Genomic DNA, 56,099 nt, shown 5'->3' on the forward strand with positions numbered 1-56,099 from the left:
TACCCGGTCAGCAGTGGTCAAAGCGTCATCAAACTTAAAGTCAATTTCTTGTTGACCGTCACCAACTTCATGGTGGGCAGCTTCAACTTCAAAGCCAATGCTTTCAAGTGTTTCCACAATATCGCGCCGGCAGCTCGCACTTTCATCCTGTGAAGTTAAGTCAAAGTATGAAGCATGGTCGGGTACTTCAGTAGTCCAATTACCATTTTGGTCGAGCTTGAGCAAGTGGAATTCAGCTTCAAAACCGATATCAAAAGCGGAAAAGCCCATATCATTCATCTGCTTGAGGACGCGCTTCAAGTTATTGCGCGGGTCTCCTTCAAAGGCTTGGCCATCGGTAGTGTGGACGGAACAAATCAGGCAGCCAATTTTACCACCTTGAACATCGGTCCAAGGTAAAACTGACCAGGTTGAAAAGTCTGGATATAAGACCATGTCGCTTTCTTCTAAGCGAACAAAGCCATCGATTGAAGAACCGTCGAACCGGATGTCATTATTTAGGACCTTTTCTAGCTGGCTGTTGGGTACTTCCACCGCCTTGAGCGTGCCATTAATATCGGTAAAAGTGAGCCGCAAGAAGCGCACGTCCTCATCAATAACACTCTTTCTAATATCATCTGCTGAAATTTTCTTTGTCATGTTTCTCCACCTAAAATATCTATAGTTAGTAATTGGTATGGCTCATTAAGAGCTTGATTCCCATGCAATAAATCTGATTAAAAGGTTAGCAAATTAGTTGGCAATTGTAAAGCGGTATAGCAGTTTGCCAGAAAACTTAACTAAAGCTTTATTTCCATCCTATTTTTTAAAAAATAGCTCATTAACGGCGTTGGTAATTGCAATCTTAACATGGGCATAGGTTAGCCCGCCCTGCATATAAAGGGCATAGGGCGGTCGGATTGGTCCATCCCCAGAAAATTCAATACTTGCACCATCAACAAAAGAGCCATCGGCCATGATGACCTTGTCTTCGTAACCCGTATCATTGCTAGGAATCGGATCAACAAAGGAGTTGACTGGAGAATTTTGCTGCAGGGCCTGGGCAAACTTAACCATTCTTTCCTGATCATGAAATACCACTGCCTGGATAAGGTCAGTCCTGTTATCGTTCCAGCGCGGAGTCACCTCAAGACCCATGCGTTCCAAAAGAGCTGCAGCATAGATTGCACCTTTAATTGCATTGCCCGTTACGCTCGGTGCAATAAACAAGCCTTCAAAATAATCGCGATTGTTATCCAGACTTGCACCTTCTTCGCGACCAATTCCTCCAGCCGTTAAGCGGGCAGCTGTATTCTCAATCAATTCATGTTTGCCAACTACATAGCCACCGACCTTGGCCAGTCCCCCACCCGCATTTTTAATTAGTGATCCTGCCATTAGGTCTGCACCATACTCAGTCGGTTCGTGCTTTTCCGAGAACTCACCGTAGCAGTTATCAATAAAAATAATGCTGTCAGGAGAAACCGAACGAATTAACGCAATCATCGGCTTGATCTGAGCCACAGTAAAACTTTGGCGCGTGTCATAGCCGCGCGAGCGCTGAATGACCACCATCTTAGGCTGGTGGCTTGCAAGTAGCTGGAGAGCAGAATCTAAGTCCACCTCCCCGTCTTTTAGATCAACGTGGGAAAACTTGACACCATACTGCTTCAAGCTGCCGCGACCATCACCAGCAATACCAATAACCTGCTGCAAGGTGTCATAAGGCATCCCAGTCAAGTAGGTCAATTCATCGCCCGGAAGCAGGTTACCTGCCATTGCCGTAGCGAGAGTGTGCGTACCAGAGACAAATTGGGACCGCACTAGTGCATCTTCAGTTGCAAAAATATCTGCATAAATTCGGTCAAGCTTGTCGCGACCGCTGTCATCACTGCCGTAGCCGGTGCTTCCAATCAAGTCAGCCTCGGCCACTGCCTTATCTTGATATGCAGCTAAAACCTTGCCTTGATTATAAAGAATATTATCGTCAATTTTGGCTAATTGCGATGCAATCTGCTGGTCAATCTCGCTAACCACTTCTTGTAATTCTGCGGGCCAATTATTCATTCAACCATTCCTCCGTTTTTTCTGCAATTTTATCTAAACAATTTGGGTCATTCAAGGGGTCAAACCAAGTCACTGGCAACTGGTGGCGCAGGTAGGTCAGCTGGCGCTTGGCATACCTGCGGGAAGCTGTTTTGAGGTTAGCCACGCAAGTTTCTAGGTCGCTTTCATGAGCAAAGTAGGGAAAAAATTCCTTGTAGCCAATTGCTTGGAGAACTTGGTATTCCTGCTCGCGGTGCTGGTAAATGAACTCAGCCTCGGCCAGCAAACCCTGCTGCATCATCTGGTCAACGCGATTATTAATGCGGCGGTAGATTTCTTGACGGTCAGTATTTAAGCCAATAATTAAGTAATCATAGCGCGGCTGGATTTGGCTTTGCTGCTGCGAAAACTTTTGCTTTGTCCGGTTTATCACAGTTAAGGCACGCAAAACCCGACGTGAATTTTGGGGCGGGATCTTAGCAGCCGCTTCAGAATCTTCTTCATTGAGAATCTGCCATAGCCTTTGGGGGCCTTTTTGCTGAAGCAATTCTTGCCACTTGTCATCAACTGGAGTCGCTTGCTTATCTTTTTCACCTAGCTGCATCTGGTTGAGCAGTGCATTAACATAAAAGCCAGTTCCACCGACAAGCATTGGCAAGTTGCCGTTTGCACTAATTTGTTTTATTGCAGCTTGGGCCTGATCAACAAAATCAGTCACCGCAAACGGTTCAAAAATCGACTGGCTATTCACCAAATAGTGCTTGACTGCTTGCTGCTCCGCAGGCGTTGCCTGTGCAGTTCCAATTGCCACTTCACTGTATACCTGCATTGAATCCCCAGAAACAATCTCGGCCTTTAAGCGCTGAGCCAACTTAATAGCCAAACTGGTTTTGCCAATTGCGGTTGGACCCACAATTGCTAGAACTTTTTGCATCTTTTGCTTTCCTTTTTTGCTTTTGCCCTATATTAAAAAACACGTTTGGATAATATGCAAACATGTTTTTAAGGTCAATATTTAGATGATTTAGTGCGACCAGTCCATTCATCAAAGCCCGTCTTCAACCACTTAATTGAGGTGAAGTGCTTTTTCTGGAGAAATCTGGCAGCACGCAAAGTTACAGACAGGGAGTCTGAATAAAGGTAAACGGGCAAGTCTGTCCTTAATTCTGTGTACTGGTACTTGAGCATGGTATAGGGCAAGTTGCGGGCTCCATCAATATGCTTGCGCTTAAAGGGTGCTTTTTCGCGCAGGTCAACGATCTGGGCCTTACGCATGCCTTCATTAAATTCTTCATTAGACAGGTCACCATTGCCCAAGCGCTTGGTTTGAATCTTATTCCAGAGCCAAACCAAAACAAAGGCCAGAATTACAATTACCAATACTGCGTCAATAATAATTAAAAAAGTTGACATAAAATTTTTCACTCCCCCAAAACTTATAAAGATAATATACTACTAAATCACCTTAAGAGCTATGCTTATCTTTGGCAATTCGTTCCTCATACTCGTGTTCGCGCCGCAAAATCAGCTTGGCAACAAGGTAGTCATGTTGATCAATCAAACGTGAGCGATTAATATTGTCAAGTTCAAGTGCCATCAGCTCAATATCCCAGATTCGCTTGCCCACATGCACGATAATCCCGTATTTTTTCAAAAACTGCTGCACATCATATAGCGTTTTCATTATAGTCTAATTATCATACCCATTCTAACTGTAGCAACACAATAGAAAATCAAAACACACAAGGCCGTAACTCGCCATTTTGGAGAATAATGCTGCATCGTCTTATCACCAATGATCAAAGCAATTAGAAAACCTGCAAGAAAGCCTCCAATGTGACCTTGAATGTCAATATTAGGGGCAAACAAGTCAAGACCAATATTAATTAAAGCCAGCCAAAAGGCCTGTCGACCCAGGTAGTTAATAACTGGATTAGCCCGGTTGCGCAGGGCAATGGCAGTCATGGCACCAAACAAGCCAAACAAGGCAGTTGAAGCGCCAGCAGAAATTGCCCGGTCACTGCCCCAAGCAAGGCTCAGCAAGTTGCCTCCCACACCAGATAGCAAATACAGGACCAAAAAGCGCCAATGGCCCAAAATTTGTTCCAAATAGATTCCTAAATAGTAAATCATCACGGCATTAGAAACTAAATGCATGATGCCAATATGCAGAAATTGCGCAGTAAAAAGTCGCCACCACTGCTGACTGGCAACAATGGCAAAATTATTCATGGCGCCCATCTTAATCAGAACAAAGGTGTTCTGCGAGCCTCCAAGTGCTGTTTCCACTAAAAAGACGACTAGCAGAACAAGCAGAATAAATATGGTAATATATGAATTTTTGAGATTCTGTCTTTGATTCATCTTGACTCCTTATTATTGCAAGATCGCATCTGGAGTAATAACCGTTTGAACGGGCACATCTGTTTCTTCCAATGGCCAGGGGGCTGTTTTAAAAGTCATTGGGGAATTTGCTAGAGCAACTGTTTTAGCTTTTGGGTGTCCAGCTAAAAAGCGGTCGTAGTAGCCACCACCAAATCCCAAGCGTTGATGCGTATCGAGGGCAAAAGCAAGGCCCGGAACGATTATCAAGTCCAGCTTGTTATTGACCTTGGCTTTTGGATCGCTAACTTCTTCAACGCCGAACTTGGACTTGCTAATCTTGCTCATGTAACTGTAGTAAATAAAGTCTTGGGAGTGCTCATGGTTATCATTAGCACGGGCCAGGTAGACATCCTTGCCTAAGTCCCAAAGGCGGGCAATCAGTCTGGAAGTGTCAACTTCATAAGGCAAAGAAGAAGTAATACCAATGCTCTGACTACTTTCAAGCAAGTTACAGTTCATTATTTGCTTGAGGAGTTTTTCATCTTCATTATCTTTTTCTGCGCTTGCAGCGAAGTTGCTCAACCTTTTTATCTGTTTTTGTCTTAGTTCTTTTTTATTCATGATTCTCCCATTACAAAAAATAGCAGGGGCATAGGCCCTTGCTATATTGGGTTTTTACTTGGTTTCACGATGAAGTGTTGCCTGTCTTTCGACTGGACAATACTTCTTCAAACTTAAACGTTCCGGATGCTTACGCTTGTTTTTCTTCGATAAGTAACTTCTATCGCCACATTCGGTGCATTCTAAAATGATGTTATCTGCCATTTTTTTCACCACCTAAAACTTTATTCTGACTGTATTATTCTAGCATTTTTATAGTATCTTGACCAGTGTTATCCACTAATTTTTGTTTTTATGCAATTTAAAGTAATTCTGCACCATTGCTTTCGTCATTTGCAAAGTATAGGAACCTTCCAGGTCAGGGTCTAGTCCTGGGAAGACAACGGCCGTTGCAATTTCGGGATTATTTGCTGGTGCATATCCAACAAAGGTGGCATTAACTAGTTCAGGTGGATTCTTGCGGTTAGGATGGTTGGGATCAAAGTAAAAGGTTTGGGCTGTTCCTGACTTGCCCGCAATTGCTGGCTTGACATCTTTCAGCTTATGCGCTGTTCCCCAAGAGTTGGTCCCATGAACAACACGCCAAAAGCCTTGCCGGACAATATTTAATTCGTCTTGCGACCACGGTATCCGTAGTTGCACATTCGGTTTTTTGTTGTAGTCAATAAAAGTTTTTTTGCCGTTGGGCGATGTCCGGCCAATCGACTGGACCACATAAGGCTGCATTCGGTAGCCGCCATTAGCGATTGTCGATACGTACTGGGCCATTTGAATTGGCGTGTAGGCGTCATAGTTGCCATATGCCAGGTCAAGAACTGACCCAGACAAGATCTGACCTTGCTCATTAAAAGACCGCCCCTGGATACCGGAGATTTCGCCGGGCAAGTCAACCCCGGTTTTTTGTCCCAGGCCAAACATGTTAAAGTTGTGCCTAATAGTATCAAACGCGTTGTTAGGCATCCTGATCCTTTCTTTGGGAACATAGTCTGCATTAACCCACTTCATTGCCAGATGCATCATGTATATGTTACTGGAAACTTCCAAAGCAGTTTCAGCATCCAATGCACCAAAGGTTCCTACCGGATAGACCGATTTTTTAATTGGTGTTCCTGGCAAATAAACTGGGGTGTCAGGCAAAACATTGCTGGCCGGCGTAATTATCTTGTTAATTAATCCGCCACTGACCATTGCCCCTTTGACTGCTGAGCCCATGACGAAGGCCTGGTTAATCACACCCAATGCATTATTGGTTGTCTTGTTTTTATTTGGATCGCGGTTGATTCCAGCAATAGCTAGCAGTGCTCCAGTCTTAGGATTCATTGCTACGGCATAAGCGCCATTAGAGTATCGGGCTGACCCCGAGGCAAGGGCACTTGCATAGATGCTTTCAAGCGCTTTTTGAACTTGCTTTTGGTATTTAGCATCAAGCGTTAGCACTAAACTGGCCCCAGCCTGACCGGAATAAACTGATCTTGTCTGTTCGATATCACCAGACGTCTTAGTCCAAACCTTGCTAGTGGACTTGCTCCCTTTTAAGAGTGGTTCATATTCCTCTTCCAGATATGACGTTCCCACACGGTCATTGCGCGAATAACCATTAGTCAAGTAATACTGCAAATTGTCGCTAGGCAAGCCTGCTTTTTCGGTGGATACCGAGCCAATGATGCTCTTAACAGATGAACCATTAGGGTATGAACGTTGCCAATCCGTACCAATGCCAACACCGGGCAAGTCAGAAAGGTGCTCACCCACTTCTGCAATTTCCTTGCTGGTCAGACCATTGTTTTTAATGTAAATGGTCGACAGGGTGTACGCGCCGGAAATCTTGTTATAAATTAGTGCTGCCGTTTTTGCGCGAGTATTTAGCTTAATATGCTTTTTGCGTACCTGGTCTTGGATTCTCTGGTTGATTAGTTCTTCATCTTGCGTTTCTTGAATAGCCTTGGGGACACTAGCCAGTTCACGATCGCTGTTTTTCTTATTAGCCAGATAGTAATCTATCACCTGCTGCTCAGTTGGTTTTTCGTTGCGTATTTTAATATAACCACTCAGTGCATTAGAAATATCATAGATGTCGCTAGCTGTAGTAGATACGCTCTTGGTATAAGTAATAGCATTATTGGCCTTGTTACCGACCAAGATGCGACCTTTACTGTCATACATCACGCCCCGCGGCACTTGACTGGACACTACTGCAGAATTTGATTTTTGCACTTCTGCTTTAAAGCGAGAGCCATAACCAATTTGCAAGTAGGCCAACTGCCCGATTAAAGTAGCAAATAAAACAAAAATAATCCCCAGAATTAATTTCATTCTAATTGGTGTTGAAGCTTGGTTCTTTCTACTCTTAGCTTCTTGATTTTTCTTGAACATTTTCATGTAACTCAACCCTCACTAGACTAGGCCTATTCTAACAAAAAGCAACGGCCAATTCTATCACTTGGACATAGCTTTGGCAAAATTTTAACAGATTGCGGGCAAAGCTGGTCCCAAGCCCCACCTTAAAAGCAATTATTGTCAGCCAACCTGCCTTAACAGAGGCTAGCTGCGGCTCATAAGAAACCGTTTTAAAAAGGGCTTCTGTATTCACTATTTTTGTAATAAAATATGATTAAAGGTAGTATTCTAAAGAAAGAAGATCTAATTATGACACTTAAATACCAAATTGGCGTAGATGCTGGCGGAACCCACACTATTGCGATTGCCTATGATATGGACGGCGCTGAGCTAGAACGCACCGAAACCGGTCCAGGGCAAGTCAATACCGATTATGACAGCGCAATTAGCAATATCGTTGGTGCAGTTAATCACTTAATCGATCAAATCGATGGGGATTGTCAGCGGATCATGTGCGGTATTGCCGGCCTATCAGTCATCGGCCATGCTTCTGAAGTGGCGGCTGAAATTTCAGCTAAAGCTTACAACCTGCCAACCAGGGCAGTAACTGACTCTCTTCTGGCTTTATACAACGGACTTGAAGGCGACGATGGCGGTCTGGTAATTGCTGGTACTGGCTCTGTCTTCAATGGTTTGCAGGGAGGCAAAATCATCACTACCGGCGGTTATGGTTCGATACTGGGGGATGAAGGGTCTGGCTATGCCATCACCTTGGCTGCCCTAAAAGCAGCCTTGCTCAGCTGGGACAAGCGTGAAGACAACCAGTTAATCCCCTTGTTTAACCAGCTCTTCAAGGTTGACAATATTGTCGATGCGACTGCCAAGTTCTACAAGATGGCCAACTCTGAAATAGCTTCAATGGCAGTTGAGGTAGCTCATCTGGCTGATCAGGGGGACCAAGATGCCACGACTGTCATTATGGAACAAGCCGAATTACTTGCACGCGACATTGTGATTGGAATGGATCGCTATGTTGACCCTAAGCCCATGAAAATCGCCCTAACCGGTTCTGTTTTAGCCAACAACAGCATGTTGCGCACACGCCTGGAAGAAATCGTACGCTCCAAGTATCCACAAGCTGAATTTAACCTTTCCAACGGTGAAAACGCCCGTGGAGTAGTCTTTGACAAGAGTAAGGACTACCGCTACTTTACTAGCCACTAGAGCTTACTCGAATTAAAGCAAAAAGACCAAGATTGCTTTGAACTCACCCCTAAGGGTTCTGTTACAAATAATCTTGGTCTTTTTACATACAAGATAATAAATCTTACTTGATTACTTACCTGTACTTTATAGTCAACTAGTCTTCCACCTTGTTGATTACGGCATCAAACTTGCCAGCAGGCGTCGAAATAGTAACTGTGTCACCTTTCTTTTTGCCTAAAATGGCCTGCGCAATCGGCGAATCATTGGAAATCTTCCCGTTCAAGGGGTCTGACTCATCGCTGCCAACAATCGTGTAGGTTTCAGGTTCTTCTTCACCTGTCTCAGTGTAGGTGACCGTCTTGCCCACTGCAACTTCGTCAGGATTAGTTGAATTGGCATCAACAACGTGGGCATATTTCAACATTTCTTCAACGACACTGATTCGGTCTTCAAGGTGACTTTGTTCATCTTTTGCCGCATCGTACTCAGAATTTTCAGACAGGTCGCCGTATGAACGGGCAACCTTGATCCGCTCAATTACTTCAGGGCGTTTAACAACTTTTAAATTTTTAAGTTCTGCTTCCAGTTTTTCCTTACCTTCAGCAGTCATTGGATATGATTTTTCAGGCATAAAATTTTCTACTCCTTAAAGTTAAAATCTTCGTTTGCACTGGTCTATAATATTGATTTCCTGGTTCAAAGTCAACCATTATTCCAATTTAGCGAATAACTGCCTGCAATTGCTCTTCTAAGTGTCTAGTAATCGTATCCACGGCCTTGGTTACTACTTTTTCTGTCAAAGTATCTTGGTCATTCAGGAAGGTTAACCGGTAAGCCAGGCTCTTCTTGTCATCATCAACATGCACGCCCTGATATACATCAATTACGCGCAAGGCCCGCAGGTACTTGCCAGCATTTTTCTTAATGATGTCCTCTAGAGTCCGATTATCCACATCCCGGCTGACGATGATTGACAGGTCTCGTTCAATAGCCGGGAACTTTGGTGCTGGCTGGGCAATTGTCTTAAGATTATTAATTAATGAACAGACTGTATCGAGGTCCAACTCATAGCCATAAATTTCGCTGCCGTTCATGGACTTGTTTGCACGCGTAACCATTGGACTAATCATGCCAATCATGCCAATATATTGGTCCTTGACATAAATGCCCGCAGTTCTTGTAGGATGCATGCCCATTACATATTCAGCCTTATAGTCTACCTCACTTGGGCTGATGCCAATTGCCAAAAACAAGTTAGTTAGTTGACCCTTGACATAGTAGAAGTCAATCTTTTCGTTGTCATGCTGCCAATTTTCAAAGTACATATTTCCCGCATACAGGGCAGCTAAGTGCTCATGTTCGTTGTAGATGTCGCCTTCAAGATCATAAACGCGCCCTTGTTCAAAGATGGCCAGCTGGTTTTGCTTGCGCGCCATGTTGTATGAAGCAGCATCAACCAAGCCAGTCATCAAATTCTGTCTAAGGGTAGAGCGACTGGAATTGAGTGGCATCTGAATTTCCACCGCTTTTTTGGGCTTTTTCATATAAGAAAGTGCCTTTTCAGGTGCGGTAAGAGAATATGAAATTGCTTCAACTAGACCTTGCCCCTGGACCACGCTCTTAATTCGCCTAATGGCATCTTCCTTTTGGGAATAGCCCCCGTGGGTTTCAGCCAAAAGCGGCTGCGTGGACTCAATATTGTCGTAGCCATACAAGCGTCCAACTTCTTCAACCAGGTCAGCCGGAACCGCAACATCCCACCGCCTTGCTGGAATATCAACAGTCAATTCGTCGCCTTCTATCTTGACTTCAAAGTTCAACCGATTAAATATGTGCAGCATTTCTGCTGGTGAAATTTTTGTTCCCAGGACCCGGTTAATATGGGTGACTGTTGTCTTAATTATTACTGGGGACCGCTTTTCGGCACTAGCTGCAAGTACGCCTTCTGCAACTTGGCCACCTGCTTCATTACGCAGCAAGAGTGCGGCCATGTCGAGTGCTCGCTCGGTTGCATCCCAGTTAACGCCCTTTTCATAGCGGCTCGATGCCTCTGTGCGGTTAGCATGACGCAAGGCCGACTTCCGTATTAGGGTCGGGTCAAAAACAGCTGCTTCAAGCAAAACATCTGTTGTATCGTCTTTTATTTCAGAGTTGAGCCCGCCCATTACGCCGGCCATCATTACTACTTGATCACCATTAGTAATGACAATGTCATTAGGATCTAGGTCGACTTCCTTGTTATTAAGTAGGGTTAGTTTTTCATTGGCCTTGGCCTGGCGGACTTCCAATTGTCTACTTGCAAAGGCACGGGCATCATAAGCATGCATGGGTTGACCAGTTAATAGCATCACGTAGTTAGTTACGTCCACAACATTGTTAATCGGTCTAATGCCGGCGTTCCATAGCCTTTTTTGCATCCACAAAGGACTGTCAGCTATCTTAACGCCAGCAACCTTGCGCAGGTAAAACTTGGGCGCTAGTCGTGGGTCAACTTGGGCCTTAAAATCTGAAGTCCAGTCTAATCCATCAGCCTTGAGGGTAACTTTTTCTACCTTAACCGGCTCATCTGTGATTGCTCCTACTTCATATGCAGAACCCTCCATGGAGAGCGTGTCTGCCCGATTAGGGGTGATATCAAAGTCAAAGATGTAATCATCCATGCCTAGCGGTTCAAAGACCTCTTGCCCAGGCTTAAGGCCAGCATCTGTTGGAAAAACATAAATGCCTGCACTGTATTTTTCTGGCACCAAGTTATCAGCAAAACCGATTTCTTGCAAACCACAGATCATCCCATTTGACTCAACGCCGCGCAACTTACCCTTCTTAATCTTGACATTGCCAGCAATCCGGGCACCAGGCAAGGCCACAACCACATCTTGACATGCAGCCACGTTCGGAGCACCACAAACGATTTGGTAGTCCTCATCTTCACCAACATTGACATGGGTAATATTCAAGTGAGTACCTTCAATTGGCTGGCAATCATTAATATGACCCACTACAAGCTTTTTCAAGCCTTCTTGCGGGTGTTTTACTTCAGCCACCTCAACACCGGTACGGGTGATTTTTTCGCCCAATTCCTGCGGATCTTGATCTAACTTAAGAAAATCCTGCAGCCACTGATATGAAACTAACATTATCTTTCCTCCCTGCTGAACTGTTCTAAGAAACGGACATCATTAGTATAGAAGTCACGGATGTCGTCAATCCCGTACTTGAGAATTGCAAACCGGTCTAAACCAACACCGAAGGCAAAGCCACCATAAACATCAGAATCAACCCCAGCATTTTCTAAGACGTTAGGGTGGACCATGCCTGCACCCAAGACCTCGATCCAACCAGTATACTTGCAGATTGGACAGCCCTTGCCATCACAGTTAAAGCAAGAAACGTCCATTTCCACAGATGGTTCAGTAAATGGGAAGTAGCTCGGCCGCAAACGGGTCTTGCGATCCTCACCAAAGACATGTCTGGTCATCATTTCTAAGGTGCCTTTTAAGTCGCCCATCGTAATGTTCTTGTCAATAACCAACCCCTCCATCTGCATGAACTGGTGGGAGTGTGTTGCATCATCATCATCGCGGCGGTAGACCTTGCCAGGACCAACCATTTTTAGTGGGCCCTTAGAGAAGTCAAACTTTTCCAATACACGGGCTTGGTCGCCTGAAGTTTGCGAGCGTAGCAAGTGCTCTGGATCAATGTAAAATGTTTCCTGCATGTCACGGGCAGGGTGGTCTTTAGGCAGGTTCATCATTTCGAAGACATAATGATCTGTCTCAATTTCAGGCCCTTGGACAACAGAGTAGCCCATTCCAATAAAGTACTTTTCCAAGTCATCAAGAATAATATTGATCGGATGCTTGGCGCCAAGGTGGGGCTCTCGACCTGGCAAGGTTACGTCAATTTTTTCTTTTTCAAGCTGCTCTTTGATCACGGCCTCAACAATTTCATTCTTAGCCTCGTCTAGTCTGGCATTAAACTTGTCTCGCAACTCATTTGCCCGTTGGCCAATCTCGCGCCGTTTGCTTGGATCCACATCCTTCATCGAATGCAAAATTTCAGTCAGTTTGCCTTTGCGGCCCACTAACTGAACCCGCACATCATTCAGCTTCTCTTCATTTTTCGCCTGTTCAATTTCTTCTAGGCCTTTATCATGCAGCTCTTTTAGCCGATCAAATAAATCCATGCTTTTTTCCTTTCAAACAAAAAAGCTCCGTCCCTAACAGGGACGAAGTTTCGCGGTACCACCCTAGTTTGGACTCTTTCGAGCCCACACTCAAGTTTTCGATAACGGGGAATACCGGAATTGATTAGATCCTACTAGTAAGGTGAAATTCACAGCCCCACTTAGACTTTTCTCCCAGCTCAATAAAAAAGTCTCTCTGTTAAGCGGTCACTGCTACTAGTCTTACTTTATCGTAATTACCTAATAGGATAATTCTTTTTGATTAAACTTGCAAGGGATAATTTGCCCTAAACCCACTTATCCGCCCAGTCATGAATCTGGTCAAAGACTGGCTTTAATTCAGCGCCCTTCTGCGTTAGACCATAAGAAATAATTTTGGTCTTATGATCAACTGAACGCTCAACAATGTCTTCTTGCTCTAGCTCTTTAAGCCGTTCAACAAGTACGCGGTCTGAGCAGGCTAAGACGCACCGTGCCAGGTCCTTGAAGCGCATGTAGTCGCCAGCACACAAGGAGCTGATTATTAGGCCATTCCACTTTTTGCCAATTATTTTGAATGCATTGATAAAATGGGCGCATGATTCATAATCAACTGCGCCACAATCGCTCTTGCCTTCTTCTTTTAAGTTTTGGATCATAATACCTGTCCTCCCACAGCAAAGTAATCTTAGCGTTATTATAAGAAAATTACTTACTAAAAACAAGTACAAGGCCTTAAGCAAAATGGTAAATGATGATGCCAGCTGCCACGGCTGCATTAAGTGACTCAGCCTTACCCTTGATGGGAATATAAAGCTTTTCCGCACAATTTTGCGCTAGTAGTGGCTCTACCCCGTGCGCTTCATTGCCAATTAAGATGCCTAGCTGCGCTACTGGATCGAAGTCTTGGAGCTGCTTGGCAGTCTTGTCCAACATGCTGGCAAAAACAGGAATACCATTGCTCTTCAAAGCTCCAATTACTTCTTCTATGTCTTGGACGATTAGGTTAATGTGAAATTGACTGCCCTGCATTGCCCGCTGCGTCTTAGGATTATATAGATCAACACTTTGGGGTGACAGAACAACACCGTCAAAGCCGGCTGCATCAGCAGTTCTAATAATCGTGCCCACGTTGCCTGGATCTGCTAGGTCGGCGAGCAAGACCCACTTGCCATAATTAAAGGGATAGTTTTTAGGTTGGCCGATCTTTAGTACCGCAAAAATATTTTGAGAATTCTTCGTGCTAGACAGGTGACGAGCAATAGCTACATTGATCATAATTACCTTTTTGCTGGTTAAATCCACCTGGTAATCAGCTTCAGCTTGAGACAGTGCATCTGCGCTTCCCAAGAGGTAAACATAGTTGCAGCCTGCCTTGAGCGCCTCCTCAATCAAGTGGAAACCTTCAATGAGGTACATTCCAGTATCCTCGCGGTATTTTTTTTGCTTTAACTTTGCTAAATCTTTAACCAGTTTATTATTGACTGAGCTAATTTGTTCCATTAATCAAACATCTTCTTTCAAACTTCATTATAGTGTAATATCTATGGCAGAGAATGGTAAAATCAAAATAGTATGGCAGAAAGGACTAAATATGGGGATTTTTAATAAACGTGACCACCAGCCATCAGGCCCAGCGGTCGAAACCTGGCAATTGACTGTTTCTGGCGTAGTCCAAGGCGTGGGCTTTCGCTGGAGCGTCTTAAACTTGGCCCAGCAAATGGACATTTCAGGCAATGTCCGCAACAACATTGATCAAACCGTAACAATCACTTTACAGTCAAGCCTAGACCGTGTCAACCAGTTTTGCCAGCAGCTACCACAAAATATTTCACAATTTGCTCGGATAACAGGTATTAAAAAAGAAAAATTGGTAAATGTAGCCAAAATGCACGGTTTTCATGTATTATATTAAGTATCGCAACAAGTAGCAAAATGGAGAAATCAATGAAAAAGTATCGTCAATATATTGGATTGGCTGTCCTTGCCTTGGCAGTCATGTTAACGCTGACAGGCTGTGCGCAAACCGGTAATTCAGCCACCACGCCACCTAATGGTGGCTTTTACGGGTGGATCTTTACTTGGATTGGCAAACCACTGCAAAACATTATGTTGCAACTATCTAACAAGATTGGTGGAGGCAATGGCGCTGGCTGGGCTATCATCCTCATGACCTTTGTAGTAAGGATGATCCTCTTGCCTTTAATGCTTACCCAGCAACGCAAGTCGACCACCCAACAAGAAAAAATGGCCCGGGTGCAGCCACAAATGAAGTTGATCCAGGATGCGATGAAACGCAAAGACCTGACTCAGGACCAACAGATGACGCTGGCGGGCTGGCAGCGCCAACTATATTCTCAGAACAACTTGTCATTGACAGGTGGAATGGGTTGCCTGCCCCTCATTATTCAGTTCCCAATCATGATTGGGATCTATCAGGCCGTTATGTATTCCAAGTTCTTAGCCAATTCAACCTTCTTCGGGATTTCCTTAAGTGAGCGTTCCATCGCGGTCACGGTTGTGGCCACGGTCTTTGCCTTTATCCAGGGCTACATTTCCTTAATTGGCATCCCGCAAGAGCAAAAGAAACAGATGCAGTCAATGATGTTGATGAATCCGCTGATGACTTTATTCATCTCAATGTCCGTATCTGGCTCTGTTGCCCTCTACTGGGCAGCCGGCAACGTCTTCATGGTCCTTCAGCAAGTGATTGTCACCTTCATCATTATGCCTAAGGTCAAAAAAGAAGTAGACGAGGAACTCAAGCGCGAACCAATTAAGGAAGTCGTCACCAAGGACAAGGTTGATGAACTGCTTCAAAATTCAGGTGTTGCGCCTCAAGCCATTAAGCAGGAAAAAGAGATTCATGAGAATCTGCGCAACCGCAACAAGGGCAAACAACATAAACGCCCATAAAGAATAACAACAAAATAAAAAGCACTAGCATTTTCAGCTAGTGCTTTTTTTATTTTGCTGTTAGGCCATTTTGGCTTCGGCTTTGCAAACGCTCAGCCTGGTTCTTAGTCAATCTAGGAAAGACAATGATAAATTGACTGCCCTGACCTTCGACAGAGTCTACGCTAATCTTTCCGTGATAGCTTGTTACCAGCTTTTGAGCAATTGACAGGCCAAGGCCATTGCCGCCCTTTTCGCGAGTTCTGGCCTTATCTACCCGGTAGAAGCGGTTGAAGATCTTGTCTTGTTCTTTGGCAGAAATACCCTCGCCGAAGTCTTGAACAATTATCTGGACTTCATCACTAGCTAACCCAGCAGAAATATTTATTTGCTTGCGATCAGTTGAATACTTGATACCGTTATCAACTAGTATCACCAATAGTTGCTCTAAGTGTTCCTGGTAGATCTGGATTTGCGTATCTAGTGGCAGGTCATCCAAATCAAGCTGGATTGAAAAGTCTTGGTGCACCATTGCCATATCGCCCGCAACACGTTTAAGAACATCGGCAACCTTGGTGACGGCATTAGGATATTGCACACTGATTTGTTCTGCCCGGGTCAAGTCGAGCATCTCTTGAATAAGGTGCTGCATCCGCTTGGCTTCTTGCAAAGAGGCTGTAATCGATTCTTCCAAAATTTCGGGATCTTCCTTGCCCCAACGTTCTAACAAATTCAGGTGGCCCTCAATTACCGCCACCGGCGTGCGCAATTCATGAGAAACGTCACCCACAAATTCTTTTTGCTGGTCAATGTAGCCCTGCATGCGGTCCAACATTTGGTTGAAAGAAACAGCCAACTCCTGAAGTTCGTCATGACGGTGCAAGTCGCGAATTCTGGCCGTACTGTTAGGGTCATGGTTAACTTCCAAGGCCACTTGGGACATCTCTTTAAGCGGCTTCACAATACCACGCACAATCACATAGGAAATCACAATAAAGATCACGATTGCGAGCAAGGAGATCCAGACCATCCACTTAAGAAGATTTTTCATCAAGCCATTGTAATAAGACATTTTATTGGCAACAACGATGTAGCCGGTCACTTTACCAGTTTTTAGCGACCTAACCTTCTGGTAGGTTAGCAATTCTTGGCGGCGTTTTTGACGAACTCGCTCCATCAAATAGTCGCCCTTGATTGCTTTGAATTTAGGAATCTCCCCGCCATTATCAAAAACGTCTTCATGATCCAAATTATAGACAACTACCGTTAGATCGGGATTGGTCAATGATGAAAGCAGGTCATCGCTAAAGGCGCTGCTGTTACGAGCATCATTGTCAATCGGTGAGTCCCCCTGCATTATTCGCCGCGCTGATGGCGTGAGTGCTGGAACCACGTTGGCAATTTGTAATTCTGTGGGAATCACGTTCAAGTTGTCGTTGAGCTTGTGCACCATCTGAATTGATGTTTCCTTCTGCTGGATCATCGACTGCTGGCCCACAAATGAATAAATAATAACTGAAAAGACAATAAAAGAGACCATAATCGTCAATGCGACGACACTTACCCAACGTACAATTAATGACGTGTGTTTGGTCTCTTTTTGATTTTTATTTTTACTTTTTCTCATCGTCTTCATCTCTTACCATATATCCAGTGCCGCGGACGGTCTTGATATGTGATTGTTGACCTGGAATGTCGATCTTGTTGCGTAGGTAGCGCACGTAAACCTCAACTACATTAGTTTCAATGTTTGAACTGGGACCCCAAATCTTGGATAGCAGCTGGTCACGACTTACGACGTTGTTCTTGTTCTTAATCAAGGTCATCAGCAAGTTGTATTCACGCTTAGTTAGATCCACTGCCTTGCCATCACCCCGGCGAACAATCCGGTTGGCCGTTTCAATGGTCAAGTCCTTGAACTTAACCACTTTCTTTTCGATGGTATCATCAGAAGCATCCTTTTCAATCTTCACGCGCCGCAAAACAGCTCGCAAACGGGCCAGTAGCTCCTCAATTGCAAAGGGCTTGACGATGTAGTCATCAGCACCGTGGTCCAATCCAGAAACTCGGTCAATAACAGAATCTCTAGCTGTCATCATAATGATGGGAGTACTCTTAACTTGACGAACACGCCGGGCAATCTCTAGTCCGTTCAAGTCAGGAAGCATGAGGTCAAGCAGAATTGCATCGAAGTCTTCATTTAAGGCCAAGTCAAGTGCCTTGCGTCCATTGCTTTCAACAGTAGTGTCGTATTTTTCATGTTTTAATTCTAATTCAACAAAGCGCGCCAAGTTCTTTTCGTCTTCAACAATTAAAATTTTTGCCATTTTTTGTCCTTCTCATAATCAAAAATAATAAATTAACTTTAAAATCATATTAACAAGTAAAGCATACTTTACAAATGCCCTTAATACAAGATTAAAAATCGGTTTTGTCATAATACTGGTGGGTCTTACTTATGCGAAGAGCCCTCGTCGCCGCCTTGTGCGTCCAACAGTTCTTTAAGCTTGGCAAAGGCAGGGTTTACCTGATTCTTCTTTTCCTCAGCAAATTCATGTTCAGAAATGACGGACCATCCCTTGCCTTGCGGGTAGATGCCCTGCTCCTGCTCTTCGGCTGTTAAAACTGTCGTTGGAATATGCAACAAGATATTGTCCTCAACTGCTGTTTGCAAGTCGATTATATCACCAGCCACTTTCACCAGGGGAACAGCACTTTCATCAACCTTTTTGGCAGGCAGATCACCTTCAGTATAGTTTTCGCTAAAGTGAAAGTCCTCCTTGAGTGCTACTGGAGCTAGACTACGACTTGAGGGTACAACTAGGTCGGCTTGAACATCAAAGTTACCACTAACAAATGGTTCATTGTAGAAAACAACCCCCTTGAGCCTGATGTCCTTGACTTCATAGATCAATTTCTGACTGCGCTGTAAAAATTCTGGTCGCGTTTCTACTTTGCAATCGAGTTCTATCTGGGGAGCTGCACTGTTTTTTACTTGGGAAAAGTTAATCGTTAACATCTTAAACCTCCAAAGGACGCCGACCAAAGTTTTGATCAACTTGCAATACTTGCTCAACCAAGCGGTCAACGCGCAGCTGCAAGTGCATTGAGCCGGTTCTAGTGTTCTTTTGATCAACTTTGGAAATAATAGTGGCCGCCGTATTCTTCCTAATCTGCTTCAAGTACTTGCGGCCCAACTTGCTATAACCCAACAAGAAAAGTGCCTCATGGTCAAAGCTGCCCAGCATATCGTCTTGCGTTACATTCAATAACGTGTACAGACTGAGCCTGCGCAAGCGTGAATAAGTATAACGCTTTGACTTTACGCGGCGCAAGAATTCCGTGAAGTTTTGGGCCAAGTGGATCTCTTGCTTCATCTTATATTCTAGACCTTCGCTCATTTGGTAAATTTGCTGCAATTCTGCCAAAGACGAAGATTCAATCCGATACTTCAAAAAGGGAAAGAGAACATTCCAATTGGGGTAAGCCTTTTGCTGGTAGAGCATGCGCACCTCTTCTTTTGGCATCCACTGTTCTAATTCATCATTTAATTTAGTATGCAAGATAATATTGCGGATTGCACTTGCACTTTGAACCACTCCATTATTTTGCAAAATATCATCATGACCGGCACCAATTCGATTGATTGGGTGGAGATCCAATGGGTTGCCCAAGTTGTGGTTAGCCACAGCATAGGCAAGGGCCAAGATCGAGTTGGGCTCATTAACTTCATGACCAACCTCGCGGGCCACCATCTGGTTGTACTGGGTGGAGTAGGTTTGGCTGTAATCGTTGAAGTCCATATGACTCTGCGGAATTTCAGCAATCTTGCTGCCCAGATAGGCAAAGTTTTGGGTTGCATCCTCAACGCCAAAGATCAAGTCAGTAACACCCAGCTTGGCCAGTTGGTCAATACTACCCAGAGCAAAAAGGTCGGCCGGTTCAACGGAAGTAGAAAAAGGCAGTTCAAACACCAAGTCTGCCCCGCTAGCAAGTGCGGCATGGGCACGGGACCACTTGTCCATAATTGCCATTTCACCGCGCTGGACATAGTTGCCCGACATCACGACCACAATGGGATCTTTGCTACCCGCAATATAGCGCGCCTTATTCATTAAAAATTCATGTCCGCTATGAAAAGGATTATATTCGGCAATAATTCCGACTACACTCATTATCAGCTAATCTTCCTCTATTGCTAACTTCTTACCGTCAGTCCATAGTTTTTCAACCTTATAAAAATCTCGGGCTTCTTCTGTAAATACATTGACCACAACATCGCCCAAGTCGAGCAGCAGCCAGTTGGATTCGCTTGTGCCTTCAACGCGGTAGTCATAAAAGTCAACCTTATGTGCTTCATCAATGATGGCATTCGCAATTGCATGCAGCTGCCGGTTTGAGCCGGCACTGGTTACAACATAATAATCCGCTAAAATGCTGTATCCCTGCATGTCATAAGCTGCAGTATCCTCGCCATGGCGGTCACTAATTGCCTTTAATGTGAAGGCCAGTACTTCTTTATTAGTCATTTTTCTCCTTATTTGTCTTAACACTCCATACGTTATATGAATCTAAAGTGCGGGGGTAGATCTTGTCACGCTTCTTAATTAAAAAGTCCAAGGTATGCGCTAATTGGTATCCTACGCCCTCGTCTAAGTTGGCGCAAGTTATCTGACGGGCTTCTTCAACTCCAGAAAAAGCGCGCCCAGGTTCAATATAGTCGGCCATGAAAACAATCTTGTCAAGCGTGGTCATTGTTATATCACCAGTGGTGTGACGACTTACAGCTGTTAAAATTTCTTTATCAGTGATTTTTAAATCACGTTGAATAAAGTAGGTGCCAACTGGTCCGTGCCAAATTCTGCGTCCCCAGCTCAAGAGGTCTGGATCAAAGCCTTCATTCTTGATTACCTGGCGGTATTCTGCAACCGGAACTTGTTTGGCATAATCGTGAACAAAGCCGGCCAAGGCAGCCTTGTCTTCATCATAATTGTTCAGCTTGGCCAACTTGCGCGCAGTCTGGCTGACACGCACGCAATGGTTGAAGCGGTCTTCATCCATATTGCTTTTTTCTCGGGCTATTAGCTCACTGCTGCTCAATGGTGAGTAAGTGTTCTTAAAAGATAAATCAGTCATGATACAGCCCCTTTTTATGGATATAATTGCGAACGGTATCTGGCACCAAGTACCTGATTGAACCCCCAATAGCCAGCGTTTGACGGATAGCAGTCGAACTCACATCAATGGCGGGAACATCTACCCAAATCATGGGCAATTGCGCCTTTTGCGGATAGCCAGCACGCTGAACGCCGACTAAGGTAGCCAAACGGGCTAACTTGGTTGGCTCTTTCCACCTGTCTAAAGAATTAACCTGGTCGCTGCCCATAATTAGGTAGTAGTGGTTCTGCGGTTGTGCTTCTCGCAGATACTGAAGCGTGTCAATAGTATAGGAAACGCCCCCGCGGTATAGCTCAAAAAGCTTAACCTGGAAGCGCGGATTGTCTTGGGTTGCTAGTTCTAGCATGTTGGCTCGGTCTTGGGCCGAAACTGTTGGGGCATCCTTTAGCGGCGGAATATTGGTTGGGATAAACCAAATCTCGTCCAGGTGCAACTTGGTCAGCACCTGTTCAGCTACAATTAGGTGGCCGAGATGGATCGGATTGAAAGTTCCACCTAAGATGCCAACTTGTTTACCCTTGCTTTGATCTTTTGCATGTTCTTCTTTAACCTCAACAGAATGAGTTGGGGCAAAATCTTTTGCTAGTGCAATCATCAAATCCCCCCTAAATTAAAGCTCGTCTAATACCTAAACCAATTTTACCAGGAGTATAAGCTTTAACTAAGCAATTTTCCGGTACGGTAATAAAGCCAATGCCGCCAAATAACAGATCACTTTTAGCCGATGTACGCATTTCCTGCCCTTGCAGCTGTGGCAGGCTGTCTGTTTTATCTGGCGGAGACAGTAATTCACCCACGTGCTTGTTATAAAATTCATCCGCCTTTTCCGTTTTGGTCCGGTGAATATATAGTTCACGGGCAGCATAAACCGTAAAGCTGGCTGGGTCACCCTGTAGGTAGTCCAGGCGGCCAAGCCCAGCCAAAAACAGAGTGTTGCCTGGCTTAAGCTGGTAGGTGGCCGGTTTAAGCGGCTTTTGCGGTGAAATCACTGCTAGTTCCTGTGCATTCAACCTGGTGGCCAACTGGTTGTCCGTCAAAATGCCCGGCGTGTCTACCAGCAGGTGGCCATTTTCTAATGGTATTTCAATTTTGTCAAGCGTTGTTCCTGGAAACCGGGAAGTTGTGATTAGATTTTTAACATCACCCATCTGATCGATAATCGCATTGAGCAAGGTTGACTTGCCCACGTTCGTCATCCCCACAAAGTAAACATCTTGATCCTTAGACGAACTATCCAAGTAGGCAATCAAATTATCCAGATTCCGCTTGTTCTTGGCACTCACCAGAAAAATTCTCTTAGGGAAGAGACCCACACGATTGGCCTCTTGACGCATCCAGTCCTTGATCTTGCTTTGGCGTGAATTTTGCGGAAAAAGGTCAAACTTGTTGCCCACCAAAATGAAGTCATTATTGCCAATAAAGCGCTTGAGTGATGACAATAATGAGTTTGTAAAGTCAAACAAGTCAACTACATTGACAATCAATGCCTTCTTGGTTGCCAGCGAGTTAAGCAAGGCTAAAAAGTCATCATTGCTAGCTTCCACTGGCATAATTTCATTGTAGTGACGCAAGCGAAAGCAGCGTTGGCAGTATACGTCAATATCACTGTCTTCACTCTGAGTGGCCTGCTTTAACCGGGAAGCCGGCAAGTAACCAGCTTCGGCTGGATCTTCTGATTGCAAGGCAGCACCGCAACCAATACAAATAATTTCATCGTCCATTTTTCAACGTCTCCTTAAAAGTTACTGGGTGTGAAAGTGCCAGAATAGCAAAAATAATTTTTTCAAAAAAGCGGTTGATGCGGGTATTCCATTTGTCGGTTTCAACCAGCGGCTTGACCAGGACTGATTGTACACCAGCCAGGTTGCCAGCCTGCATGTCTGTAATTAACTGGTCTCCCACCATCATCACTTGCTTCTTAGCCAGGTCAAGTTCGCGCCGCTTGCGCGTAATTGCAAACGGCAAGGGTTTTCTCGCTTTGGCAACAAAGTCAATATGGTAGGGTTTCAAGACCTTGCCGATTCGCTCGGCGTTATTATTCGAAACAACCACAAGCCTGATTCCAGCTTTAGCCAAGCGCTGGTTGAGGTTGTCCATCTCCTTAGCCGTTTCAAACTGGTTCCATGCCAAAAGCGTATTGTCCAAGTCAGCAAATACGGCCCGAATATCCAGCTGGTGAAGCGTATCAGTATCTAAGTGGTAAATTGTATCAATTGTATAACGTGGCCTGAATAACATTCAACTTCCCCTTCATTATTATTGCCCTAGTCTAATATATCAAATTAGGAGCGTCAGTGCTAAATTTAGCCATAAAAAAACGGCGCCTTCAGCGCCATTTTAAAATTAATTTAAAGCTTTTTTAGCAGTTGCGGCTAATTGTGCAAAAGTCTCTGAATCGTTATAAGCGATGTCAGCCAACATCTTCCGGTTCATGTCAACACCGGCAAGCTTTAAACCGTGCATTAACTTCGAGTAAGAGATGTCATTTTGTCTTGCTGCAGCATTGATTCTGGCAATCCATAACTTTCTGAAGTCACTCTTGCGTCTTCTCCGGTCCCGGAAAGCGTACCGGTAAGATACAAATAATTGGGTACTTGCAGCTTTAAATTGCAAGTGCTTTGCGCCACGGTAACCCTTGGCAAGCTTCATAACCTTCTTACGACGTTTACGTGTTACTGTTCCACCTTTAACTCTTGGCATTTAAAATTCCTCCTAAATATCGTCTTTACTTCATGATTAACGCATTTGCGAGAGCATCTGTTTAATGCGCTTCAAGTCGCTGCGTGAAACTAATGCAGCCTTTCTCAAATGACGACGTTGTTTCTTGGTTTTGCCATGGAAACGGTGACCAGTAAAAGCATGGTGACGCTTTAAAGCACCAGAAGCTGTTCTTTTAAAACGCTTAGCAGAAGCGCGGTGAGTTTTCATTTTAGGCATTTTCTAATTCCTCCAAATAACTATTTATTTTTATCACTCTTCGGAGCGAGCATTAAGAACATTGAACGGCCTTCCATCTTAGGACTGCTAATTACAGTAGCAATATCCGCTGTGGCTTCAGCCATCTTTTCCAGAACTTCACGCCCTAATTCCTTGTGAGTAATAGCTCGACCCCTGAATCTAATCGATACACGAACCTTGGCACCCTCTTTAGTCAGAAACTTTTGGGCGTGCTTCAACTTCGTATTGAAATCGTTACCCTCAATGGTGGGACTTAGGCGGATTTCCTTGACGTTAACCATCTTGGATTTCTTCCGGGATTCTTTGACCTTCTTTTGTTGTTCAAAGCGAAATTTGCCGTAGTCCATAATGCGGGCAACTGGCGGCTTAGCATTAGGCGAAATCAGAACTAAATCTAAGTCTGCACTGCTGGCCTGACGTAGAGCTTCAGTCTTGGTTACAACCCCAACTTGTTGGCCTTCTTCATTAATTAAACGAACTTCGCGTGCGCGTATTTGGTCGTTTAATATCATATTCTTTGGTATAATTCTTCACCTCCATAGTGATTCGAGGACAAGAAAAGAGCGGGTATAAGTTACCCGCCCTTAATCAACAGAAAATATTGATCAGCCCAGAGGTCAACTTAACTTAGGCGAGGAGCGGGAAGCTCCTTCTTGTTCTCAACTAAAATAATTATACGCACTTTATGTCCAAGAGTCAATACACCATGCGTAAAAATGTGCTTTTTATGCTCGATTAGTCCTTATGGTGCTTCAACCAGGCAGCGCCAACTGTACCCAGTACTAATAATTCGCCTAAAGCCAGTAGCGCAAAACTATCATGTTTGCTGGTGCCGGTTTGCGGCAACCTGTCCTTTTGTCTTGCTGACTCGATCGGAGCTGGATCATTACTCTTCTTGCCCAACTGCCGCGTCCTTTTTTTACCCGAATTATTAGTTGTTTTAGGCGGCTTGGGCCTAGATGGCTTCTGCACTGTTGGTCTAACTGGATTAGCAGGTATTGGATTAATTGGTGCCGGACTAACAGGTGGGATGACCGGATTGACCGGTTGTGTTGGGTTATCTGGTACCGGTGGCACTGGCGGTGTTGGATTATCTGGCGCTGGCTGTACTGGTGGCGTGACCGGTGGCACCGGCGGCTTTGGATCATCTGGCGCTGGTGGTGTAAATGGGTTTAGCGTGTAAACATACGTAACCTCTTGTAGGGCAGCAGTGAATTAACCATCTGGATTACCCCTTACTTCTTTGAGGGTATAATCATCAAACTGTATTGGTTCCGTATGATAGGGATCGCCAACTTTACCTGATAAGTTATAGTAGGAATCCAAACCGGCGTTCTCATATCATCCTCATAATTCACTCTAACAGTACTTAAGCTGTCCGGCGAATCCTTACGATAAACATAATTAATTGTCTTGGGAGCTAGTTAATCAAAATCACTATAAGCATCACCCCAAAATGTAACCAGAGTATAACCCGGGATCACCTCTTGATAGTTTAATGGGTTGATCTTTTCACCAATTAAGCCGCGAATGTCGCGGTCAGCAACTAGTTCATTGCCATCTTCATCTTGGTAGTGGGCCGTTACATTCCCGCTACGAATATAAGTATCGGCATCTATTTCAGCCTTATACTTAGTCATAAACTCTTCTGGAGGCCAAAGGTTCTTTCCTTTAGCATCAACCATCGTGCCACCAGCCAAGTTGATCCATTGACTGTATGGGGGTTGCCCACTGCTAATTCCTTCTAACTCATCCCAATATTCAAGAGCTGCATTTTTGACATCGCTGTCTTTACCCAATACTAGAATTTCCAGTTTGGGCAGACCAGAGAGCATCGCAAACATAGCTTGATCAGCATCACCCATAGCCGGCTGATCAAAAAAAGGTGTGTTCTTCATGCTAAAGATGCTTAGGTCCAGCTTTTCTAAGTTCTTGCAACCATCAAACATGCCTCCCATATTGGTAACTTTAGACGTATCGAAGCCAGATAGGTCTACGCTCGTTAGACCTGCACAATATGAAAACATGCCATGCATATTTGTGACTTGGCTAGTATCAAAGTGACTAACGTCCAAAGTAGTGAGCTCTGTGCAGCCAGAAAACATTTCGGTCATATCTGTAACTTTAGACGTATTCCACTGGGAAACATCCAAGCTTGTTAACTTTGTCCGATGAACCGTACCATTGCTAATAGATAAAATATTAAACATATTACTCATATTAGTCACTTGGGACGTATCCCAATGGCTGACATCCAAACCGTTAATATTATTGCAAAAACTGAACATTCCGTTCATATCTGTAACTTTAGACGTATTAAAGTTACTTACATTTACGGTTGGCAGATTGTAGCAGTCATTGAACATATTTGACATATCTGTAACATTGGACGTATCCCAAGTATCTAATTTAATGCTAGTTAAATCGCCGCAAACCCAAAACATGCCTGACATATTTTTTACTTTACTAGTATTCCAATGATTCAAATCCAGGTTAGTAAGACTGTAACAAGAGTCAAACATATTTGACATATCAGTTACTTCTGAAGTATCAATGTTATCCAAACCTTCAATATTAGTTAGGTTTTCTAATCCTCTAAATAATGCATGAACCGAACCAATAAATTTGAATTTCCCATTGAATTTTATTTGTTCAATATCATCTTTTCCAATCCAGTCTATATTACCCCAAAATTGCTTTGGATCAGTCAACTCTTGGGGATGTGTATCTGTACCACCTGGAATTTCTATGGTCTTTGAAATGTTGTCATAGCTTGCAGTTAATCCATTCCAACTTATGTTAGACACTGTACGTTTCAGACCACTAGTATTTGGATTAGTCTTTATCCCTTGGCCGGCCTCACTATTAAAAGCGACTTGCTTAGTTGACCGATCCTCATTATTTGTATCTGTACTTGTTGGAGCTTCTTGGTCATTGCCAGTCTTAATGTCCTCTGCAAGTGCATCATCTGGCTGAACAGGGGTTGTGGTACCCCCCCCCCCTCATTTTTTGAAATATTATCCACTCTATTGGAGTTGGAGCCTTCTTGAATTTCTTGACTAGTTAGGTTATCGGCTTTAATTTCCTTGGTATTAAAAAGACACAAACTTAAAGCAGCGGCTGTTGCGTTACTAAAAAGTATTTTTTTGCCTGTACTATGTACAGCATTCTTGCTCATAAAAAGATTCCCTTCGCGATGAAATTATTAAATCATCAAAGTTATTTATTTTAACAGAACAAATATACAGTATTCTACATAAATAAGCAAGATTAGTGTCTCAATTTATAAACATGTGATTAACTGTGCAATCAAATCGTTACTGTTATTTTGGTATCAAAAAAGCGGGTCTAAAGCCCGCTTTCATTAAGATTTTTTAATATTCATCGTGCTTACCGCCATAAAGTATGCTTAAAATAACATTAATTTTTAGCAAATTGTTCTACCAAGCTTTAAAACGTTGAAACCATCTGCCACCGATTGCAACCACCAGCAACATACAACCTAAGATTTGCTGCCCAAAATTAGCAGACTCACCGGTGCCTGTCCGCGGCAACGTTTTGCTTTGGCCAGCAGGTTTATTTATTTTGGGAGCGGCTTTCTCACTTTTCTGGATTAGCTTTTGTCTTACTTGAGCTTTTTTATTTGTGCCTGTGATAGTTGTGCTTGTAATAGTTGTAACTTGCTCTTTTCCAGGTTGATTGGGATTCGCTACCGGTACAGAAACTGAATGAACTGGTTTAAGGACATAAGCAAGCCTTTTTTTGCTTTATCAACTTATGATTTCTTACCCATTCAAGACTAGTGGCTGCCCCCATTAGACATCAAAAAAGCGGGTTTTTAGCCCGCTAATATTAAACAAATTATGTGACACTTTTTGAGTTTTGTACGTTATCAATGTTTGCCTGCACTTGCAATTATCAATTTCGATAGTACATCTTCTTATAATTAAATCCTGGTACCTTACTGAACCACTTTGTGATTAGACGGTTGTATTCGCCGCTTTTTTTGATTTTGCCAATTGCTTGATTGACAGCCTGCAAAAATTCGGGCTGGTCCTTGTTAACAGCAATTCCATATGGCTCATGCGTAAAAGTGCCACCGCGAACAAACAAGCCCGGATTTTGAACTGCTATTCCATAAAGGACACTATTGTCGCTGGTTAATGCATCGCCTTGCCCAGACTTTAATGCTGAAACAGCTTGACCATAGTCTTGCATGGTCACCACTTTTGCCTTAGGGACTATCTTTTTAACCATTTCCACAGAATTATCGCCAACAATTCCAATTACAACTTTGTTGGCCAAATCATGAACATTTTTGATTGGCGAATTCTCTTTTACTAGTATGCCTTGGCCTGCTTGAAAATAAGGCTGGGAAAAACTAACGATCTTGGCTCGATCTGGCGTAATGGTCATTGTCGCAATCACAGCATCAACATTGTTATTCTTTAAGAGTGGGATTCGCGACTGGGCCGTTACCAAAGCAAACTTCGCCCTGCCTTGAGGGCCCAATATTGCTTTCGTGACAGCCTTTGCCATATCAACATCAAAGCCCTTTTCTTGGTCATCCTTAATATCAATCAGACTAAACAGTCTTTTATCGCCTTCAACTGCCCATGTAATTGTCTTGCTTTCCCGGACCTCTTTTAAGGTGGACTGGTGAGATGCGTTTTTCCCACAAGCAGTCATAAGGAAGGCACAAAGCACTACACACAGTGGCCAAACTTTCTTTTTCATGCTGCTTTCCTCGCTCGTTCAATCAAATGCTCTAAAAGCCTTTGTGGAATAATTGCCTCGTTATCTTCTGCGGCTAAAGCCAGGACTGCAAATCCATTTAAACTGATGGCAGTGGTGAATCAGGTTGACACCACCTTAATATAGAAACTAGTGCTGGCATGAAAATGATTTAACGTCTTCATCGATTTCATGGATGAATTCATCAAGACTCTTAGCCACTTCTTCTTCCGTACCGTACCGGCGAACGTTGACACCGCCATCCTGCATTTCTTTGTCACCTAAGACCAAGGTATATGGAACTTTTTGTGTTTGTGATTCACGAATCTTGTAGCCTAGCTTTTCATTACGCAGGTCAACTTCTGCCCTGAAGCCGCGCTTGTTGAGTTCAGCCTCCACATTCTTGGCATAGTCAGAATGCGCATCCAGGTTAACTGGAATCACTTGTACTTGCACTGGGGCTAGCCAAGTTGGGAATGCACCCTTGTAGATTTCAATTAGGTAAGCAATGAAGCGTTCCATTGTCCCTACAATGCCGCGGTGGATCATGACTGGACGGTGTTCTTCGCCATCTTGGCCAACATAAGACAAGTCAAAGCGCTCAGGCAACATGAAGTCGAGCTGGATTGTTGACATCGTTTCGTCTGCACCCAGGGCAGTCTTGGTTTGAATGTCAAGTTTAGGACCATAAAATGCTGCTTCACCTTCTGCTTCAACGTAGTCAAGGCCCATGTCGTCCATTGCCTTCTTGAGCATTGACTGGCTTCTTTCCCACATTTCATCATTAGCAAAATATTTTTCCGTATTTTTCGGATCGCGGTATGACAGTCTGAAGTAGTAGTCAGTAATATCAAAGTCCTTGTATACATCCATAATCAACTTCAAAATCTTGGCAAATTCTTTTTGCACTTGGTCAAGCGTAACGAAGGTGTGACCATCATTCAAAGTCATTTCCCGGACACGTTGCAGTCCAGACAAGGCACCAGACTTTTCATAACGGTGCATCATGCCCAACTCAGCAATTCGGATTGGCAATTCCCGGTAAGAGCGGATGTGGTGTTTGTATATTTGGATATGGGACGGACAGTTCATGGGACGCAATTCCAGCATCTCACCATCACCCATATCCATTGGCGGGAACATATCATCACGGTAGTGAGCCCAGTGTCCTGAAGTCTTGTAGGCGTCTAGGTTCATCAAGACTGGCGTGTAGACGTGCTTGTAGCCATCAGCAACTTCCCTATCGATGATGTAGCGCTCAACTACCCGGCGAATGGTTGCACCCTTTGGCAACCAGTATGGAAGACCAGCACCAACTTTAGGATCAACGAAGAAGAGGTCCAGGTCACGACCAATTGTCCTATGATCGCGTTCCTTAATCTCAGCCCGTCGCTTTAAGTCTGCATCGAGATCAGCCTTCTTGAAAAATGCTGTGCCAGAAATCCGTTGCAACATAGGATTGGATGACTGCCCCTGCCAATATGCACCAGCAACTGACAAGAGTGCAAATTGCTTGATCTTGCCAGTGTTGGGCAGCAACGCTTCAAAACCAAAATCAACAAAGTCGCCCAACTTGTATGCACTAACCTGATCGCCTTCTTCTTTTAGCAATGCAAGCTTAAAGGGATCATCTTTAAATATTTCTACCAATTCTGACTTAGGGAGCGAAACGGCTTCAATTTTATTGCCAGCCTTAATTTCTTTTTTAACTGCCTTTTCAAGTTCTGGCAGCTCGCCCACACCAACTTGATTTTCCTTGTCTGTGTCAACAAAGAAGCCATCAGCATCAGCTTCATGCTCACCCAAGCGCAATTCAGGGTATGCCTTCTTGGCAGCTGCTTCAAGGACAAAGGCTACAGTGGAACGAAGAACGTTCAAACCATCTTCGTCTTTATCAGTAATAATAGCAACTTGTGCATCGCGATCGATTACAAAATCAAGGGAATGCAGCTTCTTGTCAACGCGACCGGCAAGTGCAGCTTTACCCAGTGATGTAGAAATATCATGCGCAATGTCCCCAATGGTGATTGCTTGATCATAGTTACGTTTTGCGCCATCTGGCAGAATAACTGAAAAGCTCATATTTACTTACCTCCAAATAAAAAAGTCCCAGTGCAATATGCACTGGGACGTATTTAGCGTGGTTCCACCCAAAATTAAGTTAGATTGGTCCAACTTATCTCGTTACGAATTGATAGTGGAATTCACCCTGATTTAAAACTTTGTTAGTGGATGAGTGGGGTGCGTCTTCGGTGGGAACTTCCAGAATATTGTCCCTCTCTCTGTCTTGAAGCGCATCATGTTCATTCATTGAAGATAATTATACATAAAGAAAACATGAATGCAAGTCTTTTTTGACTAGTGGCGGCGGTTGACCCCAGAAACAGTTACCTCAGTTGCTAATGCCCGTACCCGTTCCATGAGACGAGCCGCCTTAACTGGATCAATGGCATTCTTAGTTTCCTTGAAGTGTTCTTCTAAGTCAGCCATTGCCAGGTTAGAAGAGAAGAAAGTGGGCAAGATATTGTCCATACGAGCTTGCAAAATCACGGCTAACACTTCATCTCGCGACCATTGGCTCAAATTTTCAGCACCAATATCATCTAAAATCAACACATCACTCTTGGCAATACGCTGAATTTCATCTGGCAGCGAATTGTCGCCAAAGTGACTAGATAGGCTGGCAATAAAGGTGGGCACATGCAGGAAGACTACTTGCTTGTTCATAGCCGCAATTTGATTTGCAAGTCCAGCCAGCATGTAGGTCTTACCGACACCAAAATCACCTGACAAATAGAGGCCTTTTTGGTGAATATCTTTAGTAAAGTTTGCCAAAAACTGGTTGATTTTTTCAAGCGCATTCAAACGCTCTGAAGTTACATCAACCTTGCTCAAGTACACAGCGTGCAATGACTGCGGCAAATTAATCAAGCGAACATGTTTTTTGATGCTCAACTCGCGATCACGAGCAATTTTACTTGCTTCAGGGACATACTGCAGGTCAATTGCATTACTGTTCAGAATCAATTGCGGCCGATAGCCTGCCGTAACCGGGTCATGCTTGTGCTGGCGCTGGCAAAACTCATAGAGGTTTGACATGCTTTTATCAATTATTTCTGGCGTAATCTTGTCCTTGTGTTCATCAATAAATTGCTGCACTTTAGGCTCAGACAAGACCTGCTGGCGAATCGTATCTTGATTTTCATTTTTGACTGCACCTGCTTTAATTTTGTCCATATAGTCACCAATAGATTGCATATCTCTCACCTATTTCAAACCAGTTTGGTCCTCTAGATTCTTAAAAAGTTTCTTCAAATCTTCTGCAGAAACATCCGTATCAGCTTCTGCCTTGTGCTTGCTCCAGTCGGTACCCTGTTCAACCCGCTTCTTCTTAGCAGGATATCGCTGGTACTTGCCCTTATTCTGCTCTCTTTTCATCATGTATTCAATGGCCTGGCTGCCATTCTTGACGCCATGCTGCAGCCAGTCGTGCAGGATCTTGTTAGCCAGACGATAAGAAACATTGGGGCCGCTCTTAAGGCAGGCATAGGTCAAAATGTTGAGCAGTTCTGCAGGAATTCCCTTTTGGTTATATAAGTCATCCAGTACCCGGTATTCACTGGCATCCACAAAGTCATGCCGGTCCGTTTTTAATTTATACAAGAACTGGCTGGGTGTTTCAGCTTGTGCCTGCTGCAGGGCCTGCTGGTCTTTGGGACTAAAGTGCGTCTTGCCCGCATCAATGCTGCCTTCAGCTTGCGTCTGTTCTTTGAGCAGCTTGCGTGTACTGTCTGCATGAATATTATTAGCAATGGTCTGTTTGACCAGTGTCATGTTTAGCTGATAGTCACCGCGCAAACATGGCAAAGCCTCATCCACAAAGTCTTGTTCAGACAGGCCATAGGTCCGCATGATACTGCGAATTGCTGCCTTGTTTTTATCAATTTCGGTCCCTGCTATCTGGTAAATTTCAAATTGCTGCTTCATGAACTCCCAATCAATATTGTCTTGGTCATTAATGTTGGCCTTATTGCTGGAAGACAGCCTGTTTTCTTGAGCAGCCTGTTTAACATCTGGTGAAGGATCAATTGCCTCTTCTTCAGGCAGGCGAAAGACCTCCATAAAAGAGGCTGACACATTCTCAGCTTCTTTGAGGCCATTGACGTAGTTCTCGTTTTTGTGACTTTCCTGGGCAAAGTCATGACTTAGCTTTTGAAAACTGGTAATTCCTACTTTTTCCTTCAATAAGCTGGCTAACAGCGCAGTGGCAAAGAAGTCGCTGCTACTGGGCACAGCTGCCAAGTGAAAAGCAAGGACCCGACCCATCACTTCATTATCAAGAATTCTGGTTTCCACCAGTCCTACAGCTTCAAGTTTGCGCAGTGCTCCAAATAATTTTTTGATATCACAATCCAGCTGCTCTTGCAACGTATATACCCCATGAGCATCTGACAACATTGCGCCGTATTCATAGTCTTCATTCAAACTGAGATAAAGTGCAAGCGCCAAGGACCCAACCAGTGGCTGGTACAACTTGACCAGGATACGCAAGTCGCGCGGTGAAATCTCAACCTTGTTAGTGATGAAAAAGGGCTGTTTGGGATTGGCCATTTCTTCCATGACTAGCTTTCCTTCTCCCGCTTGGCAATCATGTCCTCCATTGTCTTCATGAAGCTCGACATATCCTTGAATTCACGGTAAATTGAGGCAAAGCGAATGTATGCAACATCATCTAGTTCAGCCAGTTCATCCATCACGATTTGACCAATCTTCTTGGAAGAAATCTCGCTGACGCCTTGCTGTCTAATCCTGTTTTCAACGTGGTCGACTAGTTGTTCAAACTGAACGCTAGTGATTGGACGTTTTTGACCTGCGGCCATTACGCCGTGCAAGATTTTTTTGCGGTTAAAGGGCTCGCGCGTGCCATCATTTTTGATCACCAGCAGTGGTGTTGTTTCCACCCGTTCAAAAGTGGTGAAACGAAAGCCACAGTTCTCACATTCTCTGCGCCGCCTGATTGCACGATTTTCGTCGCTTGGACGTGAATCTATTACCCGTGAGGCATTTTCCCGACAATTAGGACATTCCATGTTGGTCCTCCTCTTTTAACTTTACTAACAGTTGGTGCAGTTTAATTTCCAGGTTTTCTATTGTTCCTGTATTAAAAATAACATAATCTGCTCGTTTTTGCTTTTGGCTTAATGGCATTTGACTATGGATCCGCTCAAGTGCCTCAGCTAAAGACAACTGGTCGCGCTCCATTAACCGCTTGACCTGAATATCTTCAGGCAAGGCAATTAGCAGGGTTGAATCACAGTATTGTTCACCACCTGACTCAAATAGCAGCGGAGCATCAACGATGACTAATTCCTTATTTGCCTGTCTGCTTTGCCTGATTTTAGCCTGAATTTCTTGAAAAATCAACGGATGGGTAATCTTATTCAAAATCTTCAACTGGCGTTTATCACCAAAGACCAAGTGACCAAGTCTAGCCCGATCAATTCTTCCATCTGCTTGCACAAATGTAGGCCCAAACTGCTTGACAACTGCATCATAGGCGGCACCGTCAAGGTTCAACAGGTCGTGTGCAATTTCATCGCTATCAATAATGGGGATATTGTTTTGCCTAAAAAAGCGGTCAGCTGTACTCTTGCCGCTGGCAATGCCACCAGTCAATCCTAAAACCATCGTCATTGGTATAGCACCTGGCAATGTGGGCAGTAGGTGGTTCCCCGACCCGTAACCTTGATTTTTTCTAATGGCCTGCCGCACCGCAAGCAGGGGTCGCCTTTATGACCATACACCTGCAGCATCTTTTGAAAACCACCAGTTTCACCATTGGCATCCAAGTAAGTATGGACCGTCGTCCCTCGTTCCTGGATTGCTAATGTAATTAGGGCATTGATATTGGCATGCAGCTGCTTGACCTTGTAGTTGCTGATTTTGTTGGCCAGACTCAATGGGTGAATCTTAGTTTCCCATAAAACCTCGTCCACATAGATATTGCCCAGGCCTGCAACTACCGACTGGTCCAACAAGGTGTTTTTAATATTCTTTTTCTTGTGACTGAGACCCTTGGCCAGGGCAGCGACCGTGAATTCAGGTGAATTAGGCTCCGGTCCCAACTTGCTGATGCCAGTCGTGGACCTTTCTGTGCCCGTCTTTACTAGCTGCATCCGGCCAAACTTACGCACATCGTTATACCGCAATGCAGTCTGATCATCAAAAACAAATTCCACATGATCATGTTTGCCCTTTGGCTCATCCATCTTGACCAAGCGGTACTTGCCCTCCATACGCAGGTGCGACACAATCGTCAATTGGCCGCTAAGACGAATCAAGAGGTATTTGGCATACCGGTCAATGCCTATGATTTTTTTACCTGTTACTTGCTCAGTAAATTCTGCCGGATCACTAGCAATAATCTTGGGGTACCACAACTTAACCTGGTCAATTTTTTTGCCCTTGATAAGAGGCGAAAGCGTCCGGCGAACAGTTTCAACTTCCGGCATTTCTGGCATTAATCGTTACTCCTTACTTAGCATCGAACCAATTATGACCGTACCCAGAATCAGCAACCAGTGGAATGTCGAGGTGAACGGCTGACTGCATCACTTCAGGAACAATCTTCTTAATGGTTTCCAGTTCGTCATGCGGTACATCAAAGATTAGTTCGTCATGCACTTGCACCACCATCTTGGTCTTTAGATGCAGATCATCCAGCTTCTTTTGCATGTTGATCATGGCAATCTTAATAATATCAGCCGCTGAACCTTGAATTGGTGAATTGATTGCAGTCCGTTCGGCAAATGACCGCACGTTAAAGTTCTTGGCGTGAATGTCTGGCAAATAGCGCCGCCTGTGCATAATTGTTTCGGCATAACCCTGGTCGCGAGCGACTTGAACTGCCTTGTCCATGTAGTCTTTAATCTGTGGGTACTGGTCAAAGTAATTGTCAATAAATTCTTTGGCCTGCTTACGACTGATGCCTAGATTTTTGGACAAGCCATAGTCAGAAATACCGTAGACAATCCCAAAGTTAACCGCCTTGGCCCGACGTCTCATCAACGGGGTAACCTCATCCGTTGACTTCAGCTTGAAAATTTTCATGGCAGTGTGGGCGTGAATATCATAACCCGTTTTAAAGGCTTCCTGCATTTGCTCATCGCCTGAAACTTGGGCCAGAACGCGCAGTTCAATCTGGGAATAGTCGCACGAAAAGATATAACCATCTGGTGCACTAGGCACAAAGGCCTTCCTAATTTGTTTACCTTCCTCAGTTCTAGTCGGTATGTTTTGCAGGTTGGGATCAACTGAAGACAGGCGCCCAGTTGCAGTTAAAGTTTGCAAGTAGCGCGTATGGACACGGCCATCTGGTTGGATGACATCGAGCAGACCATTGACATAAGTCGATTGGATCTTAGAAATCTGCCTGTAAGTCAAAATTTGGTCAATAATTGGACTTTGATCCTGCAACTGGTTTAGCACGTCAACTGAAGTTGAATAGCCCGTCTTAGTCTTCTTAACTGGCGGTAGGCCCAGTTTTTCAAAAAGAATATGACCCAGCTGCTTAGGCGAATTGAGGTTAAACTCTTCGCCAGCTTCTGCAAAAATTTTGCCCTCCAAGTCCTTCAATTCTACTGCAAATTCATTTTGCAGCTGACTCAGAGTGGCCGCCTCAACCTTGATTCCGTTCATTTCCATAACTGCTAAAACACGTGCAACTGGAATTTCAATGCTGGCATACAGGTCATCTTGCTCGTGTTCTTTCAGCTTGTCTAGCAAGGTTGGCTTTAGTGTTTCAATTGCTTGTACCTTACCAGCAAGATGGTTGAATAGGTCCTGGTCTTCTGCCGGAACACTGATACTCTTGCCCTTGCCATACACTTCAACGTCACTTTTAATGGAATTGTCGCCATATATGCGGCAGATTTCACCTATGTCATCTGAATTGCTTTCATTATTAATCAAATAGGACGCCAAGAGCATGTCATAGTCGATGCCATGCGCACGCACACCTAGCCGATTCAAGCCAACCATCGTGCGTTTGAGATCAAAGACATTTTTCTTAATCTTCTCATCTTCTAAAATATGCTTCAGCTGGTCTTCTTTCAGCAAGTCTACGTCCCGACTGACATAGATGTGATCAGCTAGCTTTAAAGCAAAGCCCACAAAGTCAGCCAAGTGGTAATTGTCGCCCAGCATCCCTAGATAAAAGCTAATCGCTTGACCATCTGGAACCTGGAGGGCACTAATATTTTCCCTGGTTAGCACACCAAAATCAACTTGCACATCTGGCTGCTTATCAGTATCCTGTCCACTAGCATTAGCATTTGGATCCAATTCACTGAGAAACTTACGGAAGTTCATCTTCTCATAAAAGCGCCGCAGCTTTTGATAGTCTTCTCCGCGCCACTTGATATCGTCAATTCCGATTGTAACAGGCGTATCCCGGTCGATAGTCGCCAGTTTTTTGGCTAAAAAGGCCTTGTCGCGGTCATTGATCAAGTTTTCCTTCAGTTTCGACTTTTTCAATTCATCAACATGGTCATATAAGTTTTCGACTGAACCATATTGTTGAATCAGTTGGGATGCTGTTTTGGGACCAACCTTGGTCACTCCTGGATAATTATCTGAATTATCTCCCATGAGTGCCTTCATGTCGATGAACTCAGTCGGCGTAACTCCGTTAACCTCTTTCATGTGGCTTGGCGTGTAGCTTTCCAAGTTCATCACACCCGACTTGGTCACCATAACTGTTGTTTTAGGTGAAGCCAATTGAGTCAGGTCCTTGTCCCCAGTCACAATCGTGACCTTATAGCCTTGGTCTTCACCAATTTTAGCAAAAGTGCCAATAATGTCATCGGCTTCATAGTTATCTAATTCATAAGTGGAAATTCCTAGATCATGTAGCAGCTCTTGGATGTATGGCAGTTGTTCCGAAAGCTCCGGGGGCGTCTTCTGACGACCACCCTTGTAGTCATCGTACATTTGATTTCTGAATGTGGTTTTGCCAGCATCAAAGGCAACCAGAATGTGGTCTGGCTTGACGTCTTTGAGCAAAACATCAAGCATGTTTTTAAACGTATAAATGGCGTTGGTATGCAGCCCCTCAGGATTCTTAAAATTCTCAAGTTGGCGGTACAGCGCGTAAAACGCACGAAAGGCAACGGAATTACCATCGATTAAAAGTAATTTTTGATCAGCCATTAAATCTCCTCATAAAATAAAACAAGTTTATTATTCAACTACCATTTTACCAGTTTTTACGCACAGCTGCAGGATCCTGTTTCGCCTGGCATTTTTATGCAAAAAGACTACTAGCAACAACTGTCCTAGTAGTCTTTTGACAAAATTCATTTAGCTACAGCATTTTTTCTAAGGCATCCTCATACTTTTGAATGTCGCCAGCCCCCATGAATACGATCACGCTGTCTTTGTTCAGGGCCAAATCAGCAATGTTGTCCAAGTCAATTACTTCAGAGCCAGGGATAGCTTCCACCAGGTCTGCACTGGAAATGTCACCGCTTTGTTCACGAGCCGAAGCATAAATCGGCGTAATGTATGCCTTGTCTACACCGCGCAAAATTTCAATGAAGTCCGCAGCGTATTTTTTTGTCCGTGAAAAGGTATGCGGCTGAAAGACCACAACCAGTCGTTTGTGCGGAAAGCGCTGCCGGGCTGCTTGAATGGTAGCCCGCATCTCAGTTGGGTGGTGGGCGTAGTCGTCAATAATGTTGATTGCGCCAAAGTCTTTTTCAGAAAAGCGCCGCTTGGCCCCTTGATAAGACAACAAGCCCTTCTTAATGTCAGCCAGTGACACCTTTTCAGTGTAGGCCACGGCAATCACAGCTGTGGCGTTCAAAATATTGTGGTCACCAAATAAATGGATCGTGAATTCACCTAGGTTTTGTCCCTGGGCAATAACGCTAAAAGTTGAACCAGTGGTCGTTTTCTTAATGTCAACTGCCTGAAAGTCATCTTCGGCTTCAAAACCATATGTATATTTAGGAACTTTAGCCTGCAACTGGCGCAAACGGGCATTACCACCCCATACAAAGAGACCCTTCTTGGTTTGGTCAGCTGCAACTTGAAAGGCTGAAGTGTAGTCGGCCTGGTCCTTAAAGTAATCCGGATGGTCAAAGTCAATATTGGTCATAATCTGGTAGTCAGGGTGGTAGGCTAAAAAGTGGCGACGGTATTCGTCAGCTTCGTATACAAAGAAGCGGGAGCCCTCAACTCCCCTGCCTTCCCCATCTCCAATCAGATATGACGTAGGTGCAGCTGCACTCATTACACACGCCAAGAGTCCTGTTGTCGATGTCTTGCCATGTGTACCTGAGACACCAATGCTCGTATACATTGCTACGACCTCTTCAACAGTATCAGGGTAGCTCTGCCAGGAAATTTTCTGCTCCTGGCAGGCCTTGACTTCAGCATTATCTTCTTTGAAGGCGTTGCCCTTAACTACTACTTGGCCTGAGCTCTTAATATTAGCTGCGGCAAAGGGTAAAATCCTGATACCTGCTTTTTCTAATGGCACCTGGGTAAAGGTGAACTTTTCAATGTCACTTCCGCCAACCTGGTAGCCCAGATCATGTAGCAGCATGGCTAAAGCGGCCATCCCCGTGCCCTTTATTCCAATAAACCAAATTTGCTTGTTTTTATCTAACATTTCATTAGCTCCAAAATAATCTTCACATTGCCTATTATTTTACCATTATTCAGCGCAAAAAAGCAGTGGACTTGCAAGCAGGTAGCTTATTCAGGACAAAGAAAAAGAACTGCAAGCAGTCCCTTATTTCTTCTTACAAGCCAATCTTGCCGGCAGCTAAAAGATCATCGCATTCAGCAGGATCAAATGCTGCACCAACCGTAAAATTGTCTGGCACAACCAGTATGCCACGCTCTTGCGGTGCATGCTTTAAATTTAGTTCGCGAGCTGAACAAATCATGCCATATGAGTCTACATGACGCAAACTGCCTGGCCAAATTTGCTGGCCGTTTGGCATCAGCGTTCCTGGAAGAGCAACCACGACCTTTTGTCCCTGGGCAATGTTGGGTGCACCACAGACAATTTGATGTTCCTCGCCTGCACCTACGTCCACCGTAGTGACATGCAGGTGGTCAGAGTCGGGATGTTTTTCACAGGTTTTTACATAGCCATATACCAGTGTTGACTTGCCATATTCAAGTTGGTCATCAAAACCAGTTGCTTTCAGCTGCTGGTTCAGAGCAGCCAGGTCACTGTCAGACAGCTTAACTTGGCCATCAGGCAACTTGTTGTAGTCAATGACCTGGTCAACATTAAAAAAGTTATAGCCAGTAACATTGCCTTCTTCATCAGTAATTCGGGTGATGTCGCCTTTTTTCTCATAACTGGTCTTGCCGTGGTCTTGACCCAAAATCACGATCAGGGTACCGGGATAACTGCGCTTGTTAATACTAGTAATCATCTATCAAATCCTCTTTCACTTAGTCAAGTGACCGCAAAAAGTCTTCAACTTGGTCCTTGGTTTTGCGGTCCTTATTAACTAGTCTACCAATTTCTTGGCCATCCTGGTAGACGATAAATGAAGGAATCCCCATAACATTTAACTCCTTGGCCATATCTGTTGCGCCATCAAGGTCAATTTGAAAGAACTTGCTGTCCTTAAAGTCTTGCTCAATTTGTGGCATAAACTGGGCTAAAAAGCGGCAATCTGGGCACCAGTCTGCAGAAAATTCCAGCACAACCCTACCCTCTTTGATGATTTCGCTCAATTTTGCTTGGTCTAATTTTTTGATTTGTTCCATTTTAAAAACCTCTCAATGTTTTTGCTTGTTCTGTTAATCATTTTACCCCAAAATCAGCATGAAGGGCATAAATCGGATTGCCCTTAGCAGCAAACTTGTGCTCATACTCTGTTTCAACGTTAGCCGCAATGATCTCTTCTGATTCATGGTGCAGGTCAACTGACATAAAGTCAAAGTGCATTCCATAGTTGTTCATGCTTTGCACAGAATAGGCAAATAAGCCAGCATTGTCAGTTTTAAACTCGATGTGGCCAGTTTCAGTCAGAATCTCCTGATACTTGGTCAAAAACGACTTATATGTCAGACGTCGTTTTTCATGCCGGGGCTTGGGCCAAGGGTCACTAAAGTTCAAATAGAGTGTCCGCACACTCTGCTCATTAAAAAAGCAGTCGATATTGGCCGCGTCCGCACAAAGAATCTGTAGATTGTCCAAGTGCTGCTCCAGTTTGCTGCGTAGAATCATTCCGGCTGCGGTAATCTGCAGCTCAACGGCAATAAAATTTTTTTCAGGGTGTTGAGCGGCCAGGCTGGTAATAAACTTTCCCTTGCCTGAACCAACCTCTACTTCAAGCGGTTTGGCAAAATCAGCAAAACGGTCTGCCCAATCAATTTTTTCAGCAGGATCGGGGCGGTCAAGGACGCTTTCTGGATGTTCTTCAACCAGTTTTACTGCCCAAGGCTTGTTTCGTAATCTCATTTTTGTGTTTTCTCTTTCTTAATCTTGGCTGGCAAATATAAACCAGCAATGGCCCAACTCCAAATTGCCAAGCAGCCAATTGACTGCCACCAGTGCAAGTTTACCGGTAAGATAAATAGCCAAAACAGGCTGATAATCAACCACTGCAAAAGCAAGGCTAAAGTCAGTACATGCATTAAGTCAAGTCCGCGGCCTGTCTGGTCAATAGGATAGATGCGGTACATAACATTATCGTCAAATCCGCTAGCCAGCGGCAGCAACTGATAAACTGTCAAAAAAATTACCAAAGCAGATAAGCCAAGTGCCCACAAAGAGTTTTGTACTAGCCAAGATATCAAAACCGCAAAGGCAGTCATTCTAACCAGCAAGTTCAGGTATTCCGGATTACGCAACAGTGAGCGCCGGTACAAGAAACGGTTAGGGTTTTCGCCAATTAGAGCATGGGTCGATTTAGGCAGTAGGAAGTCCAGATATTTGCGCCGCTTGACTGTGACTTGCCTTTCCTTGACGTCGGTAAACATGGAAAAGGCCGAATAGACTCTGTTCTTGCGTTCTTCTTCCTGGTCGACTGCATACTGCCAGTCAACCAAGGGGACGTTTTTGGGTTTTGCAATTGTTGCCAACACGGCTATGAGCGCATAGGTGATGATTGGCGCTGTGAGCCCAGTTGTCAATCCTATAACCATGAACAAGGTCACCCACATGCTTGAAAACTTGCGGTTGGCATAGAGGTTGTATTCCTCGACTTTCAACTGCAAAATTTTCGCTAATAAAACTGCAAAGACTGCAAGGGCATAGTTTAAGGTTAAAATTTGCGCCTTGATAATTGCAAAGGGAAACAAGATTCCGGCCAAAAGCAACAAGACTAGCATGGGTACAATTAAACTATAAACAAACAGCGGCTTCAAATAATCTTGCAGGGCCTCGTCTTGGGCAAGCAAGAACTGTAAATCCGCAGGTTTAAAGAGCGTCACCAATTTTCCTACTAACAGGGGCAGACAAAGCACAAGCCCAACTATGGGGCGGTAAAACCATAATCCAACCGGCATAGTTTTCATGCTTTGAGCATACCAAAACATTAAAGCTCCAAACAAAAAAATCAAAGCCAAAATAAAGAAGTCATTGAAGACCAGCATTAAGTACTTGAGTGACTGCTGCACATTATCTTGCAGCCGTTTACGGGCCAACTCACGCATGGCGTGACTCCTCATTTAAAATGCGGTAAATCTTGTCAAAGGAATCAGTCTGCTTCAAGCCATAGTGCTTGCGGATCTCCGTCAAACTACCAATAACTTCAATTGTCCCATTGTTTAAAACCGCATACTTGGAAATTGCTTGTTCTGCATCAGCCAATATGTGGGTGGACATCAATACCATTTTGCCATCTGCTTGGGCCTGCTTAATCAAGTCAATCAAATTGGCAACAGCAAGCGGATCAAGGCCTGTAAAGGGCTCATCAATCACTAACAGGCTAGTATCAGCTAGGAAGGCAGCAACAATCATTACCTTCTGCTTCATGCCCTTGGAAAAGTGAATTGGCAGCCAGTCTAACTTGTCATCCAGCCTGAACATTTGCAAGAGTTCATGGGCCCGCGTCCATGCATTTTTTTCATCCAAGTGGTAGCTGAGGATGGTCAAGTCCAAGTGCTCTTTAAGTGTTAATTCCGAATATAACACAGGAACTTCAGGTATATAAGCCAATTGGCGCTTAAAGTCACTTGGCTGGCGGGTCATTTCTACGTCATTCAGAATAATGCGGCCTTTTTGTGGACGGAGTAAGCCTAAGATATGCTTGATAGTGGTTGACTTGCCAGCACCGTTTAGCCCAATAATGCCAAGCGCTTGGCCGGGTCTGATTTCTAAATTAATGTCTTTGATAACTGGCACTCCAGTGTATCCGCCAGTTAAGTGCTCTATTTTCAGAACCATAATTCTCGTCTTTCTTTTAATGAATTTACTCATTTTATATGATAGCATGAACTTATACAAAACTGAATTTGAAGACAAAAGAATTACAAGAGGTTTAATAATGAATGGATTAGATGAAGAATGTTTATTCTGTAAAATCATTCGCGGTGAAGTACCCAGCTACACTGTATTTGAAAATGAAGATGTTAAGGCCTTTTTGGACTTGTCCCAAGTCAATCCGGGTCACACGCTGATGGTACCAAAAAAACACCTCGTCAACTTATTTGACTACACCGCCAATGACGCAAAGAGGTACTTGCAATATATTCCAGCCATTGCAAATGCAATTAGGAAGTTTGATCCTACCATCACGGGAATGAACATTAGCACCAATAACGGGGCCAGTGCCAACCAAGTTGTCATGCACTCTCATGTTCATTTTGTTCCCCGGTTTGAGGGTGACAACCTGAAAATTACCACCCGCAACAATGCAGATCAATATAGCGAAGAAGACTATCAAAAAATTGCTGCCAAAATTAAGGCCCAATTTTAAAAAACAAATAAGGAGAAAATATGAAGCATTTTAGTTTAGGACTAGTCTTTGGAGCTGCGGCTGGTGTTGCAATTTCATTAGTGAAAGATAAACACGGACGCCGTCTAGGCAGTCAGCTGCGCGAGCAAGTCATGGCTACCAAGGAAGATGCAGGCAACTTGTCCAAGGCCATCAACCACTTAAAGGATGCCGGTCAAGAATTGAGCGATGCTTTGCCCCATGCCGAAAGAGCATTAACGGAATTGCAAAAAGAAGTAGAATACTACCAAATGAATATATCCCGCCAGATTATCCACTTGCAAGACAAAACTGCTGCACTTGGCCACAAAGATTCAGACAACAACTTAGATGATCATTCTAAAAATTAGTTAAAGAAAGTTTGTTTTTATGCAAAAAACATCAAATTAAAAACGGAAACTCTTAGTTTATGTTATATTAATTGTCAGTGACTTAATTTATTAAGGATGTGGAGATTTATTTTATGAGAAAATATATGAAAAAGATAGTTGCAGTTGTTGCTGTAGCTGGTATTGCATTATCAACTACTGCTTGTTCTAATGGTGGCAAGACTGTTGCTTCCTATAAGGGTGGCAAGATCACTGAACAAGATTACTACAATGAAATGAAGAAATCACAAGCTGGTCAAACTACCCTGGCAAACATGATTATCAATCGTGTCTTGGAAGAGCAATATGGCAGCAAGGTTTCAAAAAACAAAGTTGACAAGCAATATAGTAATTATAAAAAGCAATATGGTGGACAATTTAATGCTGTTTTACAACAAAACGGCATGACCGCCTCTAGTTTTAAGCAAAATTTACGGACTAACTTGTTGACTGAAGAAGCTTTAAAAGATGTCAAGAAGATTTCTAAGAGTCAAGAAGATAAAGCTTGGAAGTCATACCAACCGAAGGTAACTGTTCAGCACATTTTGGTTTCTAAAAAGTCACAAGCTGAAAAAATCATCCAAGAATTAAAAGATGGTGCTAGCTTCAAGTCACTAGTTAAAAAGTATTCACTTGATACTGGGACCAAGTCAAATGAAGGTAAATTGCCTGCATTTGACTCAACTGATACTAGTTTAGATCCTGCATTTAAGAATGCCGCTTTCAAGCTTAAGACTGGTCAAACAACTACTAGCCCGGTTAAGTCGCAATCAGGCTACCACGTAATCAAAATGATTAAACACCCTGGCAAGGGAACATTTGCTTCACACAAGAAGGAAATTGATGACCAAATTTATCGTTCAATGTCACAAGACCAAGAAACAATGCGCAGCGTTATTTCAACGGTATTAAAGAAGGCCGATCCGTCAATTAAGGATAACGACTTGAAGAATGTTTTGTCTTCATACGTTACTACTAATTCGAAGAAATAATCGTCCTTTAGTACAAAAAAAGAAGCTCCTCGTGAGCTTCTTTTTTTTACTCTAATTTATGTGCTTTTGTAAGGGCCTCATCTACTTTAGGCCGGTAGAACTTGCGCCCGCCCTGACTCATGATGTTGTCAGTAAATTCTCCTGGTCGCGTGTGCTGCAATGCATTAGTAATGGCATAGATTGAGGCATCTAGGTCATCAATCCGGTGCAAGAGCTCAGCTTCAAGCAAGGCCGGTAATTTAGGTGACCCATATTCAAATTTGCCGTGGTGGGACAAAACCATGTGCCGCAATAAAAGCAGGTCTTCTGACTCCAAGTCGATCTTAAGTTCTTGGGCAGCCAGCATAATCTGTTCGTCAATTAAGACCAAGTGTCCAATCAAGTTGCCCTCATTCGTATATTGTGTGGCAGCTGGTCCCGTTAATTCCAGCACCTTACCCATATCATGCAAGATGCAGCCAGCATAAAGAAGAGAGCGGTCAACTTGCGCATAATTGTTGGCCAGGCCCTTGGCATCCCGGAGCATTGACACTGTGTGATACACTAGGCCACCACGGACGGCATGGTGGTTGCTCTTACCGGCTGGGTAATCAAAGAAGCGCTGGCCCCATTTTTTCAACAAGAAACGAACAACCCGGTTCCAAGTTGGATTCAGAATTTCAAATACATACTGGTTGATTTCTTCTTTCATGGAAGAAATCTTTTCAGGTGCCGACTTGATAAATTGGTTGAGGTCATAGCCCTCTTCTGGTCCAACCACACGCATCCCGTAGATCTTAATTTGCGGTTGACCCTGATATTCTTCGCGTTCACCATCTAGCTCAACAATAGTACCAGCGCAATAAGTGGCTGCATCCTGGTTGTTGGCATCCCAATAGTTGCCCCGAATTTCGCCTGACGAGTCACCAAAGGACATTGCCAAATACAGTTTGCCCTTCTTGGTATGTCTCAGTTGGGAGTTCTTTATTAAAACGACCGCTTCTAGTTCTTCACCATCATTGTAGTCCAGCAAACGTTTATACATTTTGGGTTCCTTTCGTTAAAGTTAGCGGTTGAAGTTCCAACCTGTCAACAAGGTTAGCCTGGGCAGTAAAAATCAAAACTTGGTTGCTCTGGGCAACTTGTCCGAGCAGCTGCTTGATCTGGTCAATTCTTTGGTCATCAAAGTTGACAAAGGAATCATCAATCAAGATCGGCAGATTGATCTGGTCCTTAATCTGCTCCACAAAAGCAAGTTTCAAAGCAAAATAAAGCTGCTCTGAAGTACCCCGCGAGAGATATTGTACCTGTATTTTCTTGCCATCAAAGCGTGTAACTGTCAACTTGGCTTTAAAATCAATATCATTATACCGATTATTGGTAAGCAAGCGCAAATACTCTTTAGCTGCAATTAGCATTTTAGGAAAACGTTCGTTAGAAGCTAAATCAAGCGCACGGCCCAGCCACTGAGAAACCAGTAAGTTGGCCAAATATTCTGCCGACATATTTCTAAACCTAGTTGCAGTGTTAGCTAAATTTTGCTTGGCATTAAAGACAGCAGTTGAATTAGCTAGGTTAGTCATTTTGACCTTAACTTCAGCAACCTGGCTCCGCAGCTCATGAACTTTATCCTTTTGGCTTGCAATTTCTTGGGTTAATTCTGCCTGCTTAGCACCAGCTTTTTCTTGCTTGTCCAATAACTGGGCTAATTCTGACGTATCGCCCTTAAGCTTTGAACGCAAAAATGCTACCTTGGACTCAAGATCATCCTGCTTGTGTTTTTGGACTTGCAGCTGCTTGTATTCTGCTAGGTCTTTTACCTGAGCGCGAGCCAAAACAGCCTGTAATTGCAGCTTGGCATCATGGATTTTGCTCCCGTTTTGCTTAAGATTCATCTGTAAAGTGGTCTTTAGGTTAGCTTGCTTACGGTGATTGTTCAACTGCTCTTCAAGTTGGTCAAAGGCCGTTAATACAGACTTAAAGTCAGATGCAACATGCTGGTGCAAGACTTGCTCCAGCTGGGCCGCCAGCATTTCTACTCGTTTTAGCAAGTCCTTTTCGTGTTGCTGATTTGCAAGCAGAGTCTTTTCTTGCCTTTGATACTCGCGCCATTCGTTCACTAAGCTATGCAGGTTAAGGTTGTCCAAGTCAAGACCGTACTTCTTGGTAAAAGCGGCCCGCTGCTGCAAAGCACTTGTCGCTTGGGCCTGGGTTTGGACTTGTTCTTGTTTTACCTGCTTTTGCCTGGATTGTCCAGCTATTATGCAGGCCAGGCCAGCTAGAAGGATAATTCCGCCCCCGATGACGGAAATGCTTGCCAGTATGACTAAGCCAAGTAGAATTATCCCGCCACCTGCAAGGAGCAAGTAGTTGGGCTTGCTTGTATTCTTCTCTTGGACCTTGACTGCTGGTTTTGCCGGCAAGCCTTGATAGTCCTTTTGCAGGTTGAGAATGTCCTCTTGGCCCATTGCCGCAACCTTGCCTAAATTGGGATTTAAAGTAAGAAGCTGCTGCTGGTCCTCAATAATTTGCTGATCTTTTTCCAAGCGATCTTGGTAGACTGACTGCCACTGCGATAATTGCGGCTTTTGGTGGAAAAGCTTTTCCAGTGTAGCACTTTCATCTTGCACCTGGCTGAGCTGCTGCAAGCGGCTTTGAGTGTCTTTTCTCGCGTCTTCTAGGTCTTGGAGCCTGGCAGCCAGGTCGCTTGCAGCTTGGTAATGGTCTTGATCAAAGTTCACTGGCTTGGATTGCTCTTTTAAGGCAATCAGTTCACGGTAGCTTGGCAGCAATTTTTGTAGCTGCTGCAAGCGGCCAAGCTTTTGTTGCAGGTCCGAAAGATTGCTTTCCTCTTTTGTCTGCAGCTTTTCTTGTCTCTTTAAGTCTGTACTAAGGCCTTGGTAGGCAGCAAATTCTCCCTCTGCCTCATCAACTTGCATTTTCTCATCCTGCAGCTGCTTGAGCAAGTGGTTCAATGGCGGCTTGCTCCCCCGCACTTTGAAGAGATCACTGGCCTGTTTGGCAAAGTCATCCCGCAAGTCAATTAGCTTGTCGCTGCTAGCTGCACCCAGGTAGTAAATCCGTTCAAGCAGGTCTGCTTGTTGAATCTTGCCCACTTTGGCCAGCATATCCTGGTTAAAGATGAAGCTGTCGGCATAGAAGTCTCCGTCTATTCTCTTGATTTGGTCAAAAAAGACATCTTCAGGTACCAGTTCTTGATTGCGCTTTACAGTTAGGGTTCCACGCTTTGTCCCCTTGCCACTGGCATAAAGTCGCTCAAGTTCATAATGATCACCTGCATCATTTTCAAAGAATAAAGAACCACCCATGGGACTAACGCGTGCTAGGGGCTTATAGTCTTCAAAAAAGTCTGAGTTGTGCTTGGCCAGGTGGAAGCCAAACATGACCTGCTTGATAAAGGCAACAATTGTGCTTTTGCCCGCCTCATTGGCACCAAAGAAGACATTAAGGTCGGAATCAGGTAAGTCGAGTGCAAAATTGGAAAACTGACCAAAGTTAATGATTTCAATCCTAGTTAGTTTCATCGCTAATTCCCTTCAGCTTACTATTCAGTTTGACCTCTGCCAGCTCTTTCACTTCTTGCAAGAACTGAGGATCAGTAGCCAAGTCCGCAGCCAAGCCATCTTTTTTTGCCCAATCCTTGCTGGCTACAGCAAAGTTATCTGGTGCAAAAACATCTTCTTGTGCCTGATCAAAGTATTCCAGGTCATTAGCTGCTATTTCTAGTTGACTGTTGCTGGCAAAGCGAACATCGACCAGCTGTGAATCATGCACTAGTTTAGTGGAGACCATCTTCCAAAAGTCACTACCATCTACTAGCTCCCGCTCTTTTTCATTCAAAAATTCAGCGCCTTTAATCTGCAAACTAAAATAAGTCGGCTCCTTAGCAGCCAACTGGTTTAAGATAGTTGTCTGCAAGTCTGTCTGGCCAATGGGCGCAGTTAGTTCAATGCTGGTTTGACGCCACACAATGGGACTAGTTTGGATAAAGCCGACTTTAGTCTGCCGCGTCTGCTCGTTAATTTCGCCCAAGAGGCAGCCTTTGGCGCCCAACTCGTTAACGTGGCGCCCTTGAATATTGCCCGGATAGACTATTAACGGAGTTTCAGACAACACCTGCCGCAGGTGAATATGACCCAGAGCGAAATAATCATAGTTGAGATTTTTCAATTCAGTTAGTGAAAATGGCGCATAAACATTTTGCCCACTCTGCCCAGTTTGCTCCTGGGCGTGCATCAGACCAAAGGTATAGCGTCTGCTCTTTGGCGGCAGCTGCTCTGCCAAATTAGCGATAATGTGGTTATTTAAGTAGGAAAAGCCGGCCACGTCATAGTCAAAGCCAGACTGGGTTTGGCAACTAATCGTCTCGATCTTTTCACCATCACCAAGCAACTTAAAGTAGGGACTGGGCGGAACCAAGAGGTCTGCAGCCTGCATGTGGTCATGGTTGCCGAAAATCATGACCACTTGAATTTGAGCTTTTGTCAGAAGTTCGACTTCATGAGCAAAAAACAATTGGCTGCTAGGATTAGGTCTGGGACTGTCAAAAGTATCGCCAGCAATCAGAACTAAATCCACCCTTTCTTGCAGGGCAAGGTCAACAATTTTGGTCAGTGATTGGTTGGGCGCCTGGTGAATTTGGACCGAGCTCTTAGATGGCAAAAAAGATAGCCCCAAAAATGGACTATCTAAATGTGCATCTGCAAAATGAATAAATTTCATCGTTCTTTTTAGTTTCTAAGACCTTCGTAAAGATCATTAATCGGTTTGGTGATTGCTTTTTGCACATCATCAATGGTCTTGTACAAGCCTTGCTCAGCCTGGAGCAGTTTCATAATCAATGCATCTTTTTGAACTTGATCGTTCAACTTCTGGTAGTCTTCCTGCACGTCTTGTGGCAGGTCTTTCCCTTGCGATTGCGTATCGATGATTTTAGCTTGGATATCATTCATCTTTTGAAAAAGCGCAGAGCTGTCCTTGTTGTCCCTCACGCCGGCGATTGCTTCTTGTAAAGACTTGAATTCAGCAGTCTCCTGTATGTTAGAAGCCAATTGGTTAGCTGTGTCGTAGATATTGATCATTTTTTCCTCCTAAATTAATGCCCTAAAAGGCCCTTGACGTCATTATACCATTCATTAAGCTTTTGGCCTGCTGTTCCCAAACCTTTTTCAATTTGGTCACCCAAACCCTTGGTCCAATCGGAAGCAGCACCATTATTTTTAATGATTTGTCGTGGCGCCTGTTCACTAAACTGGTTCTGTGCCGTGTAAGGCAGGATGCCTTCCATCTGAGCCTTGTACAGCCGCGTAATTCCTGTTTCAGAAATACCGTGCATGAAGTGCTGCCTGTTTGTTCGATCAAAGCCAACCCAAGTAGCAACAACTACATCAGGGGTATAGCCCACAATCCACTGGTCCTTGGTGCCAAAGCCGTAAGAATTAGGTACTTCCGTCGAGCCAGTTTTGCCAGCCACGCGGTAGCCTGCTGGCTGAGCCGCAGTCCCCGTACCGCCAGAGAAGACCCCTAGCAGCATTGTGGTCATTTCCTTGGCCGTGCTTTCAGAAATAATGCGGTGCTTGCCTATGTCATGATTTTCAGCAATGACATTGCCACTTGCATCTTCAATCTTAGTAATGAAGTATGAACTATCTGGCAAGTTGCCCTTGTTGGCAAAAGCAGAATAAGCTCGTGCCATTTGTAAAGGTGAAACCCCGGTCGATAAACCGCCCAAGGCCAGAGCCAGATTTTGATCCTCTTTAGGCACCTTTAAGCCAAAATTGCTGGCAGATTGGACGCCCTTTGCGACTCCAATCCGGTCTAATAGCCACACTGCGGGCACATTTTTACTCTGGGCCAAGGCCATGTACATTGGAATCTTGTCAGAATAACCATTGTCAACGTTATGAGGCTGGTAGCCATTCTTGCCAAATCTTTGCAACTTGTTGGACAGTTCTGAATCATAATGATAGCCCTGCTGCAAGGCTGGGGCATAGCTGACCAGTGGCTTGATTGAAGAGCCCGGTTGGCGTTTCATTTGGGTAGCCCGGTTGTAACCACGAAAGACGTGCTTGCCGCGACCACCGACAACTGCTCGCACGCCACCAGTTGATGGATCCATCACAACACTGGCACCTTGGGTCTTGGTGCCGTCTGCAGCATTTTGCGGAAAGAGCCAATCCTGGTCAAATTTTTGTTGCAATTGCAGTTGGTAGTTTTGATTCAGGGTCGTATAGATCTTGAGACCCTTGTTCATAACGTCTTCTTCTTTAAGTCCATAACGCTTGATCGCCTCATCAACAACAGCGTCAAAGAAGTACGGGTAACGGTAGCCATCCTGGTTGTGGTATGTATCACGTAGGATTAAGCCCTGAACTTTTGCACTTTTAGCCTGCGGACGCGTCAATTTTTTGTTATCAACCATTAGGTCCAAGATTAGGTTGCGCCGTGACAATGCGTAAGACATGTGGTCAATTGGGTTATACTTGCTTGGATTTCGCAAGATTCCGGCCAGTGTAGCAGCCTCGCTCATAGTTAGGTCGCTTGCGTTTTTTCCAAAGTACTTCTGGCTGGCGTCTTGAACCCCCCAGACCCCATTGCCAAAGTAGGCCTTGTTGAGGTACATGGTTAGAATATCTTTTTTAGAGTATACGTGGTTGATTTCCACCGCAAAAAAGAGCTCTTCAATCTTGCGTGAAAAGGTCTGTTGCTGGGTCAACAGCGCATTCTTAGCCAGCTGCTGCGTAATGGTTGAGCCCCCACCAGAAATCTGCCCGCGGTGAATAATCAAGCCTAAGGCAGCCCGGCCCATTCCCTTAATACTGAAGCCAGGATTAGTCCAAAAGGTCCGGTCTTCAGTTGAGATAACGGCGTTCTTAACATTGGGTGAGATTTTGTTATATTCAACAAAGGTGCCCTTTTGTGAATACAGCGAGCCCGCCTTTTGTCCTTTATGATCATAAATCGCTGTCGTCGTGGACAGTGATGCTTTTAAGTTGGCAATGTTTGAGGTTTTGACTTTAACAGTGTAGTAAGTACAAACCAAAAGTGTTATGCTGAGCAGGATTAAAATAATCCAGCGCCCAATGAAAAAACGGCTATCAAATCGGTGCCACATGGCACCGAGTCCGTTTCTTTTTGGTTCATTATTTTCCATTGAATCTGCTCCTTTTAGAAACAATTAAAATTGTAGCATATACAAGCAAACTATCTATATTTTCAGAAAGACTTAATAAATCTTTATGAGCTATTCTTTTTCACTTACTTATCCCTTAACCCAGCAGCCACGCTCTGTTAGTGACTTATTACGCGCACTTTTGCTGCCACGCAAGTGGCGCCATTACCTGCGCATTGAACAAAAAGTCCTCGTCAATGGTCAGTACTATCATTTTAACCAACTGGTTCAACCCGGCGACCAGGTTCTTTTGCTATTAGATCATGTTGAATCCAGTCAGAGAAACTATTTACCCAACGGACACCTGCCAGATGTGATATATGAAGATAATAACTTATTGATTATTAACAAGCCAGCTGGACAAAAGACTCATCCCAACCTAGATGAAACAAATACTGCATTAAATGATTGCGCGACCTACTTAAAGTATCCGCCCTTTATTGTACACCGATTAGACATGCTGACTAGTGGCTTGCTGCTAGTAGCCAAGAATCCGGCAGTTGTACCAATCCTAAACAGAGAACTGTCTTCTAAAACCTTTCACCGCGAATATTTAGCTCTAGTCGACCATGCTGCTGGCCTCAATGCTCAAGGAACAATTGACCTCCCCCTAGGCCGCGATCCCCTGGACCAGCGCAAGCGGATGGTACGTGCAGACGGGCTCAGTTCCATTACTCATTATCAAGTAGTGCAGCCCCAGGCAAACGATACTGCCTTGCTACGACTTCGTCTTGAAACGGGCCGCACCCATCAAATCCGCGTTCACCTGGCTGCTGTTGGTTGCCCCATTGTAGGCGACCCGCTCTACAATCCAAGCGTAGCAGCGAATGATTTTTTGCACCTGGCAGCTTACCAAATGTCTTTTACGCGGCCCTTCTCGTTTGACCAAGTATCCGTCAAACTACCCGCAGAAAAAAATATTTTAATAAATTAAAATAGCCAGTGAAAATTTTTCCACCGGCTATTTTGCTTTAAACAGCTAAAGTTATGCGATTATTCTAGCAGTTTTTTGACCATAAAAAGCTCCTTAACGCCGGCTTTTTGATGTTCCAAGGTGCCAAACACCTCGTAGCCGCGCTGCTTGTAAAAATCAGGCGCCTGGTAATCAAACGTTTCGAGGTGACACTGCATGCAGCCATAAGCGTGCATCTCTGTTTCAACCTTGTCCATCAATTTTGTACCAAGACCCTGCTTACGCCATTCCTGATCCACCCACAAGGTCTCGACGTAGCCAACGAAGTACATTGAGGAATAAGCTTCCACGCCCGCAATTATTTTGCCAGCTGTATCCTTAATGACGTATGCAAAGGACTTATACGACTCTTTTTGTATTATCGGCACGGCCCTTTCATTGTACTCGTCGAGGTTGGAGCTTATCTTTTCAGCATCAGTTTTCTTTGCTTCAACGATTTTGAATTTCATTTTTCACTCTGTGCAGCTTATTATACTTGCTTTAATTACGCCAGGCCGGTGCTTCAACCTGGTATTCCCATTCTCTTAGCCAGTAAAAGTACCGGCTTCTACTTCTTTAATAAAGTCAGCTAAATGCTTGTAGTAAACATCTGGGTTGTCCACCATGTGGTGGTGGCCAGCGTTAGGCGTAGTCACCAACCGGGATTGCGGAATCTCTTTCTGCATAATCCTAGCCGTCTCAAGCGGCATTGTGTCTTCTTCTCCGAAAGTCAATAGCGTTGGCATCGAAATTTCTTTTAAATGTTTTCTAAAGTGCCATTCTTTTAGCTTGCCAGTTACGACGAACTCATTATCACCCTGGAAAGTATGGTAGACAGGCAGGCCGCCAATACGTTTAATGTGATACAGCTTGCATGGCTGACGCCGATCCATGAAGTTAATGTTCAGAATCTGAATGTCTTCCTGGTAGCGCTTGTTTTCGTAGTCATTGTTGGCCTCACACTCATGCATAAAGTCAATTTCTGTTTGCGGAAAAATCTCCTGCCGGCGCCGGTTAATCGAGTCAATATAATCATCAATCTCGTCAACCATCGATGAAACAATCGTTCCTTTGAGGTGCTGGCCATACTTAACAGCATATTCTTGCGCTAATACCCCGCCCCAGCTCTGACCAATCAAGTAAAAGTTATCAAGACCCAACTTGGCACGAACTTCATCAACCTCATCTAAAAAGTACTCATAGGTCAAGTATTTTCGGGCAATCTCTTGATCTGAATAATCGGGCTGGTCTGAATAAAGGGAGCCCAACTGATCGTACATGGTTACTTGCACATTCAAGCCCTGCTTTTGCAGTTGATCTGCTGCATCTTCCCAGTATTCATGGTTGCCACCAGGTCCGCCATGCAGGGCCAACAAGTGGATGTCACCCTCGCCCTGTGTGCTGGTCCACAAGTGATAACCATTATCTAAAGTAATTATTTTGCTTCCTGTTCTCATTAATCAATTTTTCCTAACTAGTAAATTTTTGCTGACAAATTACTTGGCATAGCCTACCTTATACCATAATGGCTGCTGACCGTTATTTTCTGATGGCTTCATCGATAGACCCGTCAACTTCTTGTTAACGGCAGTAATCTGGTAGGAATTGTCTAGCGGAATTACATAAGCCTCTTCGTTCATATATTTCTGCCATTCGTGGAATTTTTGTACCCGGTACTTGTGGTCAAAAGCCTTCTGCGAATTCATTTCATCCAGCAATTTATTATTCTTGGCAGTTACAAAGCGAGCCATGTTAAACGGTGCACTTTCACTGTAGTAAGTGTGGGGAGATGGTTCTGATGGCATTCCCCAGCCGGCAATGAACATGTCGATGTTCTTATCATCATTGCTAACTTTATCAAAAAAGGAATTGTGCTCAATCAAACGTCCCGTTGCCAGCTTAACGTTTAAGCCGATTTTGTGCCACTGTTGCAGGTAGTTTTGGATAATTGGCTCCTGCGTGGAATCACCACTCATTGCTGCCAAATTGATTGTAAGTGGCTTGCCATTAGGCTGAACGCGCCACTTACCCTTCTTTTTGTAGCCTGCCTGGTCCAAAATTTCATTGGCCTTTTTTAAGTTATAGCTGAAGCCTTTGACATCCTTAGCAAAAAAGTCGCCAAACTGTGCTGGAACTAGCGTCGGTACTCTAAAACTTAATGAACTTGTGTAATTTTTGTCAACCTCATCAACATTCATCGCATAACCAATTGCTTGCCGCAAGCCCTTGTTATTCATTTTTGCATTTGGATTTTCAATATTCTTGTTCTGAGTATTGTTCCACTTGCCGACTTTAAAGGCCAGATAATGATAACTGAGCGGAATTTGGGCAATAAAGTTTACATCTTTCGTTCCCTTTACATGATCCCATTGTGTATTAATCACACGTGCCACATCAAATTTATGACTCTTAATGGCTTGCGAAGCTGAATTAGGTGAAACAACAGAAATCACAATTTTGTCCAACTTTGGCTTGCCCCGCCAATAATGTTCATTAGGTACCCAAGTGACAGATTGTCCGCGAACAATTTTCTCAACCTTGAAAGCACCGAAGAACAGGGGCTCTTTTCTAATCTTGTCTGACGATTTGAGCTTTGTAAAAGGAACATCTTTTAGGTAGTGGTATGGTTCAGCTGATGCCCACATGAAACGATTACCAGCACTAGACATACTTGGATTCAACTTGCTGAAGTGCAAAACGACCTTGCGCCCATTTTCACCATCAGGCATTTCAATGCCTGAAATCGACTTGACCTTGCCTTCATGATATTCCTTCAGACCTTGCAAAAATTCAAATTGACTACTGTATCTGGGACACATTGTGTCCTTGTTAGCCAAAATTTCATAGGCAAATTCGTAGTCTTTAGCAACCACTTGCTTGCCGTCAGACCACTTGACACCCTTCTTAATTTCAACTGTGATCGTTTTGCTTTTGGGATCTAACTTAAAGGTAGCTGGACCCTTGTTGTTAATCTTATATTGGTCATCACTGTCAAACAGAGTTTCCTGACCAGGAGAACCAACTTGTGAGTCCATATCCTCAGAAGACAGTTCTTGAGAAAAAATTCCGGCAAATGGTGTGTCTGTTTCAACGGCAATTTTAACCGTTCCACCTTGTTTGGTTTCCTTTAGCGGGGTTGCTATGGGAAACTTGGCGACGGACTTAGTCTCATCCTTATTGGTTGTTTTCTTGCCGCAGCC

General features: G+C 44.1%; 61 protein-coding genes and 1 other annotated feature (2 of these 62 cut by a window edge). Of the genes, 8 read left to right on the forward strand and 53 right to left on the reverse strand.

Going from position 1 to position 56,099, the window contains the following annotated elements; genetic code table 11:
* The 10 genes from glnA to AC2JF7_RS02160 form a co-directional block, all read right to left on the reverse strand.
* A protein-coding gene (gene glnA / locus AC2JF7_RS02115; RefSeq protein ID WP_500726595.1) for a type I glutamate--ammonia ligase crosses the window boundary here: on the reverse strand, positions 1-639 show its beginning. 699 nt of this gene lie to the left of the window's left edge; 639 of the gene's 1,338 nt are visible here — the first part of the coding sequence; its start codon is at positions 637-639; its stop codon lies off the left edge, out of view.
* A gap of 159 nt (positions 640-798) precedes the next feature.
* Positions 799-2,046, reverse strand: a complete 1,248-nt coding sequence (locus AC2JF7_RS02120) for a methionine gamma-lyase family protein (protein WP_500726597.1) — start codon at positions 2,044-2,046, stop codon at positions 799-801.
* Complete coding sequence (miaA, locus tag AC2JF7_RS02125; RefSeq protein WP_500726600.1) at positions 2,039-2,959, reverse strand: tRNA (adenosine(37)-N6)-dimethylallyltransferase MiaA; 921 nt, start codon at positions 2,957-2,959, stop codon at positions 2,039-2,041. The genes AC2JF7_RS02120 and miaA overlap by 8 nt, the downstream gene beginning before the upstream one ends.
* 74 nt (positions 2,960-3,033) lie before the next feature.
* Entirely contained in the window at positions 3,034-3,438 is a 405-nt protein-coding gene (locus AC2JF7_RS02130) for a rhodanese-like domain-containing protein (protein ID WP_500726602.1), read from the reverse strand.
* A gap of 52 nt (positions 3,439-3,490) precedes the next feature.
* Positions 3,491-3,709 carry a YqgQ family protein gene (locus AC2JF7_RS02135; RefSeq protein WP_500726604.1) on the reverse strand — a complete coding sequence of 73 codons (219 nt, stop codon included), beginning with the start codon at positions 3,707-3,709 and terminating at the stop codon, positions 3,491-3,493.
* Complete coding sequence (locus AC2JF7_RS02140) at positions 3,709-4,389, reverse strand: rhomboid family intramembrane serine protease (protein ID WP_500726606.1); 681 nt, start codon at positions 4,387-4,389, stop codon at positions 3,709-3,711. Before AC2JF7_RS02140 ends, AC2JF7_RS02135 begins: the two co-directional genes overlap by 1 nt.
* Before the next feature lie 12 nt (positions 4,390-4,401).
* Positions 4,402-4,971 (reverse strand): 5-formyltetrahydrofolate cyclo-ligase, encoded by a 570-nt coding sequence (locus tag AC2JF7_RS02145; RefSeq protein WP_500726608.1) that lies wholly within the window; start codon positions 4,969-4,971, stop codon positions 4,402-4,404.
* Between the two features lie 54 nt (positions 4,972-5,025).
* Complete coding sequence (gene rpmG, locus AC2JF7_RS02150) at positions 5,026-5,175, reverse strand: 50S ribosomal protein L33 (RefSeq protein ID WP_090092858.1); 150 nt, start codon at positions 5,173-5,175, stop codon at positions 5,026-5,028.
* Between the two features lie 75 nt (positions 5,176-5,250).
* Positions 5,251-7,350, reverse strand: coding sequence for a peptidoglycan D,D-transpeptidase FtsI family protein (locus AC2JF7_RS02155; RefSeq protein ID WP_500726612.1), 2,100 nt, complete (start codon positions 7,348-7,350; stop codon positions 5,251-5,253).
* Between the two features lie 31 nt (positions 7,351-7,381).
* Positions 7,382-7,561, reverse strand: coding sequence for a hypothetical protein (locus AC2JF7_RS02160; protein ID WP_500726614.1), 180 nt, complete (start codon positions 7,559-7,561; stop codon positions 7,382-7,384).
* Positions 7,562-7,617: 56 nt separating this feature from the next.
* On the opposite strand from AC2JF7_RS02160, the gene AC2JF7_RS02165 reads away from it, so the two are divergent.
* A complete protein-coding gene (locus AC2JF7_RS02165) occupies positions 7,618-8,532 on the forward strand; it encodes an N-acetylglucosamine kinase (RefSeq protein ID WP_500726616.1) in 915 nt (304 codons plus the stop codon).
* A 136-nt stretch (positions 8,533-8,668) separates the two neighbouring features.
* On the opposite strand, the gene greA is transcribed toward AC2JF7_RS02165, so the two are convergent.
* The 5 genes from greA to AC2JF7_RS02190 all read right to left on the reverse strand — a co-directional run bounded on the left by greA (position 8,669) and on the right by AC2JF7_RS02190 (position 14,182).
* Positions 8,669-9,145, reverse strand: coding sequence for a transcription elongation factor GreA (gene greA, locus AC2JF7_RS02170; protein ID WP_500726618.1), 477 nt, complete (start codon positions 9,143-9,145; stop codon positions 8,669-8,671).
* 88 nt (positions 9,146-9,233) lie between these two features.
* The gene (gene pheT, locus AC2JF7_RS02175; protein ID WP_500726621.1) at positions 9,234-11,651 is read right to left on the reverse strand and encodes a phenylalanine--tRNA ligase subunit beta; all 2,418 of its coding nucleotides are present in this window, start codon (positions 11,649-11,651) and stop codon (positions 9,234-9,236) included.
* Positions 11,651-12,700, reverse strand: a complete 1,050-nt coding sequence (pheS, locus tag AC2JF7_RS02180) for a phenylalanine--tRNA ligase subunit alpha (protein WP_500726623.1) — start codon at positions 12,698-12,700, stop codon at positions 11,651-11,653. The genes pheT and pheS overlap by 1 nt, the downstream gene beginning before the upstream one ends.
* 287 nt (positions 12,701-12,987) lie before the next feature.
* A complete protein-coding gene (locus AC2JF7_RS02185) occupies positions 12,988-13,338 on the reverse strand; it encodes a winged helix-turn-helix transcriptional regulator (RefSeq protein WP_500726625.1) in 351 nt (116 codons plus the stop codon).
* Positions 13,339-13,414: 76 nt separating this feature from the next.
* On the reverse strand, positions 13,415-14,182 hold the full coding sequence (locus tag AC2JF7_RS02190; protein ID WP_500726628.1) for a TrmH family RNA methyltransferase: 768 nt from the start codon (positions 14,180-14,182) through the stop codon (positions 13,415-13,417).
* A 91-nt stretch (positions 14,183-14,273) separates the two neighbouring features.
* Between AC2JF7_RS02190 and AC2JF7_RS02195 the strand changes: the two genes are divergently transcribed.
* Both AC2JF7_RS02195 and yidC read left to right on the forward strand, forming a co-directional pair.
* On the forward strand, positions 14,274-14,594 hold the full coding sequence (locus tag AC2JF7_RS02195) for an acylphosphatase (RefSeq protein WP_500726763.1): 321 nt from the start codon (positions 14,274-14,276) through the stop codon (positions 14,592-14,594).
* Between the two features lie 32 nt (positions 14,595-14,626).
* The gene (yidC, locus tag AC2JF7_RS02200; RefSeq protein ID WP_500726630.1) at positions 14,627-15,595 is read left to right on the forward strand and encodes a membrane protein insertase YidC; all 969 of its coding nucleotides are present in this window, start codon (positions 14,627-14,629) and stop codon (positions 15,593-15,595) included.
* A gap of 49 nt (positions 15,596-15,644) precedes the next feature.
* Here yidC and AC2JF7_RS02205 read toward each other — a convergent pair whose 3' ends face one another.
* The 13 genes from AC2JF7_RS02205 to AC2JF7_RS02265 all read right to left on the reverse strand — a co-directional run bounded on the left by AC2JF7_RS02205 (position 15,645) and on the right by AC2JF7_RS02265 (position 24,613).
* Entirely contained in the window at positions 15,645-17,210 is a 1,566-nt protein-coding gene (locus tag AC2JF7_RS02205; protein WP_500726632.1) for a HAMP domain-containing sensor histidine kinase, read from the reverse strand.
* Positions 17,188-17,901 (reverse strand): response regulator transcription factor, encoded by a 714-nt coding sequence (locus AC2JF7_RS02210; protein ID WP_500726634.1) that lies wholly within the window; start codon positions 17,899-17,901, stop codon positions 17,188-17,190. Before AC2JF7_RS02210 ends, AC2JF7_RS02205 begins: the two co-directional genes overlap by 23 nt.
* A 125-nt stretch (positions 17,902-18,026) precedes the next feature.
* Complete coding sequence (locus tag AC2JF7_RS02215) at positions 18,027-18,593, reverse strand: DUF177 domain-containing protein (RefSeq protein ID WP_500726637.1); 567 nt, start codon at positions 18,591-18,593, stop codon at positions 18,027-18,029.
* A gap of 1 nt (position 18,594) precedes the next feature.
* A complete protein-coding gene (locus AC2JF7_RS02220; protein WP_500726639.1) occupies positions 18,595-19,749 on the reverse strand; it encodes a nucleotidyltransferase in 1,155 nt (384 codons plus the stop codon).
* 6 nt (positions 19,750-19,755) lie between these two features.
* Entirely contained in the window at positions 19,756-20,103 is a 348-nt protein-coding gene (gene rsfS, locus AC2JF7_RS02225; RefSeq protein ID WP_500726642.1) for a ribosome silencing factor, read from the reverse strand.
* Entirely contained in the window at positions 20,096-20,710 is a 615-nt protein-coding gene (yqeK, locus tag AC2JF7_RS02230) for a bis(5'-nucleosyl)-tetraphosphatase (symmetrical) YqeK (RefSeq protein WP_500726644.1), read from the reverse strand. Before yqeK ends, rsfS begins: the two co-directional genes overlap by 8 nt.
* Entirely contained in the window at positions 20,703-21,347 is a 645-nt protein-coding gene (locus AC2JF7_RS02235) for a nicotinate-nucleotide adenylyltransferase (RefSeq protein ID WP_500726646.1), read from the reverse strand. Before AC2JF7_RS02235 ends, yqeK begins: the two co-directional genes overlap by 8 nt.
* A gap of 10 nt (positions 21,348-21,357) precedes the next feature.
* Positions 21,358-22,473 carry a ribosome biogenesis GTPase YqeH gene (gene yqeH / locus AC2JF7_RS02240; protein WP_500726648.1) on the reverse strand — a complete coding sequence of 372 codons (1,116 nt, stop codon included), beginning with the start codon at positions 22,471-22,473 and terminating at the stop codon, positions 21,358-21,360.
* Positions 22,463-22,990, reverse strand: a complete 528-nt coding sequence (locus AC2JF7_RS02245) for a YqeG family HAD IIIA-type phosphatase (protein WP_500726650.1) — start codon at positions 22,988-22,990, stop codon at positions 22,463-22,465. Before AC2JF7_RS02245 ends, yqeH begins: the two co-directional genes overlap by 11 nt.
* A 105-nt stretch (positions 22,991-23,095) precedes the next feature.
* Positions 23,096-23,452, reverse strand: a complete 357-nt coding sequence (gene rplT, locus AC2JF7_RS02250) for a 50S ribosomal protein L20 (RefSeq protein WP_500726652.1) — start codon at positions 23,450-23,452, stop codon at positions 23,096-23,098.
* 36 nt (positions 23,453-23,488) lie between these two features.
* Complete coding sequence (gene rpmI / locus AC2JF7_RS02255; RefSeq protein WP_500726654.1) at positions 23,489-23,689, reverse strand: 50S ribosomal protein L35; 201 nt, start codon at positions 23,687-23,689, stop codon at positions 23,489-23,491.
* Between the two features lie 20 nt (positions 23,690-23,709).
* The gene (gene infC / locus AC2JF7_RS02260; RefSeq protein ID WP_500726656.1) at positions 23,710-24,222 is read right to left on the reverse strand and encodes a translation initiation factor IF-3; all 513 of its coding nucleotides are present in this window, start codon (positions 24,220-24,222) and stop codon (positions 23,710-23,712) included.
* Positions 24,223-24,259: 37 nt separating this feature from the next.
* Positions 24,260-24,371 (reverse strand) — a sequence feature (ribosomal protein L20 leader region).
* Positions 24,372-24,445: 74 nt separating this feature from the next.
* On the reverse strand, positions 24,446-24,613 hold the full coding sequence (locus AC2JF7_RS02265; protein ID WP_500726658.1) for an LPXTG cell wall anchor domain-containing protein: 168 nt from the start codon (positions 24,611-24,613) through the stop codon (positions 24,446-24,448).
* Here AC2JF7_RS02265 and AC2JF7_RS02270 point away from each other — a divergent pair.
* Positions 24,606-24,893, forward strand: coding sequence for a hypothetical protein (locus tag AC2JF7_RS02270; RefSeq protein ID WP_500726660.1), 288 nt, complete (start codon positions 24,606-24,608; stop codon positions 24,891-24,893). The genes AC2JF7_RS02265 and AC2JF7_RS02270 overlap by 8 nt on opposite strands.
* A 32-nt stretch (positions 24,894-24,925) precedes the next feature.
* On the opposite strand, the gene AC2JF7_RS02275 is transcribed toward AC2JF7_RS02270, so the two are convergent.
* The 17 genes from AC2JF7_RS02275 to AC2JF7_RS02355 all read right to left on the reverse strand — a co-directional run bounded on the left by AC2JF7_RS02275 (position 24,926) and on the right by AC2JF7_RS02355 (position 42,866).
* Entirely contained in the window at positions 24,926-25,036 is a 111-nt protein-coding gene (locus tag AC2JF7_RS02275) for a MucBP domain-containing protein (RefSeq protein WP_500726663.1), read from the reverse strand.
* A 98-nt stretch (positions 25,037-25,134) separates the two neighbouring features.
* Positions 25,135-26,517, reverse strand: coding sequence for a BspA family leucine-rich repeat surface protein (locus AC2JF7_RS02280; RefSeq protein ID WP_500726665.1), 1,383 nt, complete (start codon positions 26,515-26,517; stop codon positions 25,135-25,137).
* A gap of 35 nt (positions 26,518-26,552) precedes the next feature.
* Complete coding sequence (locus AC2JF7_RS02285) at positions 26,553-26,888, reverse strand: hypothetical protein (RefSeq protein ID WP_500726667.1); 336 nt, start codon at positions 26,886-26,888, stop codon at positions 26,553-26,555.
* A 740-nt stretch (positions 26,889-27,628) separates the two neighbouring features.
* On the reverse strand, positions 27,629-28,447 hold the full coding sequence (locus AC2JF7_RS02290) for a transporter substrate-binding domain-containing protein (RefSeq protein ID WP_500726669.1): 819 nt from the start codon (positions 28,445-28,447) through the stop codon (positions 27,629-27,631).
* 147 nt (positions 28,448-28,594) lie between these two features.
* Positions 28,595-30,526 (reverse strand): threonine--tRNA ligase, encoded by a 1,932-nt coding sequence (gene thrS, locus AC2JF7_RS02295; RefSeq protein ID WP_500726671.1) that lies wholly within the window; start codon positions 30,524-30,526, stop codon positions 28,595-28,597.
* Between the two features lie 276 nt (positions 30,527-30,802).
* On the reverse strand, positions 30,803-31,702 hold the full coding sequence (gene dnaI, locus AC2JF7_RS02300) for a primosomal protein DnaI (protein WP_500726673.1): 900 nt from the start codon (positions 31,700-31,702) through the stop codon (positions 30,803-30,805).
* A gap of 9 nt (positions 31,703-31,711) precedes the next feature.
* On the reverse strand, positions 31,712-33,064 hold the full coding sequence (locus AC2JF7_RS02305) for a DnaD domain protein (RefSeq protein WP_500726675.1): 1,353 nt from the start codon (positions 33,062-33,064) through the stop codon (positions 31,712-31,714).
* Between the two features lie 2 nt (positions 33,065-33,066).
* Positions 33,067-33,534 (reverse strand): transcriptional regulator NrdR, encoded by a 468-nt coding sequence (nrdR, locus tag AC2JF7_RS02310; RefSeq protein ID WP_500726677.1) that lies wholly within the window; start codon positions 33,532-33,534, stop codon positions 33,067-33,069.
* Entirely contained in the window at positions 33,521-34,138 is a 618-nt protein-coding gene (coaE, locus tag AC2JF7_RS02315) for a dephospho-CoA kinase (RefSeq protein ID WP_500726680.1), read from the reverse strand. Before coaE ends, nrdR begins: the two co-directional genes overlap by 14 nt.
* Positions 34,135-34,965: a bifunctional DNA-formamidopyrimidine glycosylase/DNA-(apurinic or apyrimidinic site) lyase gene (mutM, locus tag AC2JF7_RS02320; protein WP_500726683.1), complete on the reverse strand. Its 831-nt coding sequence runs from the start codon at positions 34,963-34,965 to the stop codon at positions 34,135-34,137. Before mutM ends, coaE begins: the two co-directional genes overlap by 4 nt.
* Positions 34,966-34,978: 13 nt before the next feature.
* A complete protein-coding gene (gene polA, locus AC2JF7_RS02325) occupies positions 34,979-37,654 on the reverse strand; it encodes a DNA polymerase I (RefSeq protein WP_500726685.1) in 2,676 nt (891 codons plus the stop codon).
* 154 nt (positions 37,655-37,808) lie between these two features.
* Positions 37,809-39,119 (reverse strand): UDP-N-acetylmuramate--L-alanine ligase, encoded by a 1,311-nt coding sequence (murC, locus tag AC2JF7_RS02330; protein WP_500726687.1) that lies wholly within the window; start codon positions 39,117-39,119, stop codon positions 37,809-37,811.
* 133 nt (positions 39,120-39,252) lie between these two features.
* On the reverse strand, positions 39,253-39,900 hold the full coding sequence (gene ytpR, locus AC2JF7_RS02335; protein ID WP_500726690.1) for a YtpR family tRNA-binding protein: 648 nt from the start codon (positions 39,898-39,900) through the stop codon (positions 39,253-39,255).
* A gap of 19 nt (positions 39,901-39,919) precedes the next feature.
* Positions 39,920-40,240: a thioredoxin family protein gene (locus AC2JF7_RS02340; RefSeq protein ID WP_500726691.1), complete on the reverse strand. Its 321-nt coding sequence runs from the start codon at positions 40,238-40,240 to the stop codon at positions 39,920-39,922.
* A 37-nt stretch (positions 40,241-40,277) separates the two neighbouring features.
* A complete protein-coding gene (gene trmB / locus AC2JF7_RS02345) occupies positions 40,278-40,937 on the reverse strand; it encodes a tRNA (guanosine(46)-N7)-methyltransferase TrmB (RefSeq protein ID WP_500726694.1) in 660 nt (219 codons plus the stop codon).
* Positions 40,934-42,133 (reverse strand): ABC transporter permease, encoded by a 1,200-nt coding sequence (locus AC2JF7_RS02350; RefSeq protein ID WP_500726765.1) that lies wholly within the window; start codon positions 42,131-42,133, stop codon positions 40,934-40,936. The genes trmB and AC2JF7_RS02350 overlap by 4 nt, the downstream gene beginning before the upstream one ends.
* Entirely contained in the window at positions 42,126-42,866 is a 741-nt protein-coding gene (locus AC2JF7_RS02355) for an ABC transporter ATP-binding protein (RefSeq protein ID WP_500726696.1), read from the reverse strand. The genes AC2JF7_RS02350 and AC2JF7_RS02355 overlap by 8 nt, the downstream gene beginning before the upstream one ends.
* 100 nt (positions 42,867-42,966) lie before the next feature.
* On the opposite strand from AC2JF7_RS02355, the gene AC2JF7_RS02360 reads away from it, so the two are divergent.
* The 3 genes from AC2JF7_RS02360 (at position 42,967) to AC2JF7_RS02370 (ending at position 44,776) form a co-directional block, all read left to right on the forward strand.
* Positions 42,967-43,398 (forward strand): HIT family protein, encoded by a 432-nt coding sequence (locus AC2JF7_RS02360; RefSeq protein ID WP_500726698.1) that lies wholly within the window; start codon positions 42,967-42,969, stop codon positions 43,396-43,398.
* A gap of 20 nt (positions 43,399-43,418) precedes the next feature.
* Positions 43,419-43,766 carry a hypothetical protein gene (locus AC2JF7_RS02365; protein WP_500726700.1) on the forward strand — a complete coding sequence of 116 codons (348 nt, stop codon included), beginning with the start codon at positions 43,419-43,421 and terminating at the stop codon, positions 43,764-43,766.
* A gap of 113 nt (positions 43,767-43,879) precedes the next feature.
* Positions 43,880-44,776 (forward strand): peptidylprolyl isomerase PrsA, encoded by an 897-nt coding sequence (locus tag AC2JF7_RS02370; RefSeq protein WP_500726703.1) that lies wholly within the window; start codon positions 43,880-43,882, stop codon positions 44,774-44,776.
* 46 nt (positions 44,777-44,822) lie between these two features.
* Here AC2JF7_RS02370 and AC2JF7_RS02375 read toward each other — a convergent pair whose 3' ends face one another.
* From AC2JF7_RS02375 to AC2JF7_RS02395, 5 genes are read right to left on the reverse strand one after another with little or no spacing between them, the layout of a single operon-like run.
* A complete protein-coding gene (locus AC2JF7_RS02375; protein ID WP_500726705.1) occupies positions 44,823-45,800 on the reverse strand; it encodes a 3'-5' exoribonuclease YhaM family protein in 978 nt (325 codons plus the stop codon).
* Entirely contained in the window at positions 45,793-48,300 is a 2,508-nt protein-coding gene (locus AC2JF7_RS02380) for an ATP-binding protein (RefSeq protein WP_500726707.1), read from the reverse strand. The genes AC2JF7_RS02375 and AC2JF7_RS02380 overlap by 8 nt, the downstream gene beginning before the upstream one ends.
* Positions 48,287-49,498 (reverse strand): metallophosphoesterase family protein, encoded by a 1,212-nt coding sequence (locus tag AC2JF7_RS02385; protein ID WP_500726709.1) that lies wholly within the window; start codon positions 49,496-49,498, stop codon positions 48,287-48,289. Before AC2JF7_RS02385 ends, AC2JF7_RS02380 begins: the two co-directional genes overlap by 14 nt.
* An 8-nt stretch (positions 49,499-49,506) precedes the next feature.
* Complete coding sequence (locus AC2JF7_RS02390; protein WP_500726711.1) at positions 49,507-49,857, reverse strand: YlbF family regulator; 351 nt, start codon at positions 49,855-49,857, stop codon at positions 49,507-49,509.
* A 14-nt stretch (positions 49,858-49,871) separates the two neighbouring features.
* Positions 49,872-51,929 carry a PBP1A family penicillin-binding protein gene (locus tag AC2JF7_RS02395; protein WP_500726713.1) on the reverse strand — a complete coding sequence of 686 codons (2,058 nt, stop codon included), beginning with the start codon at positions 51,927-51,929 and terminating at the stop codon, positions 49,872-49,874.
* An 85-nt stretch (positions 51,930-52,014) separates the two neighbouring features.
* Between AC2JF7_RS02395 and AC2JF7_RS02400 the strand changes: the two genes are divergently transcribed.
* Positions 52,015-52,881, forward strand: coding sequence for an RluA family pseudouridine synthase (locus tag AC2JF7_RS02400; protein WP_500726715.1), 867 nt, complete (start codon positions 52,015-52,017; stop codon positions 52,879-52,881).
* Between the two features lie 59 nt (positions 52,882-52,940).
* Here the strand turns inward: AC2JF7_RS02400 and AC2JF7_RS02405 are convergent, their stop codons facing one another.
* From AC2JF7_RS02405 to AC2JF7_RS02415, 3 genes are all read right to left on the reverse strand, one after another.
* Positions 52,941-53,369, reverse strand: a complete 429-nt coding sequence (locus tag AC2JF7_RS02405) for a GNAT family N-acetyltransferase (protein ID WP_500726717.1) — start codon at positions 53,367-53,369, stop codon at positions 52,941-52,943.
* Positions 53,370-53,444: 75 nt separating this feature from the next.
* The gene (locus AC2JF7_RS02410) at positions 53,445-54,356 is read right to left on the reverse strand and encodes a proline-specific peptidase family protein (RefSeq protein ID WP_500726719.1); all 912 of its coding nucleotides are present in this window, start codon (positions 54,354-54,356) and stop codon (positions 53,445-53,447) included.
* Between the two features lie 39 nt (positions 54,357-54,395).
* On the reverse strand, positions 54,396-56,099 hold the 3' portion of the coding sequence (locus AC2JF7_RS02415; RefSeq protein WP_500726721.1) for an oligopeptide ABC transporter substrate-binding protein. Its footprint extends 63 nt past the window's final position; only the last 1,704 of its 1,767 coding nucleotides appear in the window; the start codon falls outside the window, past its right edge; its stop codon occupies positions 54,396-54,398.

Source organism: Lactobacillus sp. XV31L (assembly GCF_059900865.1).

What these genes read in the sequence shown, in the direction of transcription:
- AC2JF7_RS02380 (WP_500726707.1), bottom strand. Translation starts at nt 48,300, where the DNA reads ATGAAACTAACTAGGATTGAAATCATTAACTTTGGTCAGTTTTCCAAT.
- thrS (WP_500726671.1), bottom strand. Translation starts at nt 30,526, where the DNA reads ATGAGCTTTTCAGTTATTCTGCCAGATGGCGCAAAACGTAACTATGAT.
- AC2JF7_RS02165 (WP_500726616.1), top strand. Translation starts at nt 7,618, where the DNA reads ATGACACTTAAATACCAAATTGGCGTAGATGCTGGCGGAACCCACACT.
- AC2JF7_RS02205 (WP_500726632.1), bottom strand. Translation starts at nt 17,210, where the DNA reads ATGAAGACGATGAGAAAAAGTAAAAATAAAAATCAAAAAGAGACCAAA.
- AC2JF7_RS02235 (WP_500726646.1), bottom strand. Translation starts at nt 21,347, where the DNA reads ATGATTGCACTAGCAAAAGATTTTGCCCCAACTCATTCTGTTGAGGTT.
- nrdR (WP_500726677.1), bottom strand. Translation starts at nt 33,534, where the DNA reads ATGGAATGTCCTAATTGTCGGGAAAATGCCTCACGGGTAATAGATTCA.
- AC2JF7_RS02285 (WP_500726667.1), bottom strand. Translation starts at nt 26,888, where the DNA reads ATGAGCAAGAATGCTGTACATAGTACAGGCAAAAAAATACTTTTTAGT.
- greA (WP_500726618.1), bottom strand. Translation starts at nt 9,145, where the DNA reads ATGCCTGAAAAATCATATCCAATGACTGCTGAAGGTAAGGAAAAACTG.
- rsfS (WP_500726642.1), bottom strand. Translation starts at nt 20,103, where the DNA reads ATGACTAATAAAGAAGTACTGGCCTTCACATTAAAGGCAATTAGTGAC.
- yqeH (WP_500726648.1), bottom strand. Translation starts at nt 22,473, where the DNA reads ATGGACGATGAAATTATTTGTATTGGTTGCGGTGCTGCCTTGCAATCA.
- AC2JF7_RS02400 (WP_500726715.1), top strand. Translation starts at nt 52,015, where the DNA reads ATGAGCTATTCTTTTTCACTTACTTATCCCTTAACCCAGCAGCCACGC.
- AC2JF7_RS02220 (WP_500726639.1), bottom strand. Translation starts at nt 19,749, where the DNA reads ATGAGTGTAGTCGGAATTATTGCCGAATATAATCCTTTTCATAGCGGA.
- polA (WP_500726685.1), bottom strand. Translation starts at nt 37,654, where the DNA reads ATGGCTGATCAAAAATTACTTTTAATCGATGGTAATTCCGTTGCCTTT.
- AC2JF7_RS02215 (WP_500726637.1), bottom strand. Translation starts at nt 18,593, where the DNA reads ATGTTAACGATTAACTTTTCCCAAGTAAAAAACAGTGCAGCTCCCCAG.
- infC (WP_500726656.1), bottom strand. Translation starts at nt 24,222, where the DNA reads ATGATATTAAACGACCAAATACGCGCACGCGAAGTTCGTTTAATTAAT.
- AC2JF7_RS02410 (WP_500726719.1), bottom strand. Translation starts at nt 54,356, where the DNA reads ATGAGAACAGGAAGCAAAATAATTACTTTAGATAATGGTTATCACTTG.
- AC2JF7_RS02245 (WP_500726650.1), bottom strand. Translation starts at nt 22,990, where the DNA reads ATGTTATTCAGGCCACGTTATACAATTGATACAATTTACCACTTAGAT.
- murC (WP_500726687.1), bottom strand. Translation starts at nt 39,119, where the DNA reads ATGTTAGATAAAAACAAGCAAATTTGGTTTATTGGAATAAAGGGCACG.
- AC2JF7_RS02305 (WP_500726675.1), bottom strand. Translation starts at nt 33,064, where the DNA reads ATGGAAGAAATGGCCAATCCCAAACAGCCCTTTTTCATCACTAACAAG.
- rpmG (WP_090092858.1), bottom strand. Translation starts at nt 5,175, where the DNA reads ATGGCAGATAACATCATTTTAGAATGCACCGAATGTGGCGATAGAAGT.
- pheT (WP_500726621.1), bottom strand. Translation starts at nt 11,651, where the DNA reads ATGTTAGTTTCATATCAGTGGCTGCAGGATTTTCTTAAGTTAGATCAA.
- AC2JF7_RS02375 (WP_500726705.1), bottom strand. Translation starts at nt 45,800, where the DNA reads ATGTATAAACGTTTGCTGGACTACAATGATGGTGAAGAACTAGAAGCG.
- AC2JF7_RS02120 (WP_500726597.1), bottom strand. Translation starts at nt 2,046, where the DNA reads ATGAATAATTGGCCCGCAGAATTACAAGAAGTGGTTAGCGAGATTGAC.
- yqeK (WP_500726644.1), bottom strand. Translation starts at nt 20,710, where the DNA reads ATGACTGATTTATCTTTTAAGAACACTTACTCACCATTGAGCAGCAGT.
- coaE (WP_500726680.1), bottom strand. Translation starts at nt 34,138, where the DNA reads ATGACGATGGTTTTAGGATTGACTGGTGGCATTGCCAGCGGCAAGAGT.
- miaA (WP_500726600.1), bottom strand. Translation starts at nt 2,959, where the DNA reads ATGCAAAAAGTTCTAGCAATTGTGGGTCCAACCGCAATTGGCAAAACC.
- AC2JF7_RS02365 (WP_500726700.1), top strand. Translation starts at nt 43,419, where the DNA reads ATGAAGCATTTTAGTTTAGGACTAGTCTTTGGAGCTGCGGCTGGTGTT.
- AC2JF7_RS02370 (WP_500726703.1), top strand. Translation starts at nt 43,880, where the DNA reads ATGAGAAAATATATGAAAAAGATAGTTGCAGTTGTTGCTGTAGCTGGT.
- AC2JF7_RS02385 (WP_500726709.1), bottom strand. Translation starts at nt 49,498, where the DNA reads ATGAAATTTATTCATTTTGCAGATGCACATTTAGATAGTCCATTTTTG.
- dnaI (WP_500726673.1), bottom strand. Translation starts at nt 31,702, where the DNA reads ATGCAATCTATTGGTGACTATATGGACAAAATTAAAGCAGGTGCAGTC.
- AC2JF7_RS02360 (WP_500726698.1), top strand. Translation starts at nt 42,967, where the DNA reads ATGAATGGATTAGATGAAGAATGTTTATTCTGTAAAATCATTCGCGGT.
- AC2JF7_RS02130 (WP_500726602.1), bottom strand. Translation starts at nt 3,438, where the DNA reads ATGTCAACTTTTTTAATTATTATTGACGCAGTATTGGTAATTGTAATT.
- AC2JF7_RS02350 (WP_500726765.1), bottom strand. Translation starts at nt 42,133, where the DNA reads ATGCGTGAGTTGGCCCGTAAACGGCTGCAAGATAATGTGCAGCAGTCA.
- AC2JF7_RS02195 (WP_500726763.1), top strand. Translation starts at nt 14,274, where the DNA reads ATGGGGATTTTTAATAAACGTGACCACCAGCCATCAGGCCCAGCGGTC.
- mutM (WP_500726683.1), bottom strand. Translation starts at nt 34,965, where the DNA reads ATGCCAGAAATGCCGGAAGTTGAAACTGTTCGCCGGACGCTTTCGCCT.
- ytpR (WP_500726690.1), bottom strand. Translation starts at nt 39,900, where the DNA reads ATGATTACTAGTATTAACAAGCGCAGTTATCCCGGTACCCTGATCGTG.
- AC2JF7_RS02390 (WP_500726711.1), bottom strand. Translation starts at nt 49,857, where the DNA reads ATGATCAATATCTACGACACAGCTAACCAATTGGCTTCTAACATACAG.
- yidC (WP_500726630.1), top strand. Translation starts at nt 14,627, where the DNA reads ATGAAAAAGTATCGTCAATATATTGGATTGGCTGTCCTTGCCTTGGCA.
- AC2JF7_RS02185 (WP_500726625.1), bottom strand. Translation starts at nt 13,338, where the DNA reads ATGATCCAAAACTTAAAAGAAGAAGGCAAGAGCGATTGTGGCGCAGTT.
- AC2JF7_RS02155 (WP_500726612.1), bottom strand. Translation starts at nt 7,350, where the DNA reads ATGAAAATGTTCAAGAAAAATCAAGAAGCTAAGAGTAGAAAGAACCAA.
- AC2JF7_RS02395 (WP_500726713.1), bottom strand. Translation starts at nt 51,929, where the DNA reads ATGGAAAATAATGAACCAAAAAGAAACGGACTCGGTGCCATGTGGCAC.
- AC2JF7_RS02190 (WP_500726628.1), bottom strand. Translation starts at nt 14,182, where the DNA reads ATGGAACAAATTAGCTCAGTCAATAATAAACTGGTTAAAGATTTAGCA.
- AC2JF7_RS02210 (WP_500726634.1), bottom strand. Translation starts at nt 17,901, where the DNA reads ATGGCAAAAATTTTAATTGTTGAAGACGAAAAGAACTTGGCGCGCTTT.
- AC2JF7_RS02290 (WP_500726669.1), bottom strand. Translation starts at nt 28,447, where the DNA reads ATGAAAAAGAAAGTTTGGCCACTGTGTGTAGTGCTTTGTGCCTTCCTT.
- pheS (WP_500726623.1), bottom strand. Translation starts at nt 12,700, where the DNA reads ATGGATTTATTTGATCGGCTAAAAGAGCTGCATGATAAAGGCCTAGAA.
- rplT (WP_500726652.1), bottom strand. Translation starts at nt 23,452, where the DNA reads ATGCCAAGAGTTAAAGGTGGAACAGTAACACGTAAACGTCGTAAGAAG.
- AC2JF7_RS02355 (WP_500726696.1), bottom strand. Translation starts at nt 42,866, where the DNA reads ATGGTTCTGAAAATAGAGCACTTAACTGGCGGATACACTGGAGTGCCA.
- AC2JF7_RS02140 (WP_500726606.1), bottom strand. Translation starts at nt 4,389, where the DNA reads ATGAATCAAAGACAGAATCTCAAAAATTCATATATTACCATATTTATT.
- AC2JF7_RS02135 (WP_500726604.1), bottom strand. Translation starts at nt 3,709, where the DNA reads ATGAAAACGCTATATGATGTGCAGCAGTTTTTGAAAAAATACGGGATT.
- AC2JF7_RS02145 (WP_500726608.1), bottom strand. Translation starts at nt 4,971, where the DNA reads ATGAATAAAAAAGAACTAAGACAAAAACAGATAAAAAGGTTGAGCAAC.
- trmB (WP_500726694.1), bottom strand. Translation starts at nt 40,937, where the DNA reads ATGAGATTACGAAACAAGCCTTGGGCAGTAAAACTGGTTGAAGAACAT.
- AC2JF7_RS02340 (WP_500726691.1), bottom strand. Translation starts at nt 40,240, where the DNA reads ATGGAACAAATCAAAAAATTAGACCAAGCAAAATTGAGCGAAATCATC.
- AC2JF7_RS02405 (WP_500726717.1), bottom strand. Translation starts at nt 53,369, where the DNA reads ATGAAATTCAAAATCGTTGAAGCAAAGAAAACTGATGCTGAAAAGATA.
- rpmI (WP_500726654.1), bottom strand. Translation starts at nt 23,689, where the DNA reads ATGCCTAAAATGAAAACTCACCGCGCTTCTGCTAAGCGTTTTAAAAGA.